Raw genomic sequence first — 56,661 nt, forward strand, 5'->3', positions numbered from 1 at the left:
CAGCGCGGAAGCGGGCAGTACCGTCACCGTGACCTTCCCGGATGGTTCTACCGATACCGTCACGGCGGGAAGCGATGGCAGCTACAGCATCACCACCCACGTGCCGCAGACCAGCGGCGAGGTCAGCGCGACCGCCACTGATACGGCCGGCAACACCGGCGATGCCGCCACCCGGACCTATACCGACAGCACCGCGCCGCAAGCGCCTGTCCTCGATCCGGTCGCGACCAACGACGACGGCAGCATTACCGTGGGCGGCAGCGCCGAACCGGGCAGCACCGTCACCGTGACCTATCCCGATGGCAGTACCGGCTCCGTGGTCGCGGGTGAAGACGGCTCCTGGTCGATCACCTCGCCGGACAACCAGCCCAGCGGTGAGATCAGCGTCAATGCCACCGACGAGGCCGGCAATACCGGCGACTCGGCGACCGAGAGCTACACCGACACCACCGCGCCGGATGCGCCGAGCGTGAATGTCTTCGGCAATGCCGACGGCGGCCTGACCGTAAGTGGCAGTGCCGAGCCGGGCACGACCGTCACAGTGACCTTCCCCGATGGTTCCACCGACACCGTCACGGCGGGCAGCGATGGCAGTTACAGCATCACCACGAACGTGCCGCAGACCAGCGGCGAGGTGACCGCCAGCGCCAGTGATGCGGCAGGCAACGTGGGCGACAACACCACCGTGGGCTACATCGATAGCACCGCTCCGCAGTCGCCGAGCGTAACCGTCAGCGCCAACGACGATGGCGGATTGACCGTCAGCGGCAGCGCGGAAGCCGGCAGCACCGTGACCGTGACCTTCCCGGACGGCTCGACTGCCTCGGTGACCGCCGGCAGCGACGGTCGCTACGAAATCACCACCCATGTGCCACAGACCAGTGGCGAGGTCAGCGCCAGCGCGACTGATGCCGCTGGCAATGCCGGCGCGCCCACCGTCGAGAGCTACACCGACACCCAGGGCCCGCAGGCCCCGAGTGTGAACGTGACGGCGAATGCCGACGGCGGCCTGACGGTTGCCGGCAGCGCCGAACCGGGCAGCAGCGTGAGCGTGACCTTCCCCGATGGCAGCACGGCGACGGCCACGGCCGGCAACGACGGCAGCTACAGCGTCACCACCACGACTGCGCAAACCAGCGGTGACGTCAGTGCCAGCGCCACCGATGCCGCCGGCAACACCGGCGCTGCGGCGACTGTGGCCTACACCGACACCGGCGCACCGCTGGCGCCAAGCGTGAACGTGACGGCGAATGCCGATGGCGGCCTGACCGTGACGGGCACGGCAGAGGCGGGTAGCACCGTCACCGTGACCTTCCCGGATGGCAGCACCGGCACAGCGACCGCGGGCACCGATGGCAGCTACAGCGTCACCACCCTCATTCCGCAAACCAGCGGTGACGTCAGCGCCAGCGCCACCGATGCCGCTGGCAATACCGGCGCAGCGACCGTCGAGTCGTACACCGATGGCACCGCGCCGCTGGCACCGGTGCTGGACCCACTGGTCACCAACGGCGACGGCAGCGTCACCCTCACCGGCAGCGCCGAAGCGGGCAGCACCGTGACCGTCACCTTCCCGGACGGCACCACCGGCTCCGTGGTCGCGGGCAACGATGGCGCCTTCAGCATCACCTCGCCGGCGGGACAACCCACTGGTGATGTCACTGCCAACGCTACCGACGCCGCCGGCAATACCGGTCCGTCGGCCACCGGCGAGTTCGCCGACACCACCGCACCGGACGCACCGAGCGTAAACGTCAGCGCCAATGCCGACGGCGGCCTGACCGTGACAGGCACGGCAGAGGCGGGCAGCACCGTCACCGTCACCTTCCCGGACGGCAGCACGGGTACGGCAACCGCGGGTAGCGACGGTGCCTACAGCGTGACCACCACAGTGCCGCAGACCACCGGTGAAGTCAGCGCGACCGCCACTGATGGCGCCGGCAATACCAGCGGTGCCGTCACGGTGGACTACACCGACACCGGCGCGCCGCAGTCGCCGAATGTGAACGTCAGCGCCAACGCCGATGGCGGCCTGACCGTGACAGGCACGGCAGAGGCGGGCAGCACCGTCACCGTCACCTTCCCGGACGGCAGCACGGGTACGGCAACCGCGGGCAGTGACGGTAGCTACAGCGTCACCACCACGGTTCCGCAAACCACGGGTGAAGTCAGCGCGACCGCCACCGATGCCGCCGGTAATACCGGCGACGCTGCGACGGTGGACTACACCGATACCGACGCACCCTTGGCACCGAGCGTGAATGTCAGCGCCAACGCCGACGGCGGCCTGACCGTGGCGGGCACGGCGGAGGCGGGCAGCACCGTCACCGTCACCTTCCCGGACGGCAGCACCGGCACCGCAACCGCCGGTTCCGATGGCAGCTATAGCGTCACCACCACGGTTCCGCAAACCAGCGGCGAGGTCAGTGCGACCGCCACTGACGGCGCCGGCAATACTGGCGACGCGGCCACGGTGGACTACACCGACACCGGTGCACCGTTGGCGCCGAGCGTGAATGTCGTCGCCAATGCCGATGGCGGCCTGACCGTCGCGGGCACGGCGGAAGCGGGCAGCACCGTGACCGTGACCTTCCCGGATGGCAGCACCGGCACCGCAACCGCCGGTTCCGATGGCAGCTACAGCATCACCACCCATGTACCGCAGACCAGCGGCGAGGTCAGCGCGGCCGCCACCGATGCCGCCGGCAACGCCGGTGCGTCGACGGTCGAGCCCTACACCGACAATACCGCGCCCTTGGCGCCGGTACTCGATCCGCTGGTGAACAATGCCGACGGCAGCGTCACCGTCAGCGGCAGCGCCGAAGTGGGCAGCAGCGTCACCGTCACCTACCCGGATGGCACCAGCGGATCGGTCACCGCCGGTCCCGATGGCCGCTTCAGCCTCACCTCGCCAGTCGGCCAGCCCAGCGGTGAGGTCAGTGCCAGCGCCAGCGATGCCGCCGGCAACGCTGGCCCATCGACCATCGCCCCCTTCACCGACACCACCGCGCCGGACGCGCCGAGCGTGAATGTCGTTGCCAACGCCGATGGCGGACTGACCGTGGCGGGCACGGCCGAAGCGGGCAGCACCGTCACCGTCACCTTCCCGGATGGCACCCGCGGCACGGCGCTCGCCGGTACCGACGGCAGCTACAGCGTCACCACCCACGTACCGCAGACCTCGGGCGAAGTCAGTGCACTGGCAACCGACGCCACCGGCAATGACGGCTCGGCCACCACTGCCACGTACACGGACACCAGCCTGCCGCAGGCGCCGGTGCTTGACGCGCTGGTGAACAATGCCGATGGCAGCGTTACCGTCAGCGGCAGCGCCGAAGCTGGCAGTACCATCACTGTCACCTACCCGGATGGCACCACTGGATCGGCGATTGCCGGTTCCGATGGTCGTTTCAGCGTCACCTCGCCGGTTGGCCAGCCCAGTGGCGAAGTCAGCGCCAGCGCCACCGACCTGGCGGGCAACGCGGGCCCGGCAGCGACGGCCGACTTCACCGACACCACCGCGCCGGCTGCGCCGAGCGTGAACATCGCGGTCAACGCCGATGGTGGCCTGACCGTGACGGGTATGGCCGAGGTGGGCAGCACCGTCACGGTGACCTTCCCCAGTGGCACCACCGGTACGGCGACTGCCGGTCCTGACGGCAGCTACAGCGTCACCACCCACGTCCCGCAGAGCACGGGCGAAGTCAGCGCCGCGGCGACCGACGCGGCCGGCAACACCGGCGCGTCCGCCTCCGCGGACTACGCCGACAGCACCGCGCCGCTGGCGCCCAGCGTGCTGGTCAACGCCAATGCCGACGGCACCCTGGTGGTCAGCGGCAGCGCCGAGGCCGGCAGCCAGGTCACCGTGACCTTCCCGGATGGCTCGCAGCAGACCGTTACCGCCAACGCCGCGGGCAGCTACAGCGCCACCAGTGCCGCTGCCCAGGGCAGCGGTGAAGTCAGCGCCGTAGCCACCGACGCCGCCAGCAATAGCAGCGACAGCGGCAGCGCTCATTACGCCCTGGCGACGGTCAGCGGCATCTCCGAAGACAACGGCCTGAACAGCGGCGACTTCATCACCAACGACAACACCCTGGTGGTCAGCGCCGCGGTGGACGGGCAGCTCAACGCCGGCGACAAGGTGCAGATCTCGATTGACGGCGGCCAGACCTGGCACGATGCCGTCGACCAGGGCAATGGCACCTACGTCTTCGATAACAGCGGCTCGGTCATGGATGATGGCGACTATCTGTTCATGGCCCGCGTGGTCGGTAGCGAAGGCAACGTCAGCCTGGCCGGCGGCCAGGCGGTACAGATCGATACCCAGGGACCGTCCGCCAGCCTGACCATCAGCTTCGATGACATCAGCGACGACAACGGCTACCTCGGCAACGACTTCGTCACCAACGACAACACGCTGCTGTTCCACGGGCATCTGAGCCAGAACCTGGCGGACGACGAAGGGGTGGAAATCAGCCTCGACGGTGGCCAGACCTGGCAGCGGGTCGAGGTCAACGGCACCGACTGGAGCTTCGACAACACCGGCAACGTACTGGGCGACGCCGAGTACGACGTGCAGGTGCGGGTGGTCGACGATGCCGGCAACGTCGGCAACAGCTCCAGCCACACCGTAGTGATCGACACCGACGGCCCAGGCGCCGACAAGACCATCACCCTCGATGCCATCAGCGACGACAATGGCGCCCAGGGCAACGACTTCATCACCAACGACAACACCCTGGTGTTCTCCGGCAAGCTGGGCGTTGCGCTCGGTGACGGCGAAGGCGTGGAGATCAGCCTGGACGGCGGCCAGACCTGGCAGCGTGCCGAGGTCTCCGGAACGGACTGGCGCTTCGACAACACCACTAACGTGATCGCCGACGGCAGTTACACCGTGGTCGTGCGGGTGGTGGACGACGCCGGCAATATCGGCCAGAGCGCTCAGCACGACCTGAGCATCGATACCCTGGCGCCGACCTTCACCAGTTTCGTGCTCGACCTGGATACCGCCAGCGATAACGGCAGCAGCACTAGCGACAACAAGACCAGCGTTATGACGCCGAGCTTCACCGGCACCGTCGCCGGTCTCTCCGCCGCGGACGCGGCGGCAGCCGCGGCGGGCAAGATCACCGTGATGCTGTTCGACGACAAGAACGGCGATGGTGTTTATGGCGAGGGCGATGTCATCTACGCCCAGGACCTGGCACTGACGGTGAACGGGACCGGCGGCACCTTCAACGTGACGTTGCCGTCGATGTTCGATGGCAGTTACAACCTGAAGGCGGTGCTGGTGGACGAGGCGGGTAACCACTCGCAGGTCGGCCTGCTCGACAACAGTGCCGATGCCAGGCTGGTCATCGACGTGGCCGGGACGCCATCGGTGGCTTCCAGTACACAGGCCGCCGACGGTCTGGGGCTGTCGATGTCTTCCATCGGCGACTTCAACGGCGACGGCTACGAAGACTTCGTGGTCTCCGCACCGCATGACATCTACGGTTCCACCGCGGCCTACCAGTCGGACATCTATGTGCTCTACGGCAGCGCCAATGGCCTGCCGTCGTTGAAGAATATCGACAACCTGACTCCGGACCAGGGCTTCCGCATCAAGCAGACCGGGGTCACCGGCACCGGCGCCGACGTCGGTATCCAGGGACAACTGGTCACCAACCTTGGCGATATCAACGGCGATGGCTACGACGACTTCGCCATCACCGGCACACTGAACGATCGCGCCTACGTGATCTTCGGCCGGGAGGGCAACACCCTCAGCACCCTCGACCTGCTGAGTCTGGAGAACGGTGCCACCGCCAATGGTTTCGTGATCAAGAACAACAACACCGGTGGCTGGCCGGCTAACAACATCAGCGGTGGCGACATCAACGGCGATGGCTACGCCGACCTGATCATCGGCTCGGCCGATGGCAACGGTGGCAACGGCATGTACGTGGTGCTCTATGGCCATGCAGGCGCAGCAGGCTCTTCCGCCTGGAGCAACCTGCTGCTGCGCAACTACGTCAGCGACGCAGATCCGGGTGGCCTGTACTACGCCACCGGTGCGACTTCTTCCACCCTCGGTTCGCGCGTGGAGAACCAGACCAACGTGCGCACCACCTACGCGCCCGACGCCGATTCCGACCTCGGCTCGGTGATCAAGGTCATCGGTGACGTCAACGGCGATGGATATGCCGACTACATCGTGACCGCACCGCGTGGTAATGGCCTGAATGGCAGCACCATCACCAACAGCGGCACCGCCTACCTGATCTGGGGGAGCGCCGACGGCCTGGGCAACAGCTACAACCTGGCCAACCTGACCCCTGACCAGGGCGTGCGCCTGGTAGGGGCGGAAGCCGGCGAGTGGCTCGGCGGGGCGACCTATGACCAGGGTGGAGCGGCGCAGAACGCCGGCCAGTGGTATGCCGAATTCTCCTCGATCCAGAACATCGGTGACATCAACGGTGACGGCATCGAGGACTTCGCGATCGGCTCGCCGGGTTGGGGCGACTCGGCTTCCGACACCACCGCACCGGGCCGCGTCTATGTGATCTACGGCAAGGAGAGCGGGGTAGCCTGGGGCGACATCAATCTGGGCAACCTGAACGGCACCGACGGCTTCATCATCTCCAGCAGCAGCAATGGCACCGCCATCGGCGGCTCGAAGACCACCGCAGACGGCATGCTCGGCTATGCCGTCAGCTCCGGCGGCGATGTCAACGGCGACGGCATCGACGACTTCCTGATCGGTATGCCCGGCTACGACAATGGCGTCACCAACCGTGGTGCGGTGTACCTGGTCTACGGCCGTGCCGACGGCAGCTTCGACGCCAACACCGACCTGGATGCGCTGGTCGCGGCCGGCCTGGCAGTGAAGTACACCGGCGCCAACGCCAATGACTACGCCGGTACCGGCCTGGCCATGGGCGACTGGAATGGCGACGGCATCGCCGACTACGGCTATGGCGTCTGGCAGAGCGACACCGGCGCGACCAACGCGGGCGGCTACAACATCTACAGCGGCTCCATCGCGCTGCTGACCCACAGCTACACCGTCGGCGACGACGAAATCTGGGCCGGCACCACCAGCCCGGGAGCGTCCGCCATCAACAACGGGGTGGACATCATCAGCGGCGGTCAGGGCAACGACATCATCCACGGCATCGGTACCGACACCACTGGTACCACCGATACCAGCGTGCAGCATGACGTGGCCATGGGCGGTGCCGGCAACGACACCATCGGTCTGGTCGGGACGACCTTCACCCGGGTCGACGGTGGCCTGGGCATCGATACCCTCAAGTTCGAGGCCTCCGGCCTGCAGCTGGATCTCACCAGCTACGGCACGCGGGTCAAGGGCTTCGAGATCTTCGACCTGGGCAGCAGCCAGGAGGGCAGCGGCAACAACACCCTCTCGCTGCGACTGTCGGATGTCCTTAAGCAGGTCGATACCACCAGCGTCGAGGTACCCAACCTGATGATCAAGGGCGACGGCACTTCCACCGTGGATCTGGCCGAAACCGTCGGTTCCGGCGGCTGGGAAGTCAGTGGCAGCAAGACCGTGAATGGCGTCGACTACGACATCTGGCACAACGCGAGCATGGGGAGCAACACCAATGCGGACCTGCTGATCCAGCACGGCATCAACGTGGTCTGACGAGGACCCGGCCCAGGGGCGCTACGCGGCCAGAGCCCCTGGGTCCCGCTACCGGCCGCGACTCTCTTGCCTGACCGGCGGGGTGCTCAGCGCCTCCCGCCGGTTGGGCGCTTGTCGTTTAGGAAACGTCTCATTCATGTGCGGCAGCCGGCTCCAGATAATGACCCGGACGATTCGCAACAGGCCGTCCTGAGCGGCCTTCTTCTACAGCGGGTATCCCCCAGCACAGCCCTCCGGCGGCCGCTGGCAGGCCCCTCTCTCCACGCCCTCCAGGGTGCTGCAGACGAACGTCGCGTATCCAACGCGCGCTGGCACTCCAGGATGAGTTCCCCTCCGACGAGCACGGAAGACCGTACCGGCGCGCCTCAATTGACTCCGGGAGGCCCTCGGTGAACGCCTGGAAATTCGGACCCCTGGCCTGGCTCAGCCTGGCCAGCTTCTCCACCGCAACGCTCGCGGGCGTCCTTGATGACGGCTGGTTCGGCGCCAGCAGCCCCGAGCAGCGCAGCCTGGCTCCCAGCCATCTGATCGAACAGACCGGCGGCCAGCGCCTCACGCCTGAACTCGACGCGCCGGCCGCGCGCCGCCTGCTGGACATCAATCACGCCGTGCAGATGGCGGTCAACCGTCACCCCTCCATCGCCGATGCCGTCGCCACCCTGGCGCAACAAGGCGATGGGATTGCCATGGCCCGTTCCGGCTATTACCCCCAGGTGAAAATGGGCCTGGGGCGTGGCGACACCACGCAGAACGGCACCAGCCAGACCGCTTCGCTGTCGGTCTCGCAGCTGCTCTACGACTTCGGCAAGGTCGCCGGCAGCGTCGACGGCGCCCAGGCACAGTCGCGCCGGCAGCAAGCCCTGGTCCTCAAGCAGATCGACCTGATCTCCCGGCAGACCGCAGAAGCGACCATCGACCTGCATCGTTATCGCCTGCTGGGTCGCATCGCCGATGAGCAGGTGAGCGCGATGGAGCGTGTCTATGCCATGACCCAGGACCGCGCCGGTGCCGGTGTCACCAGCCGTTCCGACCCGATCCAGGCGCTGGCCCGGGTCGACGCCGCGCGTGCCAACCAGTTGCAGATCCGCTCGCAGTACCACCAGGCTCAGGAACGCCTGCGTACCCTTGTCGGGGGGGCAGTTTCCGGTGAGATCACCGCGCTCTCCGACGACCAGTCAGCTCGCGTCGACCTCGCCCGACGCCTGGATACCAGCCTGCTGCCCGACGTCCTGGCCGCCGAGGCCGAGCGCCAGGCCGCCGAGGCGCAATTGCGGGTGGCCAAGGCTGATCGCATGCCGACCGTGAGCATCGAAGCCGCCAGCACCAAGGCCCTGAGTGGTGACAACCCCAGCACCTACGAGCGACATGGCAGCGACAACAGCATCAGCCTCAACTTCACCTCCACCCTGTACCAGGGCGGAGGCCTGCGCGCCCAGGTCCGCGCCGCCACCAACGCCCTGGAAGCTGCGCGACAACGCATCGAGGATGCGCGCCTGTCGGCCAGCGACCAGATGCGCCATATGCGCGAGCAGATCATCGGCAACCGCGCGCGCCTGGGCGTGCTCGGCAGCCGCAAGCGTAACCTCGACGAGTCGCGCGAGCTGTACCGCGAGCAGTACAAGCTCGGCACCCGCTCGATCCTCGACCTGCTCAATACCGAGCAGGAGTACTACCAGGCACTCTCTGACGAGGAAATGGTGCGTCATGACCTCTGGCTGGGCCAGGTCGGCCTGATCGACGCCCAGGGCCTCAGCCGCGAGTTCTATGGCCTGAACTACACCAGCGTCCAGGGTATGGAGGTGCTGCCATGAGCCTGACCCCGCACTCCGCGCGCTGGCTGGATGCCATGCTCGCCGTCGCCCGCCACTATGGCATCGGTGTCTCCGAAGAGGGCGCGCGCGTGGCTCTGGCCTGGGAGCAGGGCGCTTCCGCGGATCTGATGCTGCTGCACATGGCCAAGAGCCTGGGACTCGCCCTGCGCTTCGGCAAACTCTCGCTCGAGCTGCTCGACGCCTGGCGTTTGCCGTTGGTTGCGGAGTTCGACGATGGCAGCGTCTGCGTCGTACAGACCATCGACGGCGAGGGTAACCTCGGCGTGCTGTTCAGTGGCGACAAGGGCCTGGAAACCCGTATCGGTGTAGAGGAGTTCCGCCAGCGCGTGCGTCGCGTGGCGATCCTGCGTCCGCAGGTGGCGGTGCCCGATGCGCGCGTCGACCAGTACATCCGTCCATACCGGCGCAACTGGTTCTGGAACATCGCCCTGCGCGACTGGAAGCGCTACGGCGATGTCATGCTCGCTTCGCTGGTGGCCAACGTCCTGGCCCTGGCCGGTGTGATCTTCTCCATGCAGGTCTACGACCGGGTGGTCCCGGCCAACTCCGAAGCGACCCTGTGGGTGCTGTTCGGCGGGGTGATGCTGGCGATCGTCTTCGAGTTCTGCCTGCGCGTCTCGCGCACGCATATCTCCGACACCGTCGGCAAACGTGCAGACCTGCGCATCTCCGATGTGGTCTTCGGCCGCGCGCTGCGACTGCGCAATTCGGCGCGTTCGCGTTCCACCGGCACGTTCATCTCGCAGTTGCGCGAGATCGACCAGGTGCGTGAGCTGTTCACCTCGACCACGGTCGGGGCATTGGCCGACCTGCCTTTCTTCCTGCTGTTCCTGGTGGTGCTGTGGATGGTCGGCGGCCCCCTGATGTTCGTCGCCCTGGGCGCGATTCCCTTGCTGGTCATCCCCGGCCTGCTGATCCAGAAGCCGCTGGAACGCCTGTCCAACGAGGGCATGCGCGAGTCCGCATTGCGCAACGCCATGCTGGTGGAGGCGGTGCAGGGTATCGAGGACATCAAGCTGCTGCGCGCGGAGGCGCGCTTCCAGAACCAATGGAACAACGTCAACGACGTGTCCGCTGGCATCAGCATGCGCCAGCGCTTCCTCACCAGCCTGCTGATGAGCTGGACCCAGGAAGTCCAGGGCATTGTCTATGCCCTGGTGCTGGCCCTGGGCAGCTACCTGGTGATGCAGGGCGACATGACCACCGGTGCCCTGGTGGCCTCGTCGATCCTCGCCTCACGGATGATCTCGCCGCTGGCGCAGATGGCCTCGGTATTTTCCCGCTGGCAGTCGGCGAAGGTCGCCCGCAAGGGCCTGGACGAGCTCATGAGCCGCCCGGTGGATCAGCCCGAACGGGCCCGCCGGGTGCACCGCGCGGCGCTCAATGGCAATTACCAGCTCGACGGCGTGAGCTTCCGCTACGGCGACAACGACAAGCGCCCCGCGCTGGTGGTGCCGCAGCTGCAGATCCGCGCCGGTGAGAAGATCGCCATCCTCGGCCGCATCGGCTCCGGCAAGTCGACCCTGCTCAACCTGCTCTCGGGCATGCACAGCCCACAGGAAGGCCGCGTCTCGCTCGATGGCCTGGACCTGGCGATGATCGACACCGCCGACGTGCGCCGCGACATGGCGATGCTGCCGCAGAGCTCGCGGCTGTTCTACGGCACCATCCGGGAAAACATCCTGCTCGGCGCGCCGATGGCCAGTGACGCCATGATCACCCAGGCGCTCTCCCTGTCCGGCGCCCTGTCCTTCGTGCAGGCACTGCCCGACGGCCTCGATGAGGTGATCCTCGAGGGCGGCCAGGGCCTGTCCGGTGGCCAGCGCCAGACCCTGCTGCTGGCGCGCACGCTGATCCGCAATCCGTCCGTCGTGCTGCTCGACGAGCCGACCGCCAACTTCGACGAGATGACCGAACGTCAGGTGATCGACGCCATGGGGCCATGGATGGCGCCGCGCACGCTGGTGGTTGCCACCCATCGCATGCCGGTCCTGAAATGGGTCGACCGGATCATCCTCATCGACAACGGGCGTGTGGTGCTGGACGGTCCCAAAGACAAAGTTCTCAAGGAGCTGACCCAATGACCGACCTCAAGCTCCCGGTGGCCAAGGCGGATGTCCCGCCGGCCATCCCGCCGACCACTGTTTCCACAGCCCGCGCGCACCAGCGCGGGGCCCCGGCCGAGCCGCCGCTGCCGCGCTCGAGCCTGGTGGTGTGGTTGATCGCGGCCATGCTCGGTGCCTTTGCCGTATGGGCCAGCCTGTTCTCCCTGGATGAAGTCTCCACCGGCAGCGGCAAGGTGGTGCCGTCTTCCCGCGAACAGGTCATCCAGTCCCTGGAAGGCGGCATCCTGGTCTCGCTCAAGGTTCACGAGGGCGATCTGGTCGAGGCCGGTCAGGTCCTCGCCCAGCTCGACCGTACCCGCAGCGAGTCGGCGGTGGAGGAGAGTGCCTCGCGCATGCGGGCTGCCAAGGCCGAGGCCGCGCGACTGTCTGCCGAGGTCAACGGGACGCCGCTGGCCTTCCCCGAAGACGTACAGACGTTCCCCGACCTGGTGAATAGCGAGACTGCGCTCTACCACTCGCGCAAGGACAGCCTGGCGAAGAACCTCGCGGGCATCAACGATGCACTGGGACTGGTGCGCCGCGAGCTGGCCATGACTCAGCCGCTGGTGGCGCGCGGAGCTGCCAGTGACGTGGAAGTGCTGCGCCTCAAGCGCCAGGCCAACGAACTGCAGCGCAAGGCCACCGAGCTGCAGACGCAGTATGTGGTCAAGGCCCGCGAAGACCTGGCCAAGGCCAATGCCGAGATTGAGGCTCAGAGCTCGGTCACCCGCGGCCGCTCGGACGCCTTGCATCGCACCACCTTCACGTCGCCGGTACGCGGTATCGTCAAGGACATCGAGGTCTCCACGGTCGGCGGCGTCATTCCGCAGGACGGCAAGCTGATGGAAATCGTCCCGGTGGACGAAAAGCTTCTGGTCGAGGCGCACATTTCGCCGCGCGACGTCGCCTTCATCCGCCCCGGCCTGGACGCCACGGTGAAGATCACCGCCTATGACTACTCGATCTACGGCGGCCTGCACGGCAAGGTCACGACCATTTCGCCGGACACCATTCAGGACGAGGTCAAACGCGAGGTCTTCTACTACCGGGTGTTCATCCGCACGGACGTCGACCACCTGACCAACAAGGACGGCAAACGCTTCGGCATCGTGCCGGGGATGATCGCCACGGTCGATATCCATACTGGCAACAAGACGATCCTGGACTATCTGCTCAAGCCGCTTAACAAGGCCCGCGAGGCGCTGCGCGAGCGCTGAGCCCGGGGTGACAGGCGATGACCTGCGTCGATGGCTGCAAACCCCGCCTCCCCGGCGGGGTTTTTCTTTGCTGACTGTCATCAGAAAGTCAGCGCAGGGTACATACTCAAGAGGCATCGACGTCGGACACGTCGATTGCGGAAGCAGTTTCCGCCATTCGCTTGTCACAGTCAGCAGGAGCGCGCTGCGGGCCGGAGAATCCCCGCCGCGACGCACCCGGCAATGACGGCCGAATGGACGGCCGCATCGATCTATCGGAAGACCCCGCGCCCAGGCGCCCGGCTTCCATCGTCAAGGAATACAGCATGTCCCCAAGACCGGTAAACAATGCCTCGGTCAGCCCCAAGGGCAGCCTCGAAACCCTCTCCCAACGTGAAGTGCACCAGCTCAGCGAAGCGGGCTCGGGCAGTACCTACAAGCTTTTCCGCCAGTGTGCCCTGGCCATCCTCAACACCGGCACGCAGATCGACAACGCCAAGCACATCCTCGACGCCTACCGCGACTTCGAACTGGAAATCCACCAGCAGGATCGCGGCGTGCGCCTGGAACTGTTCAACGCGCCGGCCGACGCCTTCGTCGATGGCGAGATGATCGCCAGCACCCGCGAGATGCTCTTCAGCGCCCTGCGCGACATCGTCTACACCCAGAATGCGCTGAACAGCCGGCGTTTCGGCCTGGACAGCTCGGCCGGCATCACCGACTACGTCTTCCACCTGCTGCGCAATGCCCGTGCACTGCATGCCGGCGTGGAGCCGAAGATCGTCGTTTGCTGGGGCGGACATTCGATCAGTACCAACGAGTACAAGTACACCAAGAAGGTCGGCCACGAGCTGGGCCTGCGCAGCCTCGACGTCTGCACCGGTTGCGGCCCCGGCGTGATGAAGGGGCCGATGAAGGGCGCCACCATCGGCCACGCCAAGCAGCGCATCACCGATGGCCGCTATATCGGCTTGACCGAGCCGGGAATCATCGCCGCCGAGGCGCCGAACCCCATCGTCAACGAACTGGTGATCCTGCCGGATATCGAGAAGCGCCTGGAGGCCTTCGTTCGCGTCGGCCACGGCATCATCGTGTTCCCCGGCGGTGTCGGCACGGCGGAGGAGTTCCTCTACCTGCTGGGCATTCTCATGCACCCGGAGAACCAGGACATGCCGTTCCCCCTGGTGCTCACCGGCCCGCGCAGCGCGGCGGCCTATATCGAGCAGCTGCATGCCTTCATCGGGGCGACCCTGGGGGAGGCGGCGCAGAAGCGCTATCGCATCATCATCGACGACCCGGCGGAAGTGGCGCGGGAAATGAGCGCGGGCCTCAAGCGGGTCAAGCAGTTCCGTCGCGAACGCAACGACGCCTACCACTTCAACTGGCTGCTGAAGATCGATGAAGGCTTCCAGCGTCCGTTCGAACCGACCCACGAGAACATGGCCGGCCTGGACCTGGGGCCCGACGTGCCGCCCCACGAGCTGGCGGCGAACCTGCGCCGGGCCTTCTCCGGCATCGTCGCGGGCAACGTGAAGGATCGCGGCATCCGTATGATCGAGGAGTTCGGCCCGTACGAGATCCACGGTGACGCGGCCATCATGGAGCCGCTCGATGCGCTGTTGCAGGCGTTCGTCGAGCAGCACCGGATGAAGCTGCCGGGCGGCGCAGCGTACGAGCCTTGTTACCGGGTGGTGCAGCGCTCCGGAGTGTCGGTGTGAACCTGTAGGAACGAAAAACAAAAAGCCCCGCCAGGATGCGGGGCTTTTTCATTCGGGCTTTACGTTCAGGAGAGGCTTACAGATCGAAATCGTAGTCGGACAGTTGGCGCTGCAGGCGACGCTCTTCCAGGTAGTTATCGATGATGCGGCGCTTGGTCAGGTTGGTCTTGGCGACCTCTGCCGTGGCTTCTGCGCCGTCATCGCTGTCGTCTGTGCTGACATCGTCCTCGAGTTCGAGGTCTTCTTTGTCGTTTGCCATTCGGTGCACTCCACAACACGGGGTGTGTTGGCGCCCCTTATAGCGACAAAGGAGTGGGCGGTAAAAAAGATTTTTTCAATCAGCCTGAAGGAATTTTCCCATAACGCTCAATCGTCCGACGTCTTGTGCTTGTACTCGCACAGGTCCTCGATCCGGCAACTGCCACACTGCGGCTTGCGCGCCTTGCAGACGTAGCGTCCATGCAGGATCAGCCAGTGGTGCGCATCCAGCAGGTATTCCTTGGGCACGAACTTGAGCAGCTTGCGCTCCACCTCCAGCACATTGCGCCCCGGCGCGATGTTGGTGCGGTTGGATACGCGGAAGATATGGGTGTCCACCGCCATCGCCGGCTGTCGGAAAGCCGTGTTGAGGACCACGTTGGCAGTCTTGCGGCCCACGCCGGGCAAGGCTTCCAGGTCTTCACGGTTCTCCGGCACCTGGCCGCCGTGCTTCTCGATGAGGATGCGGCAGGTCTCGATGGTGTTCTTCGCCTTGCTGTTGTACAGGCCGATGGTCTTGATGTACTCCGACAGGCCCTCCACGCCCAGGGCGTAGATCGCTTCCGGGGTATTGGCCACCGGGTAGAGCTTGGCGGTGGCCTTGTTCACCCCCACGTCGGTGGCCTGGGCGGAGAGCAGCACCGCGATCAGCAGCTCGAAGGGCGAGCTGTAGGCCAGTTCGGTTTCGGGGTTGGGGTTGTCTTCCTTGAGTCGGCGGAAAATCTCCGCGCGCTTGGCGGCATTCATTCGATCACTCCGGTCACGCGGACGCGCTGGCGCTCGGTGGCGGGTACGTTGCCCGCCTGCGCCTTGGCGCGGTCCGCCAGGCTTTCATCAATACGGTTCTTGAGGGCGATCAGCAGGCCCAGCACCAGGAAGGCGCCGGGCGGCAGCACCGCCAGCAGCAGGCCCTGGTAACCGGGGACCCGTACTGTCCAGCCGGCGGCGGCCGGGCCGAACAGCAGCTCCATGCCGGCCAGCAGGGTGCCATGGCCGAGCAGTTCGCGCAGGGTGCCGATGATCAGCAGGACCAGGGCGAAGCCCAGCCCCATCATCAGCGCGTCGAAGGCCGAGCGTGCCAGGTTGTTCTGCGAGGCGAAGGTCTGCGCGCGGCCGAGGATCACGCAGTTGGTGGTGATCAGCGGTACGAAGATGCCCAGCACCTGGTACAGCTCGAAGCGCCAGGCCTGCATCAGCAGTTCGATGCAGGTGGTCAGGGTGGCGATGATCAGCAGGAAGGCAGGCAGGCGCACGGTCTCGCTCAGCGTGCTGCGGATCAGCGAGACGCTGACGCTGGAGCAGACCAGCACGAAGAGTGTCGCCAGCCCCAGGCCGAGGGCGTTGACCATGGAGCTGCTGGTGCCCAGCAACGGGCACAGGCCGAGCAGTTGCACCAGGCCGGGGTTGTTCTTCCACAGCCCCTGCAGGGCGATTTCGCGGTAGCCGGGGTCATTCATGGTTTTCTCCCGAGGCGGGGGCGAGCAGCTCTGCTTTGTGCGCGTCGAAGTACTGCAGCGCCAGGTGCGTGGCCTTGACCACCGCGCGCGGGGTGACGGTGGCGCCGGCGAACTGGTCGAACTGGCCGCCGTCCTTCTTCACTTTCCAGCCATTGTCGCCCGGATCAGTCAGCGATCGACCGTCGAAGCCGTGCAGCCAGCCGCTCTTGCCCAGTTCGATACGGTCGCCCTGGCCCGGTGTTTCATGGTGGGCCACGACCCGCACGCCGAGCAGGCGGCCCTGTGCAGTCACGCCGACCAGCAACTGGATCGAGCCGCCATAGCCATCCCGTGCCACGGGCTGGAGTACGACCGCCGTGGCCTGGCCCCGGAGCCGGGCGATGTAAGCGGGTGCCGGCTCGTCGCGGCCCAGCAGCTTGGGATCGAAAGCGCTGACTTCGGTTTCCAGCGGATGGTTGTCATAGCTGCCCCTGGGCAGCAGCTCCAGCAGCGTGCGGCCACGCGCTTCGCGCTGGGCGGTATCGATGCGCTGGGCGGTGAGCTGGTGAACGGTCGCCACCACGCCCGTGGCGATCAGCGCGACCAGTCCCAGTGCCAGAGCGCTCTTGAGCAGTTCGCGGTTCATTGCTCACCTGCCTTGAAACCCTGCTCGGGTTTCTTGTGCCCGTAGGTGCGCGGGCGAGTGAAGGCGTCGATGGTTGGCGCGGCGAGGTTCATCAGCAGCACGGCGAAGGCCAGGCCGTCCGGGTAGCCACCCCAGGCGCGGATCACGTAGGTGAGCACGCCGACGCCGATGCCGAACACCAGTCGGCCACGGTTGCTGGTGGCGCCGGACACCGGGTCGGTGACGATGAAGAAAGCGCCGAGCATGGTCGCGCCGCTGAACAGGTGCAGCAGCGGCGAGCCGTGGGAGTCGGAGCCGGAGCCGTTCCAGAACAGCAGGCTCATGACGAACAGCCCGCCGAGCATGCCCACCGGCGCGTGCCAGGTGAACAGCTTGCGCCAGAGCAGGAACAGGCCGCCGGCGAGGAAGGCCAGGTTTACCAGCTCCACGCCGCGCCCGCCGACACTGCCGAAGGCCGGAGACTGCGCCAGCAGTTCCTCCATGGTCAGGCTGCGGTTGTTGCGCACCACATCCAGCGCGGTGGCGCCAACCCAGGCGTCCGGCACCTGGCTGGTGAAGCCGAAGATCTGCCGCAACCCTTCGCCGAAGCCAAGCGCGCTGTCCGGCGCTGGCCACTGGCTCATCAGTTGCGGGAAGGACACCAGCACCGCCGCGTAGCCGACCATCGCCGGGTTGAACGGGTTCTGCCCTAGGCCGCCGTACAGGTGCTTGCCGAAGACCAGCGCGAACACCGTGGCGACCGCGCTCAGCCACCACGGCGAGTAAGGCGGCAAGGCCAGAGCGAGCAGCACGGCGGTGACCAGCGCGCTGCCGTCCTTGAGGAAGAATGCCAGCGGCCGATCGCGCAGCTTGAGCATCACGGCCTCGGTGGAGAGGGCGAGCAGGCCGCACCAGAGCAGGTTGAAGAGGGTACCCACGCCGTACAGGCCGATCAGCACCAGGGCGCCGGGCGCGCAGGCGGCCAGCAGCGTCAGCATGACCCTCTGTGTGCGGTTGCTGCCGGTGGCGTGGGGAGAACTGATGCGAGGAAGCTTCATGCAGGCGCCTCGCCATCGGCATCGGCGACGGCACGTTCGGCCGCTTGCAGGCGTTCGCGGGCGGAGGCCAGGGCGTGGTAGCCGGCGCCTTCGCGCTCGAGCTTCTTCAGGTCGGCACGGGCGTAGGCCAGTTCGGTCTTGGCGGCGCGCAGGGCGGCTGTCACCGGGCGCTTGTCGGTACGCACGAGGTCTGGCGGCGCCTTGCCGCTGGCGTCTTCGGCGGCGTGCAGGGCGGCTTCCGCGGCAGCGAGGGTCAGGCGGATCGCGTCCAGTTCCTCGGCGGTGGCACCTTCGCGTTCAGCGGCGCGCAAGGCATCGCGCTGGGTGATGTAGGCCAGCTTGGCCTGGCGCAGGGCGAGTACGCCGTCGACGGGCTGAGCGGCTTGCGGGTCGGTCGGCACAGCGGTCCCCTGCAATTCGTTGAGTTGGCGTTCGATGCGCTCGACGTCCGCACGCAAGGAGGCGAGGGTGGCGCGCTGCTCGTCCGTGGGGGATTCGCCGAAGGCCTTTTCGGACTTCTTCAACTGGGCGCGGGCCATGGCGGCGTCGATCTTCGCTTTCTTCAGCGCGGCTTCATTGGAGGCAGGCGCAGCGAATGGCGCCGGCGCGGCGTTGGTGCCCTCCGATTCGGCTGCCGCCAGTGCGGCCTTGGCCTCCTCGGCGGCGATGCGCAATTCGGCCACCTGGGCGCGCAGTTGGTCGGTGTCGTGGGTGGCCAATTGCTTCTCGGCTTTCTTCAGCGCCACCTGGGCCATGCTTGCTTCGATCTTCAGACGCTTGAGTTGGTCGGGCGCATTGCCCACGGACTTCTCGGCCTTCACCCGTTCGATGACCGATTGCGCGGCGGGCGCGCTCGGCGATGCGATCTCGGGCTGTTCTTCCTGCACACGCGCGGCGCGTTCCTGGCGGGCCAGGCGGTCGGCGGCGCGCCGATCTTCTTCGTTGCGCAGGCGCTCCTGGCGTTGTTCGAAGCGCAGGCGCGATTGCTCGGCCTTCAACTGCCGCTGTTCCAGTTCGCGGATCTCGGCCTTGGATGCGCGATAGTACTGCACCAGAGGAATGCTCGACGGGCACACGTAGGCACAGGCGCCGCACTCGATGCAGTCGAACAGATTGTGCGCCACGAGTCGCTCGTGATCCTCCGCGAAAAAATACAGCTGTTGCGGCAACAGGCTGGCCGGGCAGACCTGCGCACAATCGCCACAGCGGATGCATGGCATGGCCGGCGCCGGCAATGGCAGCTCTTCGCGGGTGGCGGCCAGCAGGCAGTTGGCGGTCTTGAGCAGCGGCGCGTCGAGCGATGGCAGGCTGTCGCCCATCAGCGGGCCGCCGAGGATCAGCCGGTCAAGCTTGTCGAGATCGAGGCCGGCGAAATCCAGCAACTCGCCCACCGGCGTGCCGATCAGCGCTTCGACGTTGCACGGGCGCGCCAGCGCGGCGCCGGCCAGGGTGGTGATGCGCGAGATCAGCGGTTGCCCGCGCAGCACGGCGTCGGCCACGGCAACGGCGGTGGCGACGTTCACGCAGAGCATGCCGATGTCCGCCGGCAGGCCGCCGGAAGGGACTTCGCGGCCGGTGAGAACCTGGATCAGCTGGCGCTCGCCGCCCGAAGGGTAGCGGGTCGGGATCGCCTGCAGCCGGATGTTCCGCTCACCGATGGCGGCCTGCACGGCGGCGATGGCCTGGGGCTTGTCGTCCTCGATGCCGACCAGCACCTGTTGCGGCTGGAGGACATGCATCAGCACCTCGATGCCTTCCACCAGTTCGACGGCGCGTTCGCGCATCAGCAGGTCGTCGGCGCTGATGTACGGCTCGCACTCGGCGCCGTTGATGATCAGGGTATGCAGGTCGTCCTGCGCGCGGGAGGCCAGCTTGGCGGCGGTGGGGAAGCCGGCGCCGCCGAGGCCGGCGATGCCCGACTGGCGGATGCGCTCCAGCACTTCGACGCCGGAGAGCGAGCTGTAGTCGGACAGGGGCACACACGTGGCCCATTCCTCTGCGCCGTCGCTTTCAATGACGATGGCGGGCGCCGTCAGGCCGGAGGGGTGTGGGTAAGGCTGCTCGCTCACCTCGACCACGACACCGGAAGTCGGCGCATGCAGCGCGGCGCTGATAGTGCTGCCGGCCTCTGCGATCAGTTGGCCCTTGAGTACGCGCTGGCCGGCCTCGACGCAGGGGCGCGCGGGCTCGCCGATATGCTGTTGCAGGGGCAACACCAGCCGGCGTGGCAGTGGCGGATGCTGGATCGGCGTGGCGGTGGATTGCTGCTTGTTGGCTGGCAATCTCAGGCCGCCCGGGAAATTCCAGACCTGCATGTTCATGCCGCCTGCTCCCGGTCGCTGTGGATCAGTCGGTCCTGCGGCAGCGGCCACCTCCAGTCGGCGACGCCTACCGGCAGGTCGCGCATCTCGATGCAGTCCACCGGGCAGGGTTCCAGGCACAGGTCGCAGCCGGTGCACTCGTCGACGATCACCGTGTGCATCAGCTTGGCGGCGCCGACGATGGCGTCCACCGGGCAGGCGCGGATGCACTTGGTGCAACCGATGCATTCGGCTTCGCGGATGTAGGCCACGCGCAGCGGCGTTTCTTCGGCGGCGTCCAGCGGCAGCGGTTCGACGCCCAGCAGGTCGGCCAGGGCGGCGATGGTCGCGGCGCCGCCGGGCGGGCACTTGTTGATCGCATCGCCGTCGGCGATGGCCTGGGCGTAGGGCTTGCAGCCGGCATAACCGCACTGGCCGCACTGGGTTTGCGGCAGCAGGTCATTGATCTGCACGGCGATCGATTCGTCAGCGACCTTCACCCGCGCCGACGCCAGGCGCAACGCCACGGCGCCGGCAAGGCAGAGCAGGATGATCAGCAGCGCCGCGATCATGGCTTGAGCAGCCCGCTGAAGCCCATGAACGCCAGGGACATCAGGCCCGCGGTGATCATGCCGATGGCCGCGCCCTTGAACGGCTTGGGCACGTCGGCGATGGCGATGCGCTCGCGCAGGGCGGCGAACAGCACCAGCACCAGGGTGAAGCCCAGCCCGGCGCCGAATCCCTGGAAGATGGACTGCAGAAAGCCGAATTCGGGCTTGCGGGCATTCAGCAGGGCCACGCCCAGCACGATGCAGTTGGTGGTGATCAACGGCAGGAAGATGCCCAGCCCGCGGGCCAGCAGCGGGCTGGTCCTCTTCACCAGCAGCTCGGTGAACTGCACCACCAGGGCGATCACCAGGATGAAGGCGATGGTACGCAGGAATTCCAGGTCCAGCGGTTGCAGCACGTAGCGCTGCAGGATGTAGCTGAAGGCCGAGGCGAGGGTGAGCACGAAGGTGGTCGCCAGGGCCAGCGCAAACGCCGCCTCGATCTTGCGCGACACGCCCATGAACGGGCAGATGCCGAGGAATTGCACCAGCACGAAATTGTTGACCAGGATGGCGCTGACCAGGATCAGGGCGAGTTCGGTCATGGCCGGGCACTCGCAGCCAGGCGCGAGGGGAGGCGGATCATGCTCGGAGACCGGTGGTCGGCGGGTTGATGGCGACGAGAGTGCATAGGTCGAATACAAGGTGCGAAGTCGGTAATTGTACCTCCCCGAAATCAGTTGCGGTGCCAGGGGTGGCGGGAGGAACATCAGCGGCTGCCGAACCTGATCGGTTCCCCTCACGGAAGTCGCGATGCGCAAAACTCTGTCCGGACGCCTTACCGCACTCTGCCTGCTGTTCTCCAGTGGCCTGGCTTCGGCTGCCCCCTTTACCACGTCTGACCTGGTCAGTTGGCCGCGGATGAATGTCGCCGATTTCGCCTGCCTGCTGGAACAGCGCACCGGTCACGCCGACGCGCAGTTCAGTTGCGCCGCCAGCAGGAAGCTGAGCAACTGGGGTGACGCCTGCCATGACACCGACCTCAGCTACGCCGGCCCGCAGTTGCCCGAAGCCTTGGCGCGGCAACTGAACCCGCATGTCACGGCGGTGGACCTGGACTGGGAGTACGGCCGCCTGCAGTCGGTGAACGTCACCTTCGACAAGATCATGACCGCGGAGGAAGTCGCGGACATCTTCCCGGACGTGAACCTGGAAGACCCGACATCACGGGAAAACCTGAGCAACGCCTCGCTGCAGGACTGCGCCGAAGACGCCTCCTGCCTCTATCTGGAAGGTTTCGAGCACCTGGGCGGCGGCGATGTGGACTGCGAGGACGCTCAGTAGGTCATGCAGGCGGCGTTGAGCAGCCCCACGCACAGCGAGGCGCCGCCGAGGAACACGCCGTGGGCCAGGGTATTGTCGGCAATGCCGCCCTTGAGCTCCGGCACCACGCGCGACAGCCCGAGGAATACCAGCACCTGCACCAGCATGGCGATCGCGCCCCAGATCAGCATGTCGATGATGCTGACGCTGTGGGCGATGGCGCTTGCCAGCGGCAGGGCGAAGCCGAGCAAGGTGCCGACCAGCGCCACGGCGGCACTGAGGTTGCCCTGGCGGATCAGCTGGATTTCCGCGTAGGGCGTCAGGCGGATGTAGAGGCTGGTGAACAGGCCGAACAGGCCGATGGTCGCGGCAAAATACGCGAGAAAGTTGGGCAGGGTCTGCAGCAGGTTCATGGCAAATCCTTCAGACGAAATAGTGGGGGACGAAGCGGCTGCTGTCGCGGGTGATGGCACTGGCGTCCTCGCGGATGCCCAGGCCGGCGGCCTGGCCGTCGATCACCCAGCAGCCGAGCACGGCGTAGTTGTCGCCGTGCCTGGCCAACGGTGCGTAGCTTTGATAGATGCAGGGCGCGTCGGCATGGGGGCCGTCGCTTTCCAGCTGCAGATCGTCGGCGACGATGCGGATGTTCTCGCCCTCGCGCGAATACAGAGGCTTGCGCACGTAGGCGCCGGGGAGGTCCTGGCGGTAGCTGGCCGGTAGCAGGTTCGGATGGCCGGGGTTGAGCTTCCAGAGGATTGGCAGCATGGCCTTGCTCGACATCAGCAGCTTCCAGGCGGGCTCCAGGAAGCGGATGTCGCTGCGCTCCAGGTGCTCGGCGAAACTGTCCTGCAGCAGCCACTCCCAGGGATAGAGCTTGAAGCAGTGACGGATGTCCTGCTCGTACTGGTCGATGAAGGTGCCGCGCCCGGCGTGGTGGCCGATGAATTCCAGCGGCAGGTAGCGTGTCGGCAAGCCGGCCTGGTGCGCGGTGTCGAGCAGGTAGAGGACATTGCCGGTGTCTTCCTCGTGGCCATCGATGGCGGTGAAGTGCAGCGTGCCGTCGGGGGCGATGGCCTTCCAGCGCGCGATCAGCTTCTCGTGCAGCGAGTTGAACTGGTCGGCGTCCGGGTTCACGTCATTGAGCCATTGCCACTGCACCACGCTGGCCTCCAGCAGGCCGGTCGGCGTGTCGGCGTTGTACTCGAGCATCTTTGGTGGGCCTTCGCCGTTCCAGGCGAAGTCGAAGCGGCCATAGAGGCTCGGGTCCTGGCGCTGCCAGGAGCGCATGATTTCCTCGCGGGCACCCGGCGGCAGCTGGAAGGGCTCGAAGTGGCCGGTGCGAATCACCCATTCCACACATTCCAGGTAGCGCTGGTGCAGGTCTTCGCTGGCGGCTTCCAGCGTCTCGATCTGCTCGAGGCTGAATTCATAGGCCACCGATTCGTCCCAGTACAGGCCGTCGATGCTGTGGAAGGTGAAGCCGACCGCCTCGCAGCGCTCGCGCCAGTCGGGGCGCGGCGTCATCGCCAGACGACGCATCAGCCGCCCCCGGAGAAGCGGGCGCCGGAGTGGCCGAAGCCACCGCGGGTGACCAACTGGCGCGACTGTACCTGGTAGGTCTGCGCGGTCTTCGGTCGTGAGCCGTCCTCGTAGCTCGGCCCACGATAACGCCCAGAGCTGCTGCCGACATAACTACCGCCGCCGCTGCTGCTGGTGCCCGACTCTGGCTCGCAGGCGTTGGGCGTGGTGCCCCAGTCCTTCAGGCAGTCCTCGCGGTTGGCGTAGAGGTCGCGGTACACCGGGTTGTGGTGCAGCACGCTGTAGAGCACCCCGCCGGTGAGCAGGGTGGTGAAGACGATGTTGGATTTCTTCATGCTTTGTTCGCGGTGCGCCTGGAACCGAGTTTTCGCCACAACCAGCGCAGGATCAGGCCGGCGATGAGCAGTACCACCAGCAGCGGCAGGCCGAAGGCGGCGACCTGGATGGCATTGACGGTGCCGTCGGTAAGTTCGTCCAGCGAGTTGCCGAAGGCCCTGCCGATACGTGACCAGCGACCGGTCGGCTGGTATTCGCTGGAGAAGTCCAGGGTCAGCAGGTTGGTGGCGATGCGTCGCTGTTGTTGGGCGGAGTCCTGGCGGGCGGCCTGCAACTGCTGCTCGACCTCTGCGGTGGCCTTGGCCAGGGCCAGCAGGTCGCTGACGCTCATGTCCTTGCGGCCCTGGAAGCCTTGCAGGGTCTGGTACTCACGCTCCAGGCGCTCGCGCAGCTGCTGGTTGTCGCTCACCGCCTGGGCGAGGTCTTCGGCCTGGGTGCGGCGGCTTTGCAGTTGGCCGCCTTCGGCCGCGAGGGCGACGAGCTTTTCCACGCCTTCGGGGACGATGCGAACCACGAGATGCGCGTTGCGCATCTGGCTGTCGCCGCTTTGCTCGATGGCAATCAGCTCGCAGGGGCCGAAGCGGTCCTGGGTGCAGGCATCGCGGGAGGCGGCCAGCTGCGCGTCGATACGCTCGCTGGCCAGGCGGATGCCGACCTGGTGTTCATAGGCGAGGAAGGAACCGGCCTTCGCCGCTTCCCCCTGGAAAGCGGCGCCGGAACCGGCGGCGTGCTCCGAGGGAGCGCCGCAGCCGGCGAGGGCGGCGCTCAGGAAGAGCGCTGCGCAGTGGTGCAGTTTCATCGAGGGCCTCCTTGCCGTCCGATGCTTACTTGACGCGCTGGCCCGGCTTGGCGCCGCTGTCCGGGCTGAGCAGGTAGATCTCTTCACCGCCGGGGCCGGCGGCCAGGACCATGCCCTCGGAGACGCCGAACTTCATCTTGCGCGGGGCCAGGTTGGCCACGTACAGGGTCAGGCGGCCTTCGAGCTTGCTCGGGTCCGGGTAGGCGCTCTTGATGCCGGAGAACACGTTGCGCTTCTCGTCGCCGATGTCCAGGGACAGGCGCAGCAGCTTGTCGGCACCCTCGACGAACTCGCACTTCTCGATCAGCGCGATGCGCAGGTCGACGGCGGCGAAGGCGTCGAAGTTGATTTCCGCGGCGAGCGGGTCCTTGGTCAGCTCGCCATTGCCGGCGGGTTTCGGGGCACTGGCGAGGAGGTCTTCCTTGGAGGCTTCGATCATGGCTTCGATTTTCGCAGGCTCGATACGGGTCATCAGCGGGTTGAACGGGTTCAACTGGTGATTGGCCAGCAGTTGCTCGTGGTCGGCCCATTTCAGCGGGGCGACGTTGAGGAAGGCTTCGGCGGCAACGGCCAGCTTCGGCAGTACCGGCTTGAGGAAGATCACCAGCTGGCGGAACAGGTTCACGCCCAAGGCGCAGATGGCCTGGACTTCGTCCTGCTTGCCTTCCTGCTTGTTCAGCGACCAGGGCGCCTTGTCGGCGATCCAGGCGTTGGCCTGGTCGGCCAGGGCCATGATTTCGCGCATGGCGCGGCCGAAGTCACGGGCTTCGTAGGCGGCGGCGATGCTCGGCGCCGCGTCCTTGAAGGCCAGGGCCAGTTCCGGCGCGGGGTTGGCGTCCACCAGCAGGCCGTTGTTGCCCTTGTGGATAAAGCCGGCGCAACGGCTGGCGATGTTGACCACCTTGCCGACCAGGTCGGAGTTGACCTTCTGCACGAAGTCCTCGAGGTTCAGGTCGAGGTCGTCCACGCCGCGGCCCAGCTTGGAGGCGTAGTAGTAGCGCAGGTATTCCGGGTCCAGGTGGTCCAGGTAGGTGCGCGCCTTGACGAAGGTGCCGCGCGACTTGGACATCTTCTGGCCGTTGACGGTCAGATAGCCGTGCACGTTCAGCGCGGTCGGCTTGCGGTAGCCCGCGCCTTCGAGCATGGCCGGCCAGAACAGCGCGTGGAAGTTGACGATGTCCTTGCCGATGAAGTGGTACAGCTCGGCGTCCGAGCCCTGCTTCCAGTAGGCGTCGAAGTCCAGCTCCGGACGGCGCGCGCAGAGGTTCTGGAAGCTGGCCATGTAGCCGATCGGCGCATCCAGCCAGACGTAGAAGTACTTGCCCGGCGCGTCGGGAATCTCGAAGCCGAAATACGGCGCGTCGCGGGAGATATCCCACTCCTGCAGGCCGGAATCCAGCCACTCGGCGAGCTTGTTGGCCACCGAATCCTGCAGGGCGCCGCTGCGGGTCCACTGCTGCAGCATGGCCTGGAAGTCAGGCAGCTTGAAGAAGTAGTGCAGCGATTCCTTGAGTACCGGGGTGGCGCCGGAAATCGCCGATTTCGGGTCCTTCAGCTCGGTGGGCGAGTAGGTCGCGCCGCAGGCTTCGCAGTTGTCGCCGTACTGGTCGGCGGTGCCGCACTTCGGGCAGGTGCCCTTGATGAAGCGGTCGGCCAGGAACATCTGCTTTTCCGGGTCGAAGTACTGGGTCACCGGGCGGGTGGCGATGTGGCCGGCGTCACGCAGCTTCAGGTAGATGGCCGAGGACAGCTCGCGGTTCTCTTCCGAATGGGTCGAGTGGTAGTTGTCGAACTCCACCAGGAAATCGGCGAAATCGCCCATGTGCTCGGCGCGCACGCCGTCGATCAGTTGCTCGGAGGTAATGCCTTCGCGCTCGGCGCGCAGCATGATGGCCGAACCGTGGGCATCGTCCGCGCACACGTACACCGCCTGGTTGCCACGCATTTTCTGGAAGCGAACCCAGATGTCGGTCTGGATGTACTCCAGCATGTGACCGAGGTGGATCGAACCATTGGCGTAGGGCAGGGCGCTGGTGACGAGGATCTTGCGGGCTTCGGACATGATGATCGGCCGTTCCGGTTAAAACGAGGGAATCGGCAACTATATAGGTCTGGGGCGAAATTTTCATCCGTGGGCCGCTTGGCCGTAGGGCTGAGCCCGAACTACCCCCGATGATCCCGAGCAAGGGGCGGACGAGAGGCGTAAGATGCCCGCCTATTCTGCTCAGTCTTTCATCGGGAGTACCCATGAGCGCCGTTACCCGTGCCACGGTGGAGGCCGTCCTCCGCCAGATCAACGACCCCCACACCGGCCAGAACCTGCTGGACGCAGGCTACCTGCACGAGCTGGACATCCAGGGCGGGCGTGTCTCTCTGACCCTTGAGCTGGGTTACGCCGCCGGCCTGTTCAAGAATGGCCTGGCGCAGACCGTGCAGATGGCCCTGGAGGCGCTGGACGGCGTCGACTCGGCGCAGGTCAAGGTGGAAACCCACATCGCCGCGCACAAGGCCCAGGCCCAGGTGCCGGGCATGAGCAACGTGAAGAACATCATCGCCGTGGCCTCCGGCAAGGGCGGCGTGGGCAAGTCCACCACCGCCGCCAATCTCGCGCTGGCGCTGGCCCGCGAAGGCGCCAAGGTCGGCATCCTCGACGCCGACATCTATGGGCCGAGCCAGGGCATCATGTTCGGCATCCCCGAGGGTACCCGGCCGAAGATCCGCGACCAGAAGTGGTTCATCCCGCTGGAGGCCCACGGGGTGGAAGTCATGTCCATGGCCTTCCTTACCGACGACAACACCCCGGTGGTCTGGCGCGGCCCGATGGTCTCCGGTGCGCTGATCCAACTGATCACCCAGACCGCCTGGAACGACCTGGATTACCTGGTCATCGATATGCCGCCGGGCACCGGCGACATCCAGCTGACCCTCGCGCAGAAGGTCCCGGTGGCCGGTGCGGTGATCGTCACCACCCCGCAGGACCTGGCCCTGCTGGACGCCAAGAAGGGCGTGGAGATGTTCCGCAAGGTCAACATCCCGGTGCTGGGCGTGGTGGAGAACATGGCTGTGCACATCTGCTCCAACTGCGGCCATGCCGAGCACCTGTTCGGCGAGGGCGGCGGCGAGAAGCTGGCGGCGCAGTTCGGCGTCGACCTGCTGGCCTCGCTGCCGTTGTCCATGGCCATCCGCATGCAGGCCGACGGCGGCAAGCCCACCGTGGTTGCCGACCCGGAAAGCCAGCTGGCGATGATCTACCAGGAAACCGCGCGCTGCGTCGGCGCCCGCATCGCCCTGAGCGAGAAGGCCGCGCCGGCCATGCCGAATATTTCCATCAGCGACGATTGAGTCGGTTCAGGCCGTCCATTCAGTCCCTGCACCGTCGGGGAACTGCAGCGTACGCAGTTCCTCGCTGGTCAGCTCTCGTCCGGTCCAGACATGGACCTTGCGGGCGCCGGCCGAGCGGCACAGCTCGTAGAGTCCGCGCACTTCGACCTGGGTCAGACCGCCCTCCAGGTGTTCCTGGGGATGCAGCACGACGACCGGGGCCAGGCGGAACGCGGATTTCGGCACGAGGTGTTGAAACAGCAGCTGCAGGGTTTTTTCCGCAACGGAAAAGTTGGCCAGCAGCGTGCGCGGATGCTGGAAGCCATTCAGCAGCTCGATTCCTTCCTGCCCCTGCATCTGCTGCGCGGCGCTGCCAAACGCCAGGGCCTGGCGCTTGCCCTTCACATTGCCCAGGGCCAGCAGCGGCGGCTCGCCGAAGCTCGTTTGCGAGGGCAGCAGTACGCCGCTGATCCAGTGTGCGGAAAGCTTGAGATACAGGGTGGGGGTGAACTGTTCGAGCATGTGGGTCTCGTCCGTGAGAGTTCGCCGCAGCGTATAGAAGAGCACAGTGCGCGTCGACCATCCGGCCGGCCCCTTTGCTCGTAACTGTGACGCCCGGTAAGATACGCGTTTATTTTTTCGCCGACTTTCACAGGACGCTCGCCATGACCATCAAATCGGACAAGTGGATTCGCCGCATGGCTCTGGAGCACGGCATGATCGAGCCGTTCGTCGAGCGCCAGATTCGCGGTGCCGATGACAGCCGGGTGATTTCCTACGGCGTTTCCAGCTATGGCTACGACGTGCGCTGCGCCGCCGAATTCAAGGTGTTCACCAACATCCACTCGGCGGTGGTCGACCCGAAGAACTTCGACGAGAAGAGTTTCGTGGACATCAACAGCGACGTCTGCATCATCCCGCCGAACTCCTTCGCCCTGGCCCGCACCGTCGAGTACTTCCGCATCCCGCGCGACGTGCTGACCATCTGCCTGGGCAAGAGCACCTATGCGCGCTGCGGCATCATCGTCAACGTGACCCCGCTGGAACCGGAGTGGGAAGGCCACGTGACCCTGGAATTCTCCAACACCACCAACCTGCCGGCGAAGATTTACGCCCACGAAGGCGTGGCGCAGATGCTGTTCCTGCAGTCGGACGAAGCCTGCGAAGTTTCCTACCGCGATCGCGGCGGCAAGTACCAGGGCCAGACCGGCGTTACCCTGCCCAAGGCCTGATGGCCCTGTGCTGCACGAAGAACCGGGCCTTGGCCCGGTTTTTTATTGGAACGAAGAACCTTTAGGGCTGTGGGCCAGGACGAATTCCGCACGTTTCTGCAGGCTGCACAGGGGCAGTTCCAGCACTCGATAGCCCAGCTCTTCGTATGCTTCAGCCATCACCGCCGCCGTTCGCTGCGCTTCGGCGAAGTCCTGCCGGCGTTCGGTATCGTTGCGGTAGATGGCTTCCCACGCGGGCGCCAGGAATACCGTCGGCCCGTAGCGTAGTTTTCGTGCGGCGATTTGCAGTTCTTCCGGAACCGGTATGCCGCAGAGCCTCGCATATCCCAGCACATCCGGCAGGCCGCGATCGAACAGCCACAACCCACCGCCATCGAGCGCCTGCGCACGAGTCGTCAGCGCGTGCTCGAACATTTCCCGGCAGAAGGCATCCCGGTTTGCCCACGGCAATGCATCGCCACCACGGACCAGTTGCTCGCGGATGATGGCGCGGCCGCCTTCCTCGACGATGTTCAGGCCGTGATGGCGGTGCAGGTGATCGAGCAGTGTGCTCTTGCCGGCGCCGGGGCCGCCGGTGATGACGATGAGGGATTCGGACATGGCGACGACTCCTGGGAAAGGATGCAGGGGGGTACCAGCCGGGGAAGGTCTTGCAGGTAAGAAATGCAGCGGAGAGGAGGCGGGAAAAAAGAAAGGCACCCAAGGGGTGCCTGAATATGATCATGGAGTAAGTCGACAATTTTGATTCCGGGGCGGAAGCGAAGTTCCCGGCCCCGGAAAAATTCTTCAAATCATCACTTCTCCGGCACCAGCGTCAGGCGCTTCACGCCGTAGACCTTCTCAAGGTTCTGCGACTGGAAGGGGAAGCTCATGTAGTTGCCCTTCAGCCAGGCGTCGATGCCGTCGGCGTAGTGTGGGCTGGCCGGGTTGCCGGACTGGCCGCTGCTGTTGAGGCCGATCATCGGCTCGCTCTGGCCGAAGTCGACGACGATGCGCATGGCCGGGATCAGCCAGGTGTTGAAGTCCTGGCCCCAGTGGTAGGCCGAGACGTTCAGCGTGCTGTGGTCGCCGCCGGCCGGGTAGGGGCCGCGGTCCAGGTAGCCCTTGATCGCGCCGAGGCTGGCGCGCTCGCCGGCACTGAGGTTGGGCGCCATCTTGGTGCTGTCGCTGACCCACTCGTAGGTGTGCAGCTTGCCCCACTGCCAGGTACGGCGGTCGCTGCCCAGCTTCTGTTCGCAGAAGGCGGTGGCGGCGGCCAGGCTGCGGGCGAGGATGGTCGGTTTGTCTTCCTTCTGCGGGGTGCGGGTGTCATCCCAGAACGGGCTGTCGTCACGGCCCAGCAGGTGGTCGGCCTGGGCCGAGTAGGAGAGGTTGGCGGTCTCGACGAAGGCTTTCCAGGACGGGCTGTCCTCCGGGCCCAGTTCATCGAGGAAGATCTGCTTGCTGCTCTCCTGCAGGAAGGCTTCGTACAGGGCGGCGTCGCCGGAGGTCGCCGAGAGCTTGCCGTCGAACGCCATGATCCGGTCCAGCGCTTCGCGGGCGCGGGCGCGCTGGTCGGCGGGCAGGGCGTCGATGGCTTTCTTCAGCGGCTGCGCCATGCCCGGTGCATCGAACATGGCCTGCAGCTTGCCGGCAAAGGGCGTGGTCTGGTCGTACTGCATGGCGATCATGCTGCGGTAGTCGTGGCTCTTGCTGCCGCCGGCGAGTTGGGCGATGCGCTCGTAGCGCTCCGGGTAGTACCAGGAACTGGACAGCTGCGCGCCGTAGCCTGGCTGCACGCTGCGGTGGTTGGCGGTGCCCAGCCAGCCCTGCTGCGGGTCCTGGTCGGACGGGTGGAGGATCGGATCGGCGTAGCCGTCCCAGTCATAGCGGCCGTCCCAGCCGGGCGAAGGCAGCAGGCCGCGGCCTTCCTTGCGGTTGGGGAAGCGCCCGGTGACCTGCCAGCCGATGTGCTTCTCGTCGGCGAACACGATGTTCAGCGCCATGGCGCGCACGTCGCGGGTGGCGTCGAAGGCCTGCTCGACGTTCTTCGCGCGGGACAGGTCGAAGAAGGCGTCGAGGGTGCGGTCGGTCTCGCCCTGGATGCTCTGGTAGGCGATGCCGTAGCCGCTGGACAGCGGCAGCGGTTGCAGGTCGTGCTTGCGCTCGCCCAGCGCGCTGTTGAGCAGCGGGCCGTGGCGAGTCTCGTAGATGACTTCGCGGACCGGGCTCTGGCCCTTGATGAAGAAGGTTTCATTGCGCTCGATGGCCGGTTTCCACTGGCCATCGGCGAGATAGTAGAGCTTGCTGCCCTGGCGCTTCACCTGCTCAAGGAATAGGTCCTGATTGTCGCCCATGACCATGGTCATGCCCCAGGCCAGCTTGCCGTTGAAACCGGCGACCACGCCCGGTACGCCGGCGATGGAGACGCCCGCGGCGTTGTATTTCGGCGAGCGGATCTGCACGTAGTTCCACACTGAGGGCATGGACAGCGGCAGGTGGGTGTCGTTGGCCAGGATGCTCTTGCCGCTGCGCGTGCGCTGCGGGGCGATGGCCCAGTTGTTGGAGGCGGCGACGCCCATCATCTGCAGGGCGGCGACCTGGCCTGCCGCACGATCCAGGGCGTCGAGGCCGGCGATCCTGCCATCCAGGCGCAGGCCCTTGAGTTTGTCCGCTTCCTCGAACGGCAGCGCTTCGTCCGGGTAGATCGGCGTCAGCCAGGGCAGCTTGTCGGCACCGACTTTCTGCGCCAGTACCAGGGAGGCGATTTCCTCCTGCAGGTTCACCGCCAGGCCGAAGTTCAGCAGGCTGAAGACCAGTGCGGAATCTTCCGGCTTCCAGTACTCGGGGCGGTAGCCGGACTCGGCGAGGTCCATCGGCAGCTTGTCGCGGTAGCGGTACAGGTAGGCGTTGACGCCGCGCGCGTAGGTCTCGAAGAAACGCTTGAGGCGCGGTGAGGCGCCGGCGTAGAGGGCGTCCGCGGCCTTCTTCAGGTTCACCGTGCGCATGAATCGGTCGGTTTCCAGGGCGCCGGGGCCGACCATTTCCGACAGGCGACCCTGGGCCATCAGGCGCAGGCCGACCATCTGGCTGATGCGGTCGCTGGCGTGCACATAACCCAGGGTGAACAGCGCGTCGTGGAAGGTGCTGGTCTCGATCAGCGGCATGCCCAGGCTGTTGCGGCGGATCGACACGTTGTCGGCCAGGCCCTTGATCGGCTGCACGCCGTAGCTCGGCGGCAGGCTGTCGGAATAGCGGTCATTCAGCCAGCCCTGGCAGCCGGTAAGGCTGACAGCGGCAGTGACGGTGGCGGCAAGGCCGAAGCTGGGAAGCCGGCGGAAGGCACGCGGGGCCATGGGGATGTGCTCCTGCACAAAGAGGGTCGCGGAAAAGGCGCTACGTTAGTGAGCCGAGGATAGCTGTGCAAGCCGCGCGGGGCGGGATTTTCAGCAGCCGACGAATAGTTGGGCCAGACAGCAGAAGGCCCGCGCTCGGCGGGCCTTCGGGGCAGTGCTGGAAACCTGGGTCAGGCGCCGTGGCACTTCTTGTACTTGCTGCCGCTGCCGCAGGGGCACGGATCGTTGCGGCCCACGTCCTTGAGCGGGTTACGCGCAGGCTCGTGGCTGTGGTTGCAGTGCGGGCCGTGCACGTGGCCATGGTCATGGTGGTGGTCATGATCGTGGTCGTGGTTGCAGTTCGGACCGTGTACGTGGGGTTCCTGGCTCATGGTGACGCTCACTCGGGGATGAAATCGCCGGGAATTATCTCGCCATTGCGCGCGATGTGCACGCTCTGTCCGAACAGCAGGCCGGTCTTCACTTCGCCGTCGAGGCGGTAGCGGATGGGCTTGTCCGGGTCTTCCAGCAGCTTGACGATGTACTTCATGTGCCGCCACAGGTTGGTGGTCACCGGTACTTCGAAGGTTTCGTGGCCGTTGGCTGGCACTGTGAACCAGTTATTCGACTCGCCTTCGGCCAGGTCGATATCGTTCAGCTTGACCTTGTAGGCCAGGCCACGGACCGGAAGGCTGAAATCGTTCGGGTTGTCGATGCGGAAATGCAGGACGAATTCCTGCTCCAGCAAACGAGCTTTCACGACGTCGACTTTCTGCAGCTTCACGTCGGGTTGCTCGAAATTACCTGTCATCCAGCCGCAGCCCGAAACAAGGCTGAACAGCCAGCACAGGCTGAGAATTCTTATCATTTGCGCCTGATAATTCATGTCTACCCCTCAAGACGCCCCAGTGTACCAAGCACCTGCTCGGCCGCAAGTTGTTGTTACGTTAAAAGAAGCTGCACCATACTGGCCGAATGTAACCGGCGGGTTAACACAGGAGAGTGAAGATGAGCCGTTATGAAATCGCGTTCTCGGGACAGACTATCCCGGGTGCACAGCTCGATACGGTGAAAGCCAACCTGGCCAGGCTGTTCCAGGCCGACGCCCAGCGCATCGAATTGCTGTTCTCCGGCCGCCGCATGGTGATCAAGAACAACCTCGACGCCGAGGCGGCGGAAAAGTACCGCAGCGTGATCGAACGCGCCGGCGCTGTCGTCGAAGTGGTCGACATGGACGCGCAGATCGAGGAGATCGAGCTGGCTCCACCGCCGCCGGCCGAGCCGGTCGGCACCGCAGTACAGCCGGCAGCACCTGCCTCCGGAGCGCAGGGACGCCTGAAAGTAGCGCCGCGCGACGAGTACATGGCCGCTTTCGCCGATGTGGAGGCGCCGGATTTCGGCCTCGCCCCGGTAGGCGCCGACCTGCAGGACGAGAAACCCGAGGCCGCCGCGCCGCGCGTGGACCTCAGCCAGTTCAGCGTTGCCCCCGTGGGCAGCGACATGGGCCAGGCCAAGCCCGCGCCGGCAGGGCCTGCGCCGGATACCAGCCACCTCAAGCTGCAGGACTGATCAGTCGCCCTGGTGCGGGTCGTCCTTGTAGACGAATTTGGGCATTTCCCAGCGGAAACGGATCGCCAGCATGCGGAACAGGAAGCCGGCGAACAGGGTGATCAGCATGGCCTGCTCCTTGGGCAGGTCGATCTGCAGGCAGATCAGGTAGCACCAGGCGCTGGCGAAGGACACGCTGGCGTACAGTTCGCGGCGGAAGATCAGCGGCACGTCGTTGCAGAAGATATCCCGCAGGATGCCGCCGAACACCCCGGTGATCACCCCGCTCACGGCAGCGATCAGCAGGCTGTGGCCCATCTCCAGGCTGACCTGGCAACCGATCAGGGTGAAGGCCACCAGGCCCACGGCGTCGAGCGCGAGGAACATCGAGCGCAGGTGGCGCATCAGCGGGGCGATGAACACGGTGACCAGTGCGGCACCAGCGGTGAGCGCCAGGTACTCCGGGTGGCGCACCCAGGTCAGCGGGTAGTGGCCCAGCAGCATGTCGCGCACCGAGCCGCCGCCCAGGGCGGTGACGCAGGCGACCAGCACCACGCCGAACAGGTCCATGCTGCGCCGGCCGGCGGACAGAGCGCCGGTCATGGCTTCGGCGGTGATGGCGATGATGTAGAGAACGGTCAGCAGCATGGCGAGGTCCGGCAGGAGTAGCCGGCGCGGCGAATCACCGCCGCCCCGGAAAAAAGCGCGGATTCTAGCCCAGACACTGAACGCCCCCAAGGGGGGCGAGCGGGCACCTCACTCGATCCACGGGCCGCAGCATTTCTTCAGCTTGCCGCCGGCACCGCAGGGGCAGGGGTCATTGCGCCCCAGCTTCATCGGCACGGTGGGGTCGAGGAAGTACCAGCGGCCGTCGCGCTGGACGAATCCCGAGCATTCGCGATGGCTGTGCTCGCCGCCGGCGTCGTGCCAGCGCGCGATGAAGGTCACCCGCGCGTGCTCCGGCTGGCCGCCGAGCACTTCATGGCTGACCACTTCCAAACCCAGCCAGGTGCTGCCCAGGCTCCAGGTACGGATCGCCTCCAGGTCCAGCCCCTGCTGCTGGGCCGGCAGCGTCGTGTCGCGCAGGTAATCCACCAGGCCCAGCGCGTAGGCGCTGTAGCGCGAGCGCATCAGCGCCTCTGCGGTGGGGGCCGCGACGCCGGCATGGAAGCGCCCGCAGCAGTCCGGTAATGGACGGCCGCTGCCGCAGGGGCAGGTCGGTTCGATCATGGTCACCACCAGTACTTGCCGAAGTTTTCCGGGTTGGCCCAGAACTTCGCGTTGAGCCAGTCCGGGACCTGTTTGTATTCGTGCAGATCGTAGGTGAACAGCGTGATCACCTGGGCGTCGCGCTGGAAGCGCTCGCTGGCCTGCATGGCCAGGGCGTAGAAGTCCGCATCCTGCGCCTGGGCGGCGTCGAGGTCGACCAGTACGGCCACGCGGCTGCTGTTGAGGTTGCGGATACCGCCCACCAGTTGCTGTGCCTCGCGGCGCGGCAAGTGCTCCAGGCAGTCGGCCAGCAGCGCCAGGTCGTAGCGCTGAGCGGCCAGCTCCGCTGGCAATGCGCCGGCATCGGCGTGGAACAGCTCGCAATCCGGATGCGCCGCGAGGAAGGCATCCACGGCCGGTATCTGGCTGGCGCCCACCAGCAGCAAGCGCTGTGGCGCGTAGCGGTCGAGCAGGGCGGCGAGGGCTTGTTGCGGCGTGCGTGTCGAAATCATCGGGCTCGTCAAAAGGCAAAAAATAATGAACGAAGACTAGCGTGTGACACCCATATGGCCTAGTGCTGGCGCATTCTGTCAGTCACGTCTTTACTCGGTAATTGTCGGTCAAGACCCGATCATTAGAGGAGACATAACTTTATGAGCATCACAAGGACCGCTTTACCCCTGCTGCTGGTAAGCACGTTGCTCACCGGTTGCGCAGGGCTGCAGAAGTCCGATTGGCCGACTTGCGCCGTGGTTGGCGGTGTCGGTGGCGCAGGTCTGGGTTCCATCGAAAGCAGCGCCTGGGCCGGTTGGGGAGCCCTGATCGGTGGCGTGCTGGGTGCGTCCTACTGCTGGGTACATGGCGCTGCCGAACAAGTGGCCGAGGTCCCGCCGCCTGCGCCGGCTCCTGAGCCTGCTCCGGCTCCGCTGCCCAAGGAAGAGACCATCGTGGTGCGTGACCTGCACTTCGCCTTCGACTCGTCGAAGATCGATGCGCAGGACAAGGACAAGCTCGACACCATCGCTACCCGCCTGAAAGGCGAGGCCGCGAGCACCGAGCTGAATATCGGCGGCCATACCGATAGCATCGGTACCGACGCCTACAACCAGAAACTGTCCGAGCGCCGCGCCAACGCCGTGTCCAACTACCTGGTCGATGCCGGCGTGCCTGCCAGCAGCATCAAGTCGGTGGTCGGTTATGGCGAGAGCCAGCCGGTCGCGGACAACAAGACCAAAGAAGGCCGCGCCGAGAACCGTCGCGTGGAGATCAAGATCACGCGTCAGTAAGTCGCTGTGATGTAGTCCGCAAAGGGGGCCTGGTGGCCCCCTTTGTCATTCCCGGTTGCCACTGGCATAGCCGGGAGCAGAGGCGTATGTTCCCCGGCAAAGAAAAAACCGGGGGCATTTCATGAAAGCGTTGTTGGGGCTGGGCAAGCTGATTGCCCTGTTGTTCTGGCTGGCGGTGCTGGCCAACCTGATCCAACCCTTCGCACATCCCTTCGCCCTGCTGCTCAATGCGGCCGGCGCGCTGATCCTGCTGATCCACATCCTCGAAGTCCTGGCGCTGCGCAAGCGTCTGCAGGGGCGCCCGCATCCGGGCATGGATCGCCTGCAGATCCTGCTGTTCGGCGTCTTTCATTTCGCGACCCTGCCGCAGCCGGCAGTGGCACAACCGGCACCCGCAAACGTAGAAGGAGATACCCATGCGTAAGTCGCTGCTGGGCCTCGCGCTGTTCGCCCCGTTGGCCTGTTCGGCTGCCGGCACCGTCTCGGTGGAAGCCAACACCGTGCTGCGTCTGCCGGTGAAGGGCGACAGCCTGAGCCTGGACCGTATCAGTGTCGGCCCGGAGGGCGCGCTGCTGATCCCGTCGCGGGTCAAGCAGCTGAAGATCGGCGAGCTGGACCTGGCGAAGAATGCGCGGATCGGCGTTTTCCCTGGCAATGATGCGCTGCAGATCGAAGTGCTGCACGGCAACCTCGCCGACGGTAGCGTGATCGCCGCGCAAGGTAGCTCCGGCAGCTTCGAGAAGCCCGCCAGCGGTGGCCGCAATCTGCTGCTGCGGCTGCAGGATGTGGCGGTGGAGAACCTGCTGATCGACGTCCGCGGCGGTGTCGGCGCACCGGGCTATGACGGCCTGGACGGCGGCAGTGCGCAGACTTCCGGCTGCCTGTGGGGCAGCGGCAAATCCGCCGGCGACGGGCAGGATGGCGCCGATGGCCAGACGGGCGCACCTGGCGGCGTGGTACGCCTGGAAGTGCCGGAGCAGTTCGACGTCGAGAAGGTCAAGGTACGTCTGGAAGGCGGTGCGGGCGGGGCGGGCGGCAAGCCCGGCAAGGCCGGGCCGCGCAGCGGCGAGAAGGGCTGCTGGTTCTATTCGGTGGCGGGCGAGAAGCCCGGCGCGGAAGGCCAGGGCGGTGCGGAAGGGGCGAAGGGCAGCGAAGGCCGCCTGGACGTGAAACGCTTCTGAACCCCTGGCTCGTTTCAACTGAAGGCCCGCCCGGCTAGCCAGGCGGGCCTTTTGTTTACCAGTGCGGGCGTGCTGCGACGAAGGCCACCAGCGCCATGCCGATCAGCAGGTTCAGGCCCACGGTCTTGCGGATCTTGCCCAGCGCGGCGCCACCGGCTGGCCAGTCCTCGGCGCCCACCGCGCGGCGCAGTTCCGGCAACTGCAGCGCCTGGATGCGCAGGAACAGCGCGAGCATCGCGACATACAACCCCATCATTACCTGCACGTAGCGCGGCGCGCCGGCCATGCCGTTGAAGCTCAGGTGCAGCATGCCCACGCCGGTCACCGGCAGCAGGATCACCGCCGCCCACACCCAGCGGAAGAAGCGCGGGAAGACCTCCAGCCACAGCTTCAGCCGGGCCGGTGCCTCCAGCGCGGCGACGGCGGCCGGGCGCAGCACCATCCAGGCGAAGAACATGCCGCCAACCCAGACCAGGGCGGCCAGGAGGTGCAGGGCATAGACGAAGGCAAAGGGTGTCATTCGGACGATCTCCGCTGGCGATTGAAGACAAGCGCGCTATCATAGCCGCCGATTCGAACCACTGAAAATTTATCCAGCATCCGGATGTGTCCATTGCGCCGCGTCCGGGGCCCGGGAAGTCCATGCTCAGCACCGAACTCAAGGCCACGATCCAGGGCGCCTACTCGCGCTTCCTCGAGGCCAAGGAACTCAAGCCGCGCTACGGCCAGCGCCTGATGATCGCCGAAGTCGCCAAGGTCCTGGGGACCATCGCCAGCGACGAGGAAGGCCATCGCCTGGGCGATGCCGCCGTGGTCGCCGTGGAAGCCGGCACCGGCACCGGCAAGACCGTCGCCTACAGCCTTGCCGCCATCGCCTGCGCCAAGGCCGCGGGCAAGCGCCTGGTGGTCGCCACCGCCACCGTCGCCCTGCAGGAGCAGATCGTCCACAAGGACCTGCCCGACCTGTTGCGCAACTCCGGCCTGTCGTTCAGCTTCGCCCTGGCCAAGGGGCGCGGGCGCTACATGTGCCTGTCCAAGCTCGACCACCTGCTGCAGGAAGGCCAGGCGCAGAGCGCCACCGCCCAACTGTTCGAGGAGGAAGGCTTCCGCATCGACGTGGACGAGACCTCCACCAAGCTGTTCAACCAGATGATCGAGCGCCTGGCTGGCAACCGCTGGGACGGCGACCGCGACTCATGGCCCGAAGCCATCGAGGACGCGCAGTGGGCGCAGGTGACCACCGACCACAGCCAGTGCACCAACCGCCATTGCCCGAACTTCCAGCAGTGCGCCTTCTACAAGGCGCGCGAAGGCATGACCAAGGTCGACGTGATCGTCACCAACCATGACCTGGTGCTGGCCGATCTGGCGTTGGGCGGCGGCGCGATTCTGCCGGACCCGCGCGACACCCTTTACGTGTTCGACGAAGGCCACCACCTGCCGGATAAGGCCATCGGCCACTTCGCCCACTTCACTCGCCTGCGCGCCACCGCCGACTGGCTGGGCCAGGTGGAGAAGAACCTGACCAAGCTGCTGGCGCAGAACCCGCTGCCGGGCGACCTTGGCCGCCTGATCGAGCAGGTGCCGGAACTGGCCCGAGAGCTGCGCACGCACCAGCAGTTCATGTTCACCGCCTGCGAAGAGGTCGGTGACTTCCGTGCCGGCGAGGACATGGAAGGCCGCGAGCGACCGCGCCATCGTTTCGAAGGCGGGGTGATCCCCGAGCACATCCGCGAGATGGGCATCGAACTGAAGAAGGGCTTCTCCAAGCTCACCGACCTCTTCACCCGCCTGACCGAGCTGCTCAAGGAGGCCATGGACGGGGAGGGCAGCGTCGGCATCGCCAGCCACCAGGCAGAAGAGTGGTACCCGCTGTTCGGCAGCCTGCTGTCCCGCGCCCAGGGCAACTGGGAATTGTGGACCGCCTTCACCAGCGAGGACCCGGAAGACAGCCCGCCCATGGCGCGCTGGCTGACCCTCGCCGAGAGCGGCACCTTCTACGACATCGAGGCCAACGCCAGCCCGATCCTCGCCGCCGAGACCCTGCGCCGCAACCTGTGGAATGTGGCCTACGGCGTGCTGGTGACCTCCGCGACCCTCACCGCGCTGGGTACCTTCGACCGCTACCGCATGCGCGCCGGCCTGCCTCGCGCGGCGGTCACTGCCGTGGTGCCGAGTCCGTTCCACCACGCCGACGCTGGCGTGTTGCGCGTGCCGGACCTGAAGGCCGACCCGCGCGATGCTGCCGCGCATACCGGCGCGATCATTCGCGAGTTGCCGGAGATAGTCGAAGGTTCGCGTGGTTCGCTGATCCTGTTCTCCTCGCGCAAGCAGATGCAGGAAGTCTTCGACGGCCTGGACCGCGACTGGCGCAAGCGCGTGCTGATCCAGGGCAACCTGTCCAAGCAGGAAACCCTGAACAAGCACCGCTCCCGCGTGGACGATGGCGAGCCGAGCGTGCTGTTCGGCCTGGCCAGCTTCTCCGAGGGCGTGGACCTGCCCGGCGCCTATTGCGAGCACGTGGTGATCGCCAAGATTCCCTTCGCCGTGCCGGACGATCCGGTGGAAGCGGCGCTGTCGGAATGGATCGAGGCGCGCGGCGGCAATCCCTTCATGGAGATCGCCGTGCCCGACGCCTCGCTGCGTCTGGTGCAGGCCTGCGGCCGGCTGCTGCGGACCGAGCAGGACCGCGGCACCATTACGCTGCTGGACCGTCGCGTCGTGACGCAACGCTACGGCAAGGCCATTCTTAATGCATTGCCGCCGTTCCGCCGCGAAATTGCTTGAGTGTGCGGGAGCGAGTTCCCGCGCTGGCTGTCAAACGATCGCCCGCCGTCCGGCGGGCGTGTTGCAAGGATTCGAATCCATGACTTCGATGCGTTGGCATCTGCCGTTGCTGCTCAGCCTGGCCATCGCCAGTGCCCCGGCCTGGTCGGCTGGCGGCAATGAAACCCTGTTCAACTTCGTCAAGCCGATGGCTGTGGTCTCGATCACCACACAGAACGCCGACCTGCCCAGTTCCACTGCCGAGGCCACGCCAGAGGGCGAGATCCTGCGTCGGGTGAACTTCAACCCTGCGCCGCAGCCGACCCTGCGCCTGGCACCGTCCAGCGGCAGCTGGGACTGGTCGCAGTCGGACAGCATGAGCCTGCGCATCCAGAACGCCATGGACTGGGCCATCACCCTGGAGGTGGAAATCGAAGGCGTTGCCGGCGCCCCCGGCCTGCGCGCGAGCATCGCCCTGCCGCCGGGCCCGGCGCAGACCCTGGTGATCCCGCTGCACGCCATCGCCCCGGAAGATTTCGGCATGCGCGCCGGCGTGCCCATGCCTGTCACCCAGGACGGCCAGCGCCTGCTGCTGGCGAGCAAGGTCACCGGCGAGCTGAACCGCAGCCAGGTCGGTGCGGTGAAGCTGTTTCTGACTTCGCCCAAGGCGGCCCAGGACATTCTCGTCGGCCGCTTCGGCACCCGCGCCGGCAACGACGAATACCACAAGGCGTACACCGGCATCGTCGATGGCTTCGGCCAGTCCACCCGCAGCGACTGGCCGGAAAAGGTCAAGAGTGCCGAGCAACTGGCCAACGCCTGGAAAGGCGAAGGCGAACAGCTGAGCAAATGGAAGCCCGCGCCCGGCCGCGACGCCTTTGGCGGGCTGCTGGATGGCCCGGCCTTCGAAGGCACCGGCTTCTTCCGCACCGAAAAACGCAATGGCCGCTGGTGGCTGGTGACGCCCGAAGGGCACTCGTTCTGGTCCATGGGCGTCAACGCGGTGAATGCCGACAGCAGCCAGACCTACGTCGAAGGCCGCGAATACATGTTCGCCAGCCTGCCCAAGGAGGACGAGCCGCTGGCCGCCTTCTACGGCCAGCGCGACGACCGCAGCGGCGTCGGCGCCCAGCAGGGCCGTGCGTTCGGCAACGGGCGCTGGTTCGATTTCTATGCCGCCAACCGCTTCCGCGCCGATGGTGGGCTGACCGGCGACGCCGCGGCAGCCGCCTGGCGCGAGCGCACCGTACAGCGCCTGGGTTCCTGGGGCTTCAATACCCTGGGCGACTGGAGCGATCCGGCCTTCGCCGACGATCCGCGCATGCCCTACAGCGTGCCGCTGTCCATCAGCGGCGATTACGCCACGGTGAGCACCGGCTACGACTGGTGGGGCGCCATGCCCGACCCCTTCGACCCGCGCTTTGCCATGGCCGCCGAGCGCGCCATCGCCATTGCCGCCCGCGACCATCGCGAGGATGCGTGGCTGCTGGGCTACTACGCCGATAATGAACTGGCCTGGGCCGGCCGTGGCGACGACGACCAGGCGCACTTCGCCCTGGCCTTCGGCACGCTCAAGCTATCCACCGACAGCCCGGCCAAGCGTGCCTTCATCAAGCAACTCAAGGACAAGTACGAGGATCACGAACAGCTTGCCGAGGCCTGGGGTGTGCAGCTGGGTTCCTGGGAAGACCTCGATGCGCCGGGCTACCAGGCGCCGGTTCCGAGCGAGGCGCACCCGGCCATTGCCCAGGACTACAGCGCCTTCCTGCGCCTGTATGCCGACCAGTACTTCAAGACCCTGAAGGACTCGCTGCAATGGCATGCGCCGAACCATCTGCTGCTCGGCCCGCGCTTCGCCGTCAGCACGCCGGAGGCGCTGGCCTCCTGCGCGCAGTACTGCGACATCCTCAGCTTCAACCTCTACGTACCGCTACCGCGGCAGGGCTTCGACGCCAACTACGTGCGCAGCCTGGACAAGCCGGTACTGATCACCGAGTTCCACTTCGGCTCCCGTGACCGCGGGCCGTTCTGGGGCGGTGTCGCCGAGGTATACAACGAGCAGCAGCGTGGCGAGGCGTACCAGCGCTTCCTCGCCGAGGCGGCGAAGCAGCCGAACATCGTCGGTGCGCACTGGTTCCAGTACCTCGACCAGCCGGTGACCGGGCGCCTGCTCGATGGCGAGAACGGCCACATCGGTCTGGTCGGCATCACCGACCTGCCGTTCACCGGCTTCGTCGACGCCGTGCGCAAGGCCAACCAGCAGACACTCAAGGGTATCGACGAGCAGGCCCGCGCCGCCGCCAAGGTGGCGCCGGATCCCGCACCGAAGCCGGTGCCGGCTGCCGACAGCGATGACGAGGAGTAGGCGTCGGAGCAATGATTCGTCATTCGTGAAGCCGCACCCTGCCTTCGGCAGGGTTCCCAGGGGCGGAGCGCGCTGAAAGAATGGCGCCTCCGCCCCTGCTCATTTCCGGAGTTTGAGATGACCCTGAACGGCCACTGCGATCCGCGCTTCACTCCCGTTGCCGATGCTTTCAGCGCGCTGTTCGAGGACCCGCAGGAGCGCGGTGCGGCGCTGTGCATCCAGGTCGGCGGCGAAACCGTGGTCGATCTCTGGGCCGGCAGCGCGGGCAAGGAACCGGGCCAGGACTGGCAGGCCGATACGTTGCTCAACCTGTTCTCCTGCACCAAGACTTTCGCTGCCGTCGCTGCGCTGCAACTGGTGGGAGAAGGGCGGCTCGACCTTGATGCGCCGGTGGCGCGCTATTGGCCGGAGTTCGAGCAGGCCGGCAAGCAGGGCATCACCGTGCGCCAGCTCCTGTGCCATCGCGCGGGCCTGCCGGCGATTCGCGAGCCGCTGGCGCCCGAGGCGCTATACGACTGGGACAGCATGACGGCCGCGCTCGCCGGCGAAACGCCCTGGTGGACACCCGGCGTCGAGCATGGCTATGCCCCCATCACCTACGGCTGGCTGATCGGCGAAGTGATCCGCCGTGTCGACGGTCGCGAGCCGGGTGCCGCCATCGTCGAGCGCACGGCCAAGCCATTGGGGCTGGATTTCCACATCGGCCTGGGTGACGCCGAATTCCACCGTGTAGCGCACATCGCCCGCGGCAAGGGCAACCTGGGCGACGCCGCGGCGCAACGGTTGCTACGGACCATGATGACCGACGCCGCCGCACTTTCCACCCGCGCCTTCACCAATCCGCCGTCGGTGCTCACCAGCACCAACAAGCCGGAATGGCGGCGCATGTCGCAGCCGGCGGCCAATGGCCATGGCAATGCGCGCTCGCTGGCGGGCTTCTACGATGGTCTCCTGCAGGGCAAGTTGCTGGACGAAGCGCTGCTGGCCGAGCTCACCCGCGAACATGCCGTCGGCGAGGATCGAACTTTGTTGACCTGTACGCGCTTCGGTCTTGGTTGCATGCTTGACCAGCCGAATGTCGCCAACGCCACTTACGGCCTTGGCCCGCAGGCCTTCGGCCATCCGGGGGCCGGTGGCTCCATCGGCTTCGCCGACCCGGAGCGTGAGCTGGCCTTCGGGTTCGTCGTCAACACCCTTGGCCCCTACGTGCTGATGGACCCACGCGCCCAGCGCCTGGCGCACCTCGCCGGCGACTGCCTGTAGCGACGAGCGGGAGGAACCTTCCTCCCGCCGCACCTTCTTAAGGTCGTCCGCTTTTGCCGTCGCGCTTGCGTGCGTGACGGCGTTCCCTGCGTGCAAACATGCGCCGCTCGTCAGTTCGAGATTAAAATCTCGTTCCAACTGAGTAAGTTATGTACAACTCTTAAGCCGATTGCTGAAGTCAGGGTGCCACCGCCTACCGGTGGCGCCTGGCCTCCCTTCATGTTCCGACTTGTGGAATCGCTCCCATGAACCTGCTGTTCTCGAATTCGCTGAAAGTCTCCACCCTTGCGCTGTGCGTCGGCCTTTCCGCCTGCAGCCAGTTCCAGTCCCAGGACCAGGCCAAGGCGCCGGATAGCGCCGTGGCCGCTGCCAAGCCCGGCACCGCTCACTGGTGGTGGCCCTTCGGTGGCGACGAGGAAGCGAGCGCGGCCGCGCCCGCACCGCAGAAGAAACCGGTCGAGGCAGCCAAGGTCGCCGATGCCGGCAGCCAGCAGCCCGGTGGCCACTGGTGGTGGCCATTCGGTGTGAGCGACAGCAAGCCTGGCGCCGAGAAGGCCGCCAAGCCGCAGGACACCAAGGTCAGCAAGGAGTGGCTGGACCAGCACGAGAAGTCCCTGCGTGAAGCGGTAGCGGGCAGCAAGTTCACCGTCGAGCGCCGCGAAAACGCCCTGGTGCTGATCGCGCCGGTGGAAGGCTCCTTCAATCCCAAGCGCCCTGAACTGCTGCTGCCGATCACCCTGGCGCCGCTGGGCAACGTAGCGAAGATGCTGCAGAACGATCCGGAGAGCGGCGTACTGGTGCTCGGCCACAGCGACAGCTCGGGCGACAAGGCGACCAACGACAAGGTCAGCCTGCAACGTGCCCAGGCAGTCTCCTCGATCTTCCGCCTCAGTGGCCTGGGCGCCGATCGCCTGCGCCTGAAGGGCGTCGGCTCCAGCCTGCCGCGCGCCGACAACGCCAGCGCCGAAGGCCGCGCGCTGAACCGCCGCGTCGAGGTACTGGTGACCCAGCGCACCAGCCTGCTGGCGCTCGCCCAGGCCAACTGAACCGCCGCACGCAAAGCGTCATTCCGTCTGGAATGACGCTTGTCGTGGATCAAGCGCGAAGGCGCAACTCTGGATAAGCTTAAGGACTTCTTCTGCAGGAGATTTCCGATGGCTCAGACCCTGGCCGATATGCGCCGCGAATACACCCGTGATGGACTGACCGAGGCCCAGGCGCCCGCCGAACCGTTCAGCCTGTTCAACCAGTGGTTCGAAGACGCGGTGAAGACCGAGCAACTGCCGGTCGAACCCAACGCGATGATGCTCGCCACTGCGGACGCCGACGGCCAGCCGCATTGCCGCGTGCTCCTGCTCAAGGGTCTGGACGAGCGTGGTTTCACCTTCTTCAGCAACTACGAAAGCGCCAAGGGGCAGCAGCTCCTGGAGAATCCGCGCGCGGCCATGACCTTCTTCTGGCCGGCGCTGGAACGCCAGGTGCGCATTGAAGGACGGGTGGAGAAAGTCTCCGCCGAAGAGTCCGCCGCCTATTACCGCGTGCGCCCGCTGGGCAGCCGCCTGGGCGCCTGGGCCTCGCCGCAGAGCCGGGTGATCGATGGCCGCGGCGAACTGGAGCAATTGCTGGCCGAGACGGAGCAGCGCTTCGCCGACAGCGCACCGAGCTGCCCGGACTTCTGGGGTGGCTTCCGCCTGCTGCCGAGCCGCATCGAGTTCTGGCAGGGCCGTCCGAGCCGCCTGCACGATCGCCTCAACTTCCGCGTCGAGAACGGCGCCTGGGTGCGCGAACGTCTCGCTCCCTGAGCTTCTGCCCTTCGTAGGAGCGAGCTGGCTCGCGAATTGCCTCACCGTTGGGGTTGTTCGCGAGCAATGTCGCTCCTACAGGTCATATCGACTTTCAGGCCTGAATCGGAACAATCGCGGACGAAGTCCGCTCCTGCGCACGTCGGGAAAACCGTGCTGCGGTGTAGGATGCCCTCCATCCTCTCGCCCAACGGACCTGTCCCATGAAAGTCGTCATCGCTCCCGACTCCTTCAAGGAAAGCCTTTCCGCCCCTGAGGTCGCCGAAGCCATCTCCCGTGGCTGGCTGCGCGCCCGGCCCGACGACGAAACCCTGCTGCGGCCCATGGCCGACGGCGGCGAAGGCACGGTGGATGCGGTGCTGGCCGCGCGGCCGGGCGAACGTCGCGAGCTGGAGGTCTGCGGCCCGCTGGAGCAGCCGGTGAAAGCCCACTGGGGCTGCCTGGCAGACGCCACGGCGGTGATCGAGATGGCTGCCGCCAGCGGCCTGCACTGGGTGCCCGAAAGCCTGCGCGATGCCACCCGCACCACCAGCCGCGGCACGGGCGAATTGATTCGCGCGGCGCTGAATGCCGGCGCGAAGAAAATCATCATCGGCCTGGGCGGCAGTGCCACCAATGACGGCGGCCTGGGTCTGCTGCAGGCGCTGGGTGCAAGTTTCCTCGATGACCAGGGCAAGGAGTTGGGCGCCGGCGGCGCGCAGCTCTCGCAACTTCAGCGTATCGACCTGTCGAACCTCGACCCGCGGCTGGGCGCGGTCGAGGTCGAAGTCGCTGCTGATGTGAACAATCCCCTTTGCGGCCCGCATGGCGCCTCAGCCATCTTCGGACCGCAGAAGGGCGCGAACCCGGCGCAGGTGCAGCAGCTGGACGCCGCGCTGAAACGCTTCGCCGAAGTGGCGGCGCAGGCTCTCGGGCAGGATCACAGCCTGTTCCCCGGCGTCGGTGCCGCGGGCGGTCTGGGCTTCGCCTGCCGGGCGTTCCTCAAGGCGCGGTTCCGCCCGGGCATCGAGCTGATCGCCGAGCTGTCGGAACTGGACACGGCGCTTGCCGGCGCGTCGTTGGTCATTACCGGGGAAGGGCGGCTGGATGGCCAGAGCCTGCATGGAAAGACGCCGGTGGGCGTGGCGCATGTCGCCCGTCGCACGGGCGTGCCGGTGATTGCACTGGCGGGTAGCGTTGGCGAAGGGTTGGCTGAATTGCGCGAGGCGGGTATCGAGGCAGCGTTCAGCCTGGCGCCGGGGCCCATCACCCTGGCCGATGCCTGCGCACGGGCGGCGCAGGAGCTGGAAAACCGCGCCGAGGCGCTGGCACGCTTCTGGTCGCTGGCTCAGGCTGCGCGGTAGTCGTCGGCGGCGCGCTGCAGCCAGTCAGGGAGGTCGCGACGTTTCACTTTCTGGCGCTTGGCATCCGCCAGGCATTCGAGCAGGTAGTGGCGTTTGTGCGGATCATCGCCCGCCAGCGACAGTGCCAGGTCGCGGTCCATCCAGCGACGGATGCGCCAGTAGATCCACCAGTGGAAATACAGGCCGGCGGCGGTGGTGGCGACGATGATGAAGTAGTCCATGCGCGAATCCAGGTCGGGTGCTTCTTCTGCGGGCACCAGCCTAACCGATACTCCTGCAGGAAAAACTGAGCCACGGCAGGCGATTTCGGCGGATATGGCACAAACTGTACGAAAGCTGAATCGAGATCAGCTGTTTCACGACCTGGCGTGACAGGCGGGCTGTCGTCGGAGTCTAATAGTCGTAGCCCTACTCGGAGGTTCCCCAATGCGTAAAACTGCCCTGATCGCCGTGACTTTCGCTGCTCTGGCCATGACCCTCGGTGGTTGCCAGTCCAGCTTGACCGGCGACACCTATACCCGTGAAGAAGCACGTACCGTGCAGAATGTTCGAATGGGTACCATCCAGGCCCTGCGCCCCGTGAAGATCGAAGGCACCAAGACACCGATCGGCTCGGTTGCCGGCGCTGCAGTCGGCGGCATCGGTGGCAGCGCCATCGGTGGCGGTAAGGGCAGCTATGTCACTGCCATCATTGGCGCCGTGGCCGGCGGCCTGCTCGGTGCGGCTACCGAGGAAGGCCTGACCCGTACCCAGGGCGTGGAAATCACCGTTCGCGAAGACGACGGCAGCACCCGCGCCTATGTCCAGCAGGTCGACGAAGGCGCCGTGTTCCGCGTGGGCGAGCGTGTGCGCATCCTGACCGTCAACGGTACCAGCCGCGTCTCTCACTGACCGGTTACCGGCCGCCCACCTGTAGCGGCCATCGAAACTCAGCGCGCGGCAGTCGCTCCGACTGTCGCGCGCTATCGTTTTGGGGATTGGAATGTCGACCTGGGGCGCTGCCGGCGCGACCAGGGCTGAATTTTCGTAATAATTCAATCCATGACGCGTAATCGATAGATATGGATAATCGTGGCCTTCGTACGCCGGCCCCTGCGGTGCGGGGTCGTTTGTATGGACGCCGTCCGCTGGCGAGAAGGAGCAGGACATGATTCTGGCGCTGATCATCGCGCTGCCTTTCTTCGGGGTATTGCTGCCGCTGATGGCCGAGCGTTTCGGTCGAACGGCCTGTGCTGCCGCGACCGGCCTGGTGCCGCTCGCCGGGTTGGCCCTGCTGTTGAGCCAGCGCGGGGTGCTGGGCGCTGATCCTCGGGTCTATCGCTCGGAGTGGTTGCCGGAGCTGGGCTTGAACCTCAGCCTGCGTCTGGATGGCCTGGGCTTCCTGTTCGCCCTGTTGATCCTCGGTATTGGCCTGCTGGTGGTCCTCTACGCCCGCTATTACCTGTCGGAGAAGGAGCCTGCCGGGCGTTTCTTCGCCTTCCTGCTGCTGTTCATGGGCGCCATGCTTGGCGTGGTGCTCAGCGAAAACCTGCTGTTGATGCTGGTGTTCTGGGAACTGACCAGCCTGTCGTCGTTCCTGCTGATCGGCTTCTGGGGGCATCGCTCGGATGCGCGCAAGGGCGCGCGGATGGCGCTGGCGGTGACCGGTGGCGGTGGCCTCGCGCTGTTGGCCGGCATCCTGCTGATCGGCCACGTGGTCGGCAGCTTCGAGTTGAGCAGCGTGCTCGGCGCGCGCGAGGTGCTGCAGGCCAGCCCGCTGTTCCCGCTGGCGCTGTGCCTGGTGCTGCTGGGGGTGTTCACCAAGTCGGCGCAGTTCCCATTCCATTTCTGGCTGCCCCACGCGATGGCCGCGCCGACGCCGGTCTCCGCCTACCTGCACTCGGCGACCATGGTGAAAGCCGGCGTGTTCCTGTTGGCGCGCCTGTACCCGCTGCTGTCGGGCAATGACCTGTGGTTCTACCTGGTCAGCCTCACCGGCCTGGCGACGTTGCTGATGGGGGCGTTCGTCGCGCTGTTCCAGAACGACCTCAAGGGCCTGCTGGCCTACTCGACCATCAGTCACCTGGGCCTGATCACCCTGTTGTTCGGCCTGGATTCGCCCATGGCCAACGTCGCGGCGATCTTCCACATCATCAACCACGCGACCTTCAAGGCCTCGCTCTTCATGGCCGCCGGGATCATCGACCACGAGACCGGCAGCCGCGACATGCGTCGCATCAACGGCATGTGGAAGTACATGCCGCACACCGCCGTGCTGGCGATGGTGGCGTCGGCTTCGATGGCGGGTGTGCCGCTGCTCAACGGCTTCCTCAGCAAGGAAATGTTCTTCGGCGAGACCCTGGCGCAGAACATGATGGGCAGCTTCAACTGGCTGATCCCGGCGCTGGCGACCTTGGGCGCGCTGTTCTCGGTGAGCTACTCGGTGCGTTTCATCCACGACGTGTTCTTCAACGGCGAGCCGATCAACCTGCCCAACCCGCACCCCCATGAGCCGCCGCGCTACATGAAGGTGCCGGTGGAAATCCTCGTGCTGATCTGCCTGCTGGTGGGGATCATGCCGGGCATCATCGTCGGCCCGCTGCTGGCCGGCGCCGCCGCGTCGAGCCTGAACGGCGCGCTACCCGAATACAGCCTGGCGATCTGGCACGGCTTCAATGTGCCGCTGGCCATGAGCTTCGTCGCCACCGCCGGCGGCGTGCTGCTCTATGTGCTGCGCAAGCCGCTGTTCGACTGGTACGCCGGGCTGCCGGCGATGGACGCCAAGCAGGTGTTCGAGCAACAGGTGCAGCGGGTGGTGCGCTTTGCCGCGCGGGTCACCGGCTACCTGGAGAACGGCTCGCTGCAGCGCTATTCGATGCTGCTGGTGCTGGCCGCCGTGGTCGTGGTTTTTGCCGGCCTCGCGCCGCTGCCGGGTATCGAAGGCAACCGTGCGCAGACGCCGCTGGATGGCATCACCGCCCTGGGCCTGGTCCTGCTGGCCATCGCCGGGCCGCTCACCGTCTGGTTCCACCGCCAGCGCCTGACCGCGCTGGTCATTCTCAGTATCGCCGGCCTGCTGGTGGCGCTGGCCTTCGCCCGTTTCGCCGCGCCGGACCTGGCACTGACCCAACTGTCGGTGGAAGTGGTGACCATGGTCCTGCTGATGCTGGCGCTGTACTACCTGCCGGCACGCACGCCGAAGAGTTCCAGCAGCCTGCGCCGCCTGCGTGATTTCATCATCGCCGTCGGCGCTGGCCTGATGGTCACACTGCTGGCCTATGCCGTGCTCACGCGTCCCTACGACAGCATCGCCGGCTACTACCTGGAGAACAGCGTTTCCGGCGGCGGCGGACACAACGTGGTGAACGTGATCCTCGTGGACTTCCGGGGCTTCGATACCCTCGGCGAGATCACCGTGCTGGCGATCGCCGCGGTTGGCATCTTCGCGCTGCTCGACGGCCTGCGCCTGCTGCGCCGCGAGCAGGATGACGAGGGCCACGCCTGGGCCAAGGACCGCTTCCCACCGATCCTCGCCACGCTCTCGCGCCTGCTTCTGCCGCTGGCGCTGCTGGTTTCGGTGTTCATCTTCCTGCGCGGGCACAACCTGCCGGGCGGCGGCTTCATTGCCGGGTTGATCACTTCGGTCGCGCTCATTCTCCAGTACATCGCCTGTGGCAGCCGCTGGGTGAGCACGCGCCTGCCGCTGGACTACGGACGCCTTGCCGGCCTCGGCGTGCTGATCGCCGGGCTGACCGGGCTGGGCGCATGGTTCTTCGGCTTCCCGTTCCTCACCTCGGCGTTCGGCCACTTCCACATTCCGCTGGTGGGTGAGATTGAGCTGGCCACCGCCATGCTCTTCGACCTGGGCGTGTACTTCACCGTGGTCGGCGCGACGCTGCTGATTCTTTCCGGGCTGGGTTCGGTCACCGCGCCGCCGGAGCCGCTGACTAAGGAGGCGTACTGATGGAAGCGCTGTTCGCCATCGCCCTCGGGTTGCTGACCGCCAGCGGCGTCTATCTGCTGCTGCGCGCGCGCACCTTCCCTGTCGTGTTGGGGCTGACGCTATTGTCCTACGCAGTGAACCTGTTCCTCTTCGCCATGGGCCGCCTTGCCGGTGACCCGGCGGTGATCGGCAAGGTCGCCAACGCCGGCGATCCGATTCCCCAGGCGCTGGTGCTGACCGCCATCGTCATTGGCTTCGCCATGACGGCTTTCGTCATTGTGCTGGCCTTGCGCGGGCTGGCGGATACCGGCGGCGACCATGTGGATGGCGGCGACGGGGAGGAAGGCCGATGAACCACTGGCTGATCCTGCCCGTCCTGCTGCCGCTGTTCGCCGGCTGTGCGCTGCTGCTGGTCGGCGAGCGCCTGCAACGCGGCCTGTCGCTGCTCGCCACGCTGACGCTGCTGCCGCTTGCCGCCGTGCTGCTGCAGCAGGCCGACAGTGGCGTGGTGCAGTTCTACGCGCTGGGCAACTGGCGGCCGCCGTTCGGCATCATTCTGGTGCTGGACCGCCTCAGTGCGCTGATGATTGCCGCCACCGCGCTGCTCGCCAGCCTGTCACTGATCTACGCGCTGCGCGGGGATGACAAGCGCGGCAAGCGCTTCCACCCGCTGTTCCAGTTCCAGTTGCTGGGGTTGAACGGTGCGTTCCTCACCGGTGACCTGTTCAACCTCTTCGTGTTCTTCGAGATCCTGCTGATCGCTTCCTACGCGCTGTTACTGCATGGTGGCGGGGCAGGGCGCGTGCGTGCGGGGGTGCACTATGTGGTGCTCAACCTCGTCGGCTCGGCGTTCTTCCTCATCGCCGTGGGCACGCTCTACGGCATCACCGGCACCCTGAACATGGCGCACATGGCCGAGCGCGTGGCGCAGCTGAGCGCCGAGCAGGCGCCGCTGGTGCGCGCGGCGGCGCTGTTGCTGCTGGTGGTGTTCGGGCTCAAGGCCGCGCTGCTGCCGCTGTATTTCTGGCTGCCCAGGGCCTACGCCGAAGCCACCGCGCCGGTGGCGGCGCTGTTCTCGATCATGACCAAGGTGGGCATCTACTCGATCCTGCGGGTGTACACGCTGATCTTCGGCGAGCAGGCCGGCGAGTTGGCGAATCTCGCGCAGGCGTGGCTGTGGCCGCTGGCCCTGGCCGGCATCGTCGCCGGTGCGCTGGGGGCACTCGCGGCGACCACGCTGCAAGCCATGCTGTCGTATCTGGTCGTGGTATCGGCCGGTACGCTGCTGGCGGCCATTGCCCTGGGCACGCCGGAAGCATTGTCCGCCGCGCTTTATTACTTGCTGCATAGCATCTGGGTGGCCGGTGGCCTGTTCCTGCTGGCCGACCTGATCGCCCGCCAGCGTGGCGACAAAGCCGGCCGGCTGGTACAAGGCCCGGCGTTGCTGCAGCCGCATTTGCTGGGCGGTGCGTTCTTCTTCGGCGCCATCGCGGTTGCCGGGTTGCCGCCACTGTCGGGCTTCCTCGGCAAGTTGATGCTGCTGCGCTCGGTAACCGGCGGCAGCGAGGCCGTCGCGCTGTGGAGCGTGGTCCTGCTCAGTGGGCTGGTGACCATCGTTGCCTTGAGCCGCGCCGGCAGCACGCTGTTCTGGCGCACCGGGAATACCGTGCTGGGCAGCGCCGAGCGCGAGCCGGTGAAGCTGTTGGCGACCTTCGGCCTGCTGGCCAGCGCGCCGCTGATGGTGGTGGCCGCACGGCCCCTGCTCACTTATGCACAGGCCACGGCGGCGCAGTTACTGGACGCCGGGCTCTATCGCCAGGCGATCCTGCTGGGAGGTGGCGCATGAGCCGTCGGCTGCTTCCGCACCCGCTGCTCAGTGGCGTACTGCTGCTGAGCTGGCTACTGCTGGTCAATGATTTCTCCCTTGGCCACTGGCTGCTCGGCGCCTTCCTCGGCCTGACGATCCCACTGCTGTGCCGCAACCTGCTGCTGTCCGCACCGCGCATCCAGCGGCCGGGGCTATTGCTGCGCTTCATCGGCCTGGTGCTCTACGACATCGTGGTGGCGAACCTGCAGGTGGCGAAACTGGTGCTCGGGCCGAAGGCGAATCTACGGCCGGGTTTCGTGGAAATCCCGCTGGAGCTGACCGACGATCTGGCCATCAGCATCCTCGCCAGCGTCATCACCCTGACCCCCGGCACCTGTTCCGCCGACCTTTCCGCCGATCGCCGCACGCTGCTGGTCCACGGCATCGACGTGCCCGATCCGCAGGCGCTGGTGGCGGATATCAAGGCGCGCTACGAGGCGCCGCTGAAGGAGGTGTTCCCGTGCTCGGCATCGTGATCCCGATCTGCCTGGCAGTGCTGGGCATCGCCGTGCTGCTCACCGTGGCGCGGCTGATCCGCGGGCCTTCGGTGGCGGACCGCATCCTCGCGCTGGATACGCTGTCGATCGAGGCCATCGCGCTGATCGTGCTATTCGGCATCTGGAAGGGCAGCGGCCTGTACTTCGAGGCGGCGCTGCTGATCGCGGTGATGGGCTTCGTCAGCACCGTGGCGCTGTGCAAGTTCCTCCTGCGCGGAGACATCATCGAATGAACGTGATCATCGAGGCGCTGGTCTGCTTCCTGCTGCTGGCCGGCAGCCTGTTCGCCCTGCTCGGCGCCATCGGCCTGTACCGCCTGCCGGACTTCTACACGCGCCTGCACGCGCCGACCAAGGCCTCGACCCTGGGTGTGGGCGGCGTGGTGCTGGCCTCGCTGCTGTACTTCAGTACGCGCGGCGAGGGCGTGAGCCTGCACGAGATTCTGATCACTGGATTCCTCTTCATCACCGCACCGGTGAGCGCGCACCTGTTGGCGAAGGCAGCGATGCAGCGGCGCGTGCCGGTGGAGCGGGGGACCAAGGGCAAGCCTTGGGAGTGAGTTTCCGGCTCTTGTAGAAGCGAGCACGTCGGCCCATACAGTTTCCCCTCCGTTCTGTACCTGTCGGCTGCAACCGGGCGCCTCCTATACTCCGGGGACCTTTTGACTGGAGCGTCCCGTGCAGCAATCCCGGCCGTTCGCCCTCGCGTGCCTGGTGCTGGCCATGGCGCTCTGGGGCAGTTCCTTCATCGCGCTGAAATTCGCCTTCCTGGAAATGCCCGCCATGTGGGTGATCTTCGCCCGGATGGCGCTGGGCAGCCTGATCTTCCTCGCCGCCTGGCGCTGGCGCGGGCGAATCGACTACCGACCCGGTGACTGGAGGTGGCTGCTCGCCCTGGCCGCTTGCGAGCCCTGCCTGTACTTCATCTTCGAGTCCCTGGCGCTGCAACAGACCAGTGCCGCGCAGGCCGGGATGATCACCGCGCTGCTGCCCCTGCTGGTGGCGGTTGGCGCCTTCTTCCTGCTGCATGAACGGATCGCCCGCAACACCTGGCTGGGTTTTGCCCTGGCGGTGCTCGGCTCGCTCTGGCTGACGCTGGCCAGCGAGCCGGACAGCCATGCGCCCAACCCGCTGCTGGGCAACCTCTACGAGTTGCTGGCAATGCTTTGCGCCACCGGCTACACCCTGCTGCTCAAGCACCTGTCGGCGCGTTATTCGCCCTTCATCCTGACCGCGATGCAGGCGTTCATCGGCTCGGTGTTCTTCCTGCCGCTGGCGCTGGCAACCTCCGGGCTGCCGGCGGCACCCGGCCCGACTGGCTGGTTCGCGCTGGTCTACCTGGGCAGCGTGGTAACCGTCGGCGCCTATGGCCTGTACAACTTCGGTGTCAGCCGCCTGCCGGCAAGCCAGGCGACCGGCTTCATCAACCTGATCCCGGTGTTCACCCTGATCTTCGCCGCGCTGCTGCTGGGCGAGGTGCTCAGCGGCCAGCAGGCGCTGGCCGCCGGCCTGGTGTTTGCCGGTGTCGCCCTCAGCCAGTGGCGCAGCGCGCCGCCCACGTCGCCCGCCGGTGTGCTGGACTGAACTCACTGAATCGCTTGCCCTGCCAGGAGAACGACACGATGGCCGCCCAGGAACGCAACTGGACCCGCGAGGCGATCCGCATCATCGAAGCGGATTTCCAACGCAGCGCCGATACCCACCTGATTCCCCTGGACATGCCCGGCCTGCCGGGCGTGGACCTGTATTTCAAGGACGAGTCCAGCCACCCCACCGGCAGCCTCAAGCACCGCCTGGCCCGCTCGCTGTTCCTCTACGCGTTGTGCAATGGCTGGCTGCGGCCGGGCGCTCCGGTGATCGAGGCATCCAGTGGTTCGACGGCGATCTCCGAAGCGTATTTCGCCCGGCTGCTCGGCGTGCCGTTCATTGCCGTGGTTCCCGCCAGCACCTCGAAGGAGAAGATCGCGCAGATCGCCTTCTATGGCGGCCAGGCGCACTTGGTGGACGACCCGACGCAGATCTACGCCGAATCCGAGCGACTGGCGAAGGAAACCGGCGGCCACTTCATGGACCAGTTCACCTACGCCGAGCGCGCCACCGACTGGCGGGCGAACAACAACATCGCCGAGTCGATCTTCCAGCAGATGCGCCACGAGCGCTTCCCCGAGCCGGCCTGGCTGGTCTCCAGCCCCGGCACCGGTGGCACCCTGGCGACCCTGGGGCGCTTCGCCCGCTACCGCCGGCATGACACCCGTGTGCTCTGCGCCGACGCCGAACGCTCGGTGTTCTTCGATTCCTACCGCACCGGCGACCGCGGCCTCACCCTGAGCTACGGCTCGCGCATCGAAGGCATCGGCCGCCCGCGCGTGGAAGCGTCGTTCCTGCCCAACGTGCTGGATGCCTGCTGCAAGGTGCCGGATGACCTGTCGCTGGCCGCCATGCACTACCTGGCGCAGCGGCTGGGCCGGCACGTCGGCGCCTCCAGCGGCACCAACCTGATCGGCGCGCTGCTGGTCGCGCGTCAGATGGTGGCTCGGCGCGAGAGTGGTTCGGTGGTGGCGATCCTCTGTGACAGCGGCGAGCGCTACGCGACAACCTATTACAACCCGCTATGGCTGATTTCCCAGGGCTTCGACCTCGATCCGCTGATAGAGGCCGTGCGCCAGTGCGCCGAACACGGCGCGGCGCTGCCCGGCGATCTGCCCTGTATCGGACTGGATTGATTCATCTGGAGCGAAGCATGAAGACCATTGGCCTGATCGGCGGCATGAGCTGGGAATCGACCATTCCCTACTACCGGCAGATCAACGAACGCATCAAGGAGCGCCTGGGCGGCCTGCACTCGGCGAAGGTCGTGCTGTACAGCGTGGACTTCCACGAGATCGAGCGTCTGCAGCATGTCGGCGACTGGGACGCTGCCGGCCGCGTGCTGGCTGACGCGGCTCGCTCGCTGAGGGCGGCGGGGGCGGATTTCCTCGTGCTCTGTACCAACACCATGCACAAGGTGGCGCCGGCCATCGAG

51 protein-coding genes (1 of these 51 only partly in view) are annotated in these 56,661 nt (G+C 66.3%); 28 read left to right on the top strand and 23 right to left on the bottom strand.

Annotated elements, in window-relative coordinates:
* The 5 genes from PNI01S_RS26275 to ppnN form a co-directional block, all read left to right on the top strand.
* Nucleotides 1-7,651 (top strand): beta strand repeat-containing protein (locus PNI01S_RS26275; protein ID WP_084359720.1); only part of this gene is annotated, 7,651 nt, incomplete at its 5' end.
* 389 nt (nt 7,652-8,040) lie between these two features.
* Nucleotides 8,041-9,462: a TolC family outer membrane protein gene (locus PNI01S_RS26280; RefSeq protein ID WP_024765249.1), complete on the top strand. Its 1,422-nt coding sequence runs from the start codon at nt 8,041-8,043 to the stop codon at nt 9,460-9,462.
* Nucleotides 9,459-11,567, top strand: coding sequence for a type I secretion system permease/ATPase (locus PNI01S_RS26285; RefSeq protein WP_024765248.1), 2,109 nt, complete (start codon nt 9,459-9,461; stop codon nt 11,565-11,567). Before PNI01S_RS26280 ends, PNI01S_RS26285 begins: the two co-directional genes overlap by 4 nt.
* Nucleotides 11,564-12,805, top strand: a complete 1,242-nt coding sequence (locus PNI01S_RS26290) for an HlyD family type I secretion periplasmic adaptor subunit (protein WP_231387666.1) — start codon at nt 11,564-11,566, stop codon at nt 12,803-12,805. Before PNI01S_RS26285 ends, PNI01S_RS26290 begins: the two co-directional genes overlap by 4 nt.
* A gap of 305 nt (nt 12,806-13,110) precedes the next feature.
* The gene (ppnN, locus tag PNI01S_RS26295; RefSeq protein ID WP_024765246.1) at nt 13,111-14,502 is read left to right on the top strand and encodes a nucleotide 5'-monophosphate nucleosidase PpnN; all 1,392 of its coding nucleotides are present in this window, start codon (nt 13,111-13,113) and stop codon (nt 14,500-14,502) included.
* A gap of 76 nt (nt 14,503-14,578) precedes the next feature.
* Here ppnN and PNI01S_RS26300 read toward each other — a convergent pair whose 3' ends face one another.
* The 8 genes from PNI01S_RS26300 to rsxA all read right to left on the bottom strand — a co-directional run bounded on the left by PNI01S_RS26300 (nt 14,579) and on the right by rsxA (nt 21,332).
* Nucleotides 14,579-14,761 (bottom strand): PA3496 family putative envelope integrity protein, encoded by a 183-nt coding sequence (locus tag PNI01S_RS26300; protein WP_017521020.1) that lies wholly within the window; start codon nt 14,759-14,761, stop codon nt 14,579-14,581.
* Nucleotides 14,762-14,868: 107 nt separating this feature from the next.
* On the bottom strand, nt 14,869-15,507 hold the full coding sequence (gene nth / locus PNI01S_RS26305; RefSeq protein ID WP_037016056.1) for an endonuclease III: 639 nt from the start codon (nt 15,505-15,507) through the stop codon (nt 14,869-14,871).
* A complete protein-coding gene (locus PNI01S_RS26310) occupies nt 15,504-16,217 on the bottom strand; it encodes an electron transport complex subunit E (RefSeq protein ID WP_084359721.1) in 714 nt (237 codons plus the stop codon). The genes nth and PNI01S_RS26310 overlap by 4 nt, the downstream gene beginning before the upstream one ends.
* Nucleotides 16,210-16,842 (bottom strand): electron transport complex subunit RsxG, encoded by a 633-nt coding sequence (rsxG, locus tag PNI01S_RS26315; protein ID WP_065084966.1) that lies wholly within the window; start codon nt 16,840-16,842, stop codon nt 16,210-16,212. The genes PNI01S_RS26310 and rsxG overlap by 8 nt, the downstream gene beginning before the upstream one ends.
* Nucleotides 16,839-17,879: an RnfABCDGE type electron transport complex subunit D gene (locus PNI01S_RS26320; RefSeq protein ID WP_084359722.1), complete on the bottom strand. Its 1,041-nt coding sequence runs from the start codon at nt 17,877-17,879 to the stop codon at nt 16,839-16,841. The genes rsxG and PNI01S_RS26320 overlap by 4 nt, the downstream gene beginning before the upstream one ends.
* Nucleotides 17,876-20,200 carry an electron transport complex subunit RsxC gene (gene rsxC / locus PNI01S_RS26325; RefSeq protein WP_084359723.1) on the bottom strand — a complete coding sequence of 775 codons (2,325 nt, stop codon included), beginning with the start codon at nt 20,198-20,200 and terminating at the stop codon, nt 17,876-17,878. Before rsxC ends, PNI01S_RS26320 begins: the two co-directional genes overlap by 4 nt.
* Complete coding sequence (gene rsxB, locus PNI01S_RS26330; RefSeq protein ID WP_084359724.1) at nt 20,197-20,751, bottom strand: electron transport complex subunit RsxB; 555 nt, start codon at nt 20,749-20,751, stop codon at nt 20,197-20,199. Before rsxB ends, rsxC begins: the two co-directional genes overlap by 4 nt.
* Entirely contained in the window at nt 20,748-21,332 is a 585-nt protein-coding gene (gene rsxA, locus PNI01S_RS26335; RefSeq protein WP_065084969.1) for an electron transport complex subunit RsxA, read from the bottom strand. The genes rsxB and rsxA overlap by 4 nt, the downstream gene beginning before the upstream one ends.
* A 208-nt stretch (nt 21,333-21,540) precedes the next feature.
* Between rsxA and PNI01S_RS26340 the strand changes: the two genes are divergently transcribed.
* Nucleotides 21,541-22,071 (top strand): hypothetical protein, encoded by a 531-nt coding sequence (locus PNI01S_RS26340; protein WP_024765239.1) that lies wholly within the window; start codon nt 21,541-21,543, stop codon nt 22,069-22,071.
* Here the strand turns inward: PNI01S_RS26340 and PNI01S_RS26345 are convergent.
* The 5 genes from PNI01S_RS26345 to metG are packed head-to-tail and all read right to left on the bottom strand — an operon-like array spanning nt 22,065 to nt 26,786.
* The gene (locus PNI01S_RS26345; protein ID WP_084359725.1) at nt 22,065-22,463 is read right to left on the bottom strand and encodes a DUF350 domain-containing protein; all 399 of its coding nucleotides are present in this window, start codon (nt 22,461-22,463) and stop codon (nt 22,065-22,067) included. The genes PNI01S_RS26340 and PNI01S_RS26345 overlap by 7 nt on opposite strands.
* Before the next feature lie 10 nt (nt 22,464-22,473).
* Nucleotides 22,474-23,589, bottom strand: coding sequence for a glutathionylspermidine synthase family protein (locus PNI01S_RS26350; protein WP_084359726.1), 1,116 nt, complete (start codon nt 23,587-23,589; stop codon nt 22,474-22,476).
* Nucleotides 23,589-23,924, bottom strand: a complete 336-nt coding sequence (locus PNI01S_RS26355) for a hypothetical protein (RefSeq protein ID WP_084359727.1) — start codon at nt 23,922-23,924, stop codon at nt 23,589-23,591. The genes PNI01S_RS26350 and PNI01S_RS26355 overlap by 1 nt, the downstream gene beginning before the upstream one ends.
* Complete coding sequence (locus tag PNI01S_RS26360; RefSeq protein ID WP_065084973.1) at nt 23,921-24,724, bottom strand: DUF4349 domain-containing protein; 804 nt, start codon at nt 24,722-24,724, stop codon at nt 23,921-23,923. Before PNI01S_RS26360 ends, PNI01S_RS26355 begins: the two co-directional genes overlap by 4 nt.
* Nucleotides 24,725-24,749: 25 nt before the next feature.
* Complete coding sequence (gene metG, locus PNI01S_RS26365) at nt 24,750-26,786, bottom strand: methionine--tRNA ligase (protein WP_065084974.1); 2,037 nt, start codon at nt 26,784-26,786, stop codon at nt 24,750-24,752.
* A 185-nt stretch (nt 26,787-26,971) separates the two neighbouring features.
* On the opposite strand from metG, the gene apbC reads away from it, so the two are divergent.
* Nucleotides 26,972-28,066, top strand: coding sequence for an iron-sulfur cluster carrier protein ApbC (gene apbC / locus PNI01S_RS26370; RefSeq protein WP_065084975.1), 1,095 nt, complete (start codon nt 26,972-26,974; stop codon nt 28,064-28,066).
* 6 nt (nt 28,067-28,072) lie between these two features.
* Here the strand turns inward: apbC and PNI01S_RS26375 are convergent, their stop codons facing one another.
* Complete coding sequence (locus PNI01S_RS26375) at nt 28,073-28,567, bottom strand: rod shape-determining protein (protein WP_084359728.1); 495 nt, start codon at nt 28,565-28,567, stop codon at nt 28,073-28,075.
* A gap of 143 nt (nt 28,568-28,710) precedes the next feature.
* Between PNI01S_RS26375 and dcd the strand changes: the two genes are divergently transcribed.
* The gene (gene dcd, locus PNI01S_RS26380) at nt 28,711-29,277 is read left to right on the top strand and encodes a dCTP deaminase (protein WP_084359729.1); all 567 of its coding nucleotides are present in this window, start codon (nt 28,711-28,713) and stop codon (nt 29,275-29,277) included.
* A 42-nt stretch (nt 29,278-29,319) separates the two neighbouring features.
* Here dcd and PNI01S_RS26385 read toward each other — a convergent pair whose 3' ends face one another.
* From PNI01S_RS26385 to PNI01S_RS26400, 4 genes are all read right to left on the bottom strand, one after another.
* Nucleotides 29,320-29,877: an AAA family ATPase gene (locus PNI01S_RS26385; RefSeq protein ID WP_084359730.1), complete on the bottom strand. Its 558-nt coding sequence runs from the start codon at nt 29,875-29,877 to the stop codon at nt 29,320-29,322.
* A gap of 194 nt (nt 29,878-30,071) precedes the next feature.
* Nucleotides 30,072-32,612, bottom strand: coding sequence for a penicillin acylase family protein (locus tag PNI01S_RS26390; protein ID WP_084359731.1), 2,541 nt, complete (start codon nt 32,610-32,612; stop codon nt 30,072-30,074).
* A gap of 170 nt (nt 32,613-32,782) precedes the next feature.
* Nucleotides 32,783-32,983, bottom strand: a complete 201-nt coding sequence (locus PNI01S_RS26395) for an SEC-C metal-binding domain-containing protein (RefSeq protein ID WP_024765232.1) — start codon at nt 32,981-32,983, stop codon at nt 32,783-32,785.
* An 8-nt stretch (nt 32,984-32,991) separates the two neighbouring features.
* Nucleotides 32,992-33,477 carry an LEA/WHy family protein gene (locus PNI01S_RS26400; protein ID WP_024765231.1) on the bottom strand — a complete coding sequence of 162 codons (486 nt, stop codon included), beginning with the start codon at nt 33,475-33,477 and terminating at the stop codon, nt 32,992-32,994.
* A gap of 122 nt (nt 33,478-33,599) precedes the next feature.
* Between PNI01S_RS26400 and PNI01S_RS26405 the strand changes: the two genes are divergently transcribed.
* Complete coding sequence (locus PNI01S_RS26405; RefSeq protein WP_054908834.1) at nt 33,600-34,160, top strand: hypothetical protein; 561 nt, start codon at nt 33,600-33,602, stop codon at nt 34,158-34,160.
* Here PNI01S_RS26405 and PNI01S_RS26410 read toward each other — a convergent pair whose 3' ends face one another.
* The 3 genes from PNI01S_RS26410 to PNI01S_RS26420 form a co-directional block, all read right to left on the bottom strand.
* Nucleotides 34,161-34,787 carry a trimeric intracellular cation channel family protein gene (locus tag PNI01S_RS26410; RefSeq protein WP_024765229.1) on the bottom strand — a complete coding sequence of 209 codons (627 nt, stop codon included), beginning with the start codon at nt 34,785-34,787 and terminating at the stop codon, nt 34,161-34,163.
* A gap of 108 nt (nt 34,788-34,895) precedes the next feature.
* On the bottom strand, nt 34,896-35,369 hold the full coding sequence (locus tag PNI01S_RS26415) for a YchJ family protein (protein WP_024765228.1): 474 nt from the start codon (nt 35,367-35,369) through the stop codon (nt 34,896-34,898).
* Nucleotides 35,370-35,371: 2 nt separating this feature from the next.
* Entirely contained in the window at nt 35,372-35,860 is a 489-nt protein-coding gene (locus PNI01S_RS26420) for a DUF6231 family protein (protein ID WP_037007296.1), read from the bottom strand.
* A 141-nt stretch (nt 35,861-36,001) separates the two neighbouring features.
* On the opposite strand from PNI01S_RS26420, the gene PNI01S_RS26425 reads away from it, so the two are divergent.
* From PNI01S_RS26425 to PNI01S_RS26435, 3 genes are all read left to right on the top strand, one after another.
* On the top strand, nt 36,002-36,634 hold the full coding sequence (locus tag PNI01S_RS26425; protein WP_024765226.1) for an OmpA family protein: 633 nt from the start codon (nt 36,002-36,004) through the stop codon (nt 36,632-36,634).
* Nucleotides 36,635-36,755: 121 nt separating this feature from the next.
* The gene (locus PNI01S_RS26430) at nt 36,756-37,058 is read left to right on the top strand and encodes a DUF1145 domain-containing protein (RefSeq protein WP_024765225.1); all 303 of its coding nucleotides are present in this window, start codon (nt 36,756-36,758) and stop codon (nt 37,056-37,058) included.
* On the top strand, nt 37,051-37,815 hold the full coding sequence (locus PNI01S_RS26435) for a collagen pro alpha-chain precursor (RefSeq protein WP_084359732.1): 765 nt from the start codon (nt 37,051-37,053) through the stop codon (nt 37,813-37,815). The genes PNI01S_RS26430 and PNI01S_RS26435 overlap by 8 nt, the downstream gene beginning before the upstream one ends.
* 55 nt (nt 37,816-37,870) lie before the next feature.
* Here the strand turns inward: PNI01S_RS26435 and PNI01S_RS26440 are convergent, their stop codons facing one another.
* The gene (locus tag PNI01S_RS26440) at nt 37,871-38,335 is read right to left on the bottom strand and encodes a CopD family protein (RefSeq protein WP_024765224.1); all 465 of its coding nucleotides are present in this window, start codon (nt 38,333-38,335) and stop codon (nt 37,871-37,873) included.
* A 122-nt stretch (nt 38,336-38,457) separates the two neighbouring features.
* Here PNI01S_RS26440 and dinG point away from each other — a divergent pair, with 122 nt between their 5' ends.
* The 6 genes from dinG to PNI01S_RS26470 all read left to right on the top strand — a co-directional run bounded on the left by dinG (nt 38,458) and on the right by PNI01S_RS26470 (nt 47,354).
* Complete coding sequence (gene dinG / locus PNI01S_RS26445) at nt 38,458-40,602, top strand: ATP-dependent DNA helicase DinG (protein WP_024765223.1); 2,145 nt, start codon at nt 38,458-38,460, stop codon at nt 40,600-40,602.
* 79 nt (nt 40,603-40,681) lie between these two features.
* Nucleotides 40,682-42,946, top strand: a complete 2,265-nt coding sequence (locus PNI01S_RS26450; protein WP_084359733.1) for a beta-galactosidase — start codon at nt 40,682-40,684, stop codon at nt 42,944-42,946.
* A 117-nt stretch (nt 42,947-43,063) separates the two neighbouring features.
* A complete protein-coding gene (locus PNI01S_RS26455) occupies nt 43,064-44,209 on the top strand; it encodes a serine hydrolase domain-containing protein (RefSeq protein ID WP_084359734.1) in 1,146 nt (381 codons plus the stop codon).
* Between the two features lie 245 nt (nt 44,210-44,454).
* Nucleotides 44,455-45,255, top strand: coding sequence for an OmpA family protein (locus PNI01S_RS26460; protein WP_024765221.1), 801 nt, complete (start codon nt 44,455-44,457; stop codon nt 45,253-45,255).
* A gap of 108 nt (nt 45,256-45,363) precedes the next feature.
* Complete coding sequence (gene pdxH, locus PNI01S_RS26465; RefSeq protein WP_024765220.1) at nt 45,364-46,011, top strand: pyridoxamine 5'-phosphate oxidase; 648 nt, start codon at nt 45,364-45,366, stop codon at nt 46,009-46,011.
* A 203-nt stretch (nt 46,012-46,214) separates the two neighbouring features.
* The gene (locus tag PNI01S_RS26470) at nt 46,215-47,354 is read left to right on the top strand and encodes a glycerate kinase (RefSeq protein ID WP_024765219.1); all 1,140 of its coding nucleotides are present in this window, start codon (nt 46,215-46,217) and stop codon (nt 47,352-47,354) included.
* On the opposite strand, the gene PNI01S_RS26475 is transcribed toward PNI01S_RS26470, so the two are convergent.
* Nucleotides 47,339-47,575, bottom strand: a complete 237-nt coding sequence (locus tag PNI01S_RS26475; RefSeq protein ID WP_037011935.1) for a hypothetical protein — start codon at nt 47,573-47,575, stop codon at nt 47,339-47,341. The two genes, PNI01S_RS26470 and PNI01S_RS26475, sit on opposite strands and share 16 nt — an antisense overlap.
* 205 nt (nt 47,576-47,780) lie before the next feature.
* On the opposite strand from PNI01S_RS26475, the gene PNI01S_RS26480 reads away from it, so the two are divergent.
* The 10 genes from PNI01S_RS26480 to PNI01S_RS26525 all read left to right on the top strand — a co-directional run.
* Entirely contained in the window at nt 47,781-48,245 is a 465-nt protein-coding gene (locus PNI01S_RS26480; protein ID WP_024765217.1) for an outer membrane lipoprotein, read from the top strand.
* A 256-nt stretch (nt 48,246-48,501) separates the two neighbouring features.
* A complete protein-coding gene (locus PNI01S_RS26485; protein WP_024765216.1) occupies nt 48,502-51,297 on the top strand; it encodes a monovalent cation/H+ antiporter subunit A in 2,796 nt (931 codons plus the stop codon).
* Nucleotides 51,297-51,629: a Na+/H+ antiporter subunit C gene (locus tag PNI01S_RS26490; RefSeq protein ID WP_024765215.1), complete on the top strand. Its 333-nt coding sequence runs from the start codon at nt 51,297-51,299 to the stop codon at nt 51,627-51,629. Before PNI01S_RS26485 ends, PNI01S_RS26490 begins: the two co-directional genes overlap by 1 nt.
* The gene (locus tag PNI01S_RS26495; RefSeq protein WP_065327966.1) at nt 51,626-53,122 is read left to right on the top strand and encodes a monovalent cation/H+ antiporter subunit D; all 1,497 of its coding nucleotides are present in this window, start codon (nt 51,626-51,628) and stop codon (nt 53,120-53,122) included. Before PNI01S_RS26490 ends, PNI01S_RS26495 begins: the two co-directional genes overlap by 4 nt.
* Nucleotides 53,119-53,619 (top strand): Na+/H+ antiporter subunit E, encoded by a 501-nt coding sequence (locus PNI01S_RS26500; protein ID WP_084359735.1) that lies wholly within the window; start codon nt 53,119-53,121, stop codon nt 53,617-53,619. The genes PNI01S_RS26495 and PNI01S_RS26500 overlap by 4 nt, the downstream gene beginning before the upstream one ends.
* Nucleotides 53,604-53,873 (top strand): K+/H+ antiporter subunit F, encoded by a 270-nt coding sequence (locus PNI01S_RS26505; protein WP_037011922.1) that lies wholly within the window; start codon nt 53,604-53,606, stop codon nt 53,871-53,873. The genes PNI01S_RS26500 and PNI01S_RS26505 overlap by 16 nt, the downstream gene beginning before the upstream one ends.
* Complete coding sequence (locus tag PNI01S_RS26510; protein ID WP_024765211.1) at nt 53,870-54,199, top strand: Na+/H+ antiporter subunit G; 330 nt, start codon at nt 53,870-53,872, stop codon at nt 54,197-54,199. The genes PNI01S_RS26505 and PNI01S_RS26510 overlap by 4 nt, the downstream gene beginning before the upstream one ends.
* 118 nt (nt 54,200-54,317) lie before the next feature.
* The gene (locus PNI01S_RS26515) at nt 54,318-55,223 is read left to right on the top strand and encodes a DMT family transporter (protein WP_084359736.1); all 906 of its coding nucleotides are present in this window, start codon (nt 54,318-54,320) and stop codon (nt 55,221-55,223) included.
* Nucleotides 55,224-55,261: 38 nt separating this feature from the next.
* Complete coding sequence (locus PNI01S_RS26520) at nt 55,262-56,362, top strand: PLP-dependent cysteine synthase family protein (RefSeq protein ID WP_065327965.1); 1,101 nt, start codon at nt 55,262-55,264, stop codon at nt 56,360-56,362.
* 17 nt (nt 56,363-56,379) lie between these two features.
* A protein-coding gene (locus PNI01S_RS26525) for an aspartate/glutamate racemase family protein (RefSeq protein ID WP_024765209.1) crosses the window boundary here: on the top strand, nt 56,380-56,661 show its start. Its footprint extends 408 nt past the window's final position; 282 of the gene's 690 nt are visible here — the first part of the coding sequence; its start codon is at nt 56,380-56,382; its stop codon lies beyond the right edge, outside the window.

This window comes from Pseudomonas nitroreducens NBRC 12694, assembly GCF_002091755.1.
Taxonomy (GTDB): Bacteria; Pseudomonadota; Gammaproteobacteria; order Pseudomonadales; family Pseudomonadaceae; genus Pseudomonas; species Pseudomonas nitroreducens.

Bases quoted from the DNA above. Each gene is read 5' to 3' on its own strand.
- PNI01S_RS26285 (WP_024765248.1), top strand. From the start codon at position 9,459: ATGAGCCTGACCCCGCACTCCGCGCGCTGGCTGGATGCCATGCTCGCC.
- PNI01S_RS26290 (WP_231387666.1), top strand. From the start codon at position 11,564: ATGACCGACCTCAAGCTCCCGGTGGCCAAGGCGGATGTCCCGCCGGCC.
- ppnN (WP_024765246.1), top strand. From the start codon at position 13,111: ATGTCCCCAAGACCGGTAAACAATGCCTCGGTCAGCCCCAAGGGCAGC.
- PNI01S_RS26300 (WP_017521020.1), bottom strand. From the start codon at position 14,761: ATGGCAAACGACAAAGAAGACCTCGAACTCGAGGACGATGTCAGCACA.
- nth (WP_037016056.1), bottom strand. From the start codon at position 15,507: ATGAATGCCGCCAAGCGCGCGGAGATTTTCCGCCGACTCAAGGAAGAC.
- PNI01S_RS26310 (WP_084359721.1), bottom strand. From the start codon at position 16,217: ATGAATGACCCCGGCTACCGCGAAATCGCCCTGCAGGGGCTGTGGAAG.
- rsxG (WP_065084966.1), bottom strand. From the start codon at position 16,842: ATGAACCGCGAACTGCTCAAGAGCGCTCTGGCACTGGGACTGGTCGCG.
- PNI01S_RS26320 (WP_084359722.1), bottom strand. From the start codon at position 17,879: ATGAAGCTTCCTCGCATCAGTTCTCCCCACGCCACCGGCAGCAACCGC.
- rsxC (WP_084359723.1), bottom strand. From the start codon at position 20,200: ATGAACATGCAGGTCTGGAATTTCCCGGGCGGCCTGAGATTGCCAGCC.
- rsxB (WP_084359724.1), bottom strand. From the start codon at position 20,751: ATGATCGCGGCGCTGCTGATCATCCTGCTCTGCCTTGCCGGCGCCGTG.
- rsxA (WP_065084969.1), bottom strand. From the start codon at position 21,332: ATGACCGAACTCGCCCTGATCCTGGTCAGCGCCATCCTGGTCAACAAT.
- PNI01S_RS26340 (WP_024765239.1), top strand. From the start codon at position 21,541: ATGCGCAAAACTCTGTCCGGACGCCTTACCGCACTCTGCCTGCTGTTC.
- PNI01S_RS26345 (WP_084359725.1), bottom strand. From the start codon at position 22,463: ATGAACCTGCTGCAGACCCTGCCCAACTTTCTCGCGTATTTTGCCGCG.
- PNI01S_RS26350 (WP_084359726.1), bottom strand. From the start codon at position 23,589: ATGCGTCGTCTGGCGATGACGCCGCGCCCCGACTGGCGCGAGCGCTGC.
- PNI01S_RS26355 (WP_084359727.1), bottom strand. From the start codon at position 23,924: ATGAAGAAATCCAACATCGTCTTCACCACCCTGCTCACCGGCGGGGTG.
- PNI01S_RS26360 (WP_065084973.1), bottom strand. From the start codon at position 24,724: ATGAAACTGCACCACTGCGCAGCGCTCTTCCTGAGCGCCGCCCTCGCC.
- metG (WP_065084974.1), bottom strand. From the start codon at position 26,786: ATGTCCGAAGCCCGCAAGATCCTCGTCACCAGCGCCCTGCCCTACGCC.
- apbC (WP_065084975.1), top strand. From the start codon at position 26,972: ATGAGCGCCGTTACCCGTGCCACGGTGGAGGCCGTCCTCCGCCAGATC.
- PNI01S_RS26375 (WP_084359728.1), bottom strand. From the start codon at position 28,567: ATGCTCGAACAGTTCACCCCCACCCTGTATCTCAAGCTTTCCGCACAC.
- dcd (WP_084359729.1), top strand. From the start codon at position 28,711: ATGACCATCAAATCGGACAAGTGGATTCGCCGCATGGCTCTGGAGCAC.
- PNI01S_RS26385 (WP_084359730.1), bottom strand. From the start codon at position 29,877: ATGTCCGAATCCCTCATCGTCATCACCGGCGGCCCCGGCGCCGGCAAG.
- PNI01S_RS26390 (WP_084359731.1), bottom strand. From the start codon at position 32,612: ATGGCCCCGCGTGCCTTCCGCCGGCTTCCCAGCTTCGGCCTTGCCGCC.
- PNI01S_RS26395 (WP_024765232.1), bottom strand. From the start codon at position 32,983: ATGAGCCAGGAACCCCACGTACACGGTCCGAACTGCAACCACGACCAC.
- PNI01S_RS26400 (WP_024765231.1), bottom strand. From the start codon at position 33,477: ATGAATTATCAGGCGCAAATGATAAGAATTCTCAGCCTGTGCTGGCTG.
- PNI01S_RS26405 (WP_054908834.1), top strand. From the start codon at position 33,600: ATGAGCCGTTATGAAATCGCGTTCTCGGGACAGACTATCCCGGGTGCA.
- PNI01S_RS26410 (WP_024765229.1), bottom strand. From the start codon at position 34,787: ATGCTGCTGACCGTTCTCTACATCATCGCCATCACCGCCGAAGCCATG.
- PNI01S_RS26415 (WP_024765228.1), bottom strand. From the start codon at position 35,369: ATGATCGAACCGACCTGCCCCTGCGGCAGCGGCCGTCCATTACCGGAC.
- PNI01S_RS26420 (WP_037007296.1), bottom strand. From the start codon at position 35,860: ATGATTTCGACACGCACGCCGCAACAAGCCCTCGCCGCCCTGCTCGAC.
- PNI01S_RS26425 (WP_024765226.1), top strand. From the start codon at position 36,002: ATGAGCATCACAAGGACCGCTTTACCCCTGCTGCTGGTAAGCACGTTG.
- PNI01S_RS26430 (WP_024765225.1), top strand. From the start codon at position 36,756: ATGAAAGCGTTGTTGGGGCTGGGCAAGCTGATTGCCCTGTTGTTCTGG.
- PNI01S_RS26435 (WP_084359732.1), top strand. From the start codon at position 37,051: ATGCGTAAGTCGCTGCTGGGCCTCGCGCTGTTCGCCCCGTTGGCCTGT.
- PNI01S_RS26440 (WP_024765224.1), bottom strand. From the start codon at position 38,335: ATGACACCCTTTGCCTTCGTCTATGCCCTGCACCTCCTGGCCGCCCTG.
- dinG (WP_024765223.1), top strand. From the start codon at position 38,458: ATGCTCAGCACCGAACTCAAGGCCACGATCCAGGGCGCCTACTCGCGC.
- PNI01S_RS26450 (WP_084359733.1), top strand. From the start codon at position 40,682: ATGACTTCGATGCGTTGGCATCTGCCGTTGCTGCTCAGCCTGGCCATC.
- PNI01S_RS26455 (WP_084359734.1), top strand. From the start codon at position 43,064: ATGACCCTGAACGGCCACTGCGATCCGCGCTTCACTCCCGTTGCCGAT.
- PNI01S_RS26460 (WP_024765221.1), top strand. From the start codon at position 44,455: ATGAACCTGCTGTTCTCGAATTCGCTGAAAGTCTCCACCCTTGCGCTG.
- pdxH (WP_024765220.1), top strand. From the start codon at position 45,364: ATGGCTCAGACCCTGGCCGATATGCGCCGCGAATACACCCGTGATGGA.
- PNI01S_RS26470 (WP_024765219.1), top strand. From the start codon at position 46,215: ATGAAAGTCGTCATCGCTCCCGACTCCTTCAAGGAAAGCCTTTCCGCC.
- PNI01S_RS26475 (WP_037011935.1), bottom strand. From the start codon at position 47,575: ATGGACTACTTCATCATCGTCGCCACCACCGCCGCCGGCCTGTATTTC.
- PNI01S_RS26480 (WP_024765217.1), top strand. From the start codon at position 47,781: ATGCGTAAAACTGCCCTGATCGCCGTGACTTTCGCTGCTCTGGCCATG.
- PNI01S_RS26485 (WP_024765216.1), top strand. From the start codon at position 48,502: ATGATTCTGGCGCTGATCATCGCGCTGCCTTTCTTCGGGGTATTGCTG.
- PNI01S_RS26490 (WP_024765215.1), top strand. From the start codon at position 51,297: ATGGAAGCGCTGTTCGCCATCGCCCTCGGGTTGCTGACCGCCAGCGGC.
- PNI01S_RS26495 (WP_065327966.1), top strand. From the start codon at position 51,626: ATGAACCACTGGCTGATCCTGCCCGTCCTGCTGCCGCTGTTCGCCGGC.
- PNI01S_RS26500 (WP_084359735.1), top strand. From the start codon at position 53,119: ATGAGCCGTCGGCTGCTTCCGCACCCGCTGCTCAGTGGCGTACTGCTG.
- PNI01S_RS26510 (WP_024765211.1), top strand. From the start codon at position 53,870: ATGAACGTGATCATCGAGGCGCTGGTCTGCTTCCTGCTGCTGGCCGGC.
- PNI01S_RS26520 (WP_065327965.1), top strand. From the start codon at position 55,262: ATGGCCGCCCAGGAACGCAACTGGACCCGCGAGGCGATCCGCATCATC.